Origin of the sequence: Xenorhabdus koppenhoeferi (genome assembly GCF_900116635.1) — a bacterium.
Taxonomy (GTDB): Bacteria; Pseudomonadota; Gammaproteobacteria; order Enterobacterales; family Enterobacteriaceae; genus Xenorhabdus; species Xenorhabdus koppenhoeferi.
In genome coordinates, this window is sequence record NZ_FPBJ01000024.1 from 1 (window position 1) to 52224 (window position 52224).

Sequence of the window (52224 nt, forward strand, 5' to 3'; positions counted from 1 at the left end):
GTGACTCTGATTTCACCAATCGCAATGGACGAAGGTCTGCGTTTCGCAATCCGTGAAGGTGGTCGTACTGTTGGCGCTGGTGTTGTTGCTAAAGTGATCGCATAATTTTTTTAATGTGTTCATTTTGGAAGGGCATCAATAGATGCCCTTTTTATACGTTGTCTTAAGAAGAACCTATCTCATCAATAGTTGTTCATTAAATCACTCTCTGATGGCAGACAAATCGCCATTTGACAGTTATCCTTAATTGTTGGTGAGATAGGCTTTTGATACAACGGATGGGATTTGATATCGTTGAGATATATACTCAAAGGATTTCAAGAGGCAGCCCACAAAGCTGCAACTTAAAAGACGAAGGGTAAAAAGTCCTGCTGAATTATGGCGCCGGGTCAGATACAATTGCAATTATCTTTGGGTTCGGTCTGATTTGTTTTGCTCTTGCGAGGCAAGCTGGCTATCTATTTACATCATAGTTACTTACATATAGTTACAGGTTGGTTTATGAGTGCGAATAGCGATGCTCAAGAAAGCGGGCGTGGTCTTGATATAGCAAAATGGCTATTGGTAGCTGTGCTGCTAGTAGCTGCTATAGTGGGTAATTATTATTACCGAGAGTATAACCTGCCTCTGCGTGCGATAGCCGTTGTGGCTATTGCTGCCTTTGCAGGAGCAGTTGCATTGTGGACAGTGAAAGGTAAAGCTGCATTAGCATTTGCCCGTGAAGCCCGCATTGAAATGCGTAAAGTCATTTGGCCAACTCGCCAGGAAGCTCTGCATACGACTTTGATTGTTGCAGCTGTAACAGCTGTCATGTCTCTGATCTTATGGGGACTGGACGGTATTCTGGTGCGTTTAGTTTCATTTATTACAGGCCTGAGGTTTTAAAAATGTCTGAATCCCCAAAAAAGCGTTGGTATGTCATACAGGCATTTTCTGGGTTTGAAGGTCGTGTTGCTCAATCTCTGCGTGAGCATATCAAATTACAAGATATGGAAGATTCTTTCGGCGAAGTGATGGTGCCGACAGAAGAAGTGGTTGAGATCCGCAGTGGCCAACGCCGTAAAAGCGAGCGTAAATTCTTCCCTGGTTATGTTTTGGTACAAATGGTAATGAACGATGCAACTTGGCATCTGGTTCGTAGTGTACCTCGCGTAATGGGTTTTATCGGTGGCACGTCTGACCGTCCGGCACCAATTAGCGATAAAGAAGTTGATGCGATTATGGATCGTCTTCAGCAAGTTGGTGATAAACCACGGCCAAAAACTCTGTTTGAGCCAGGCGAAATGGTTCGGGTCAGCGATGGCCCATTTGCAGACTTCAATGGTGTGGTAGAAGAAGTCGATTACGAGAAGAGCCGTTTGAAAGTATCGGTTTCTATCTTTGGTCGTGCTACGCCTGTTGAGCTGGACTTTAGTCAGGTAGAGAAAGTTTAATCTGACGATAAATCAAACAAGCTCACTTGCAAAGGGTGTGAAATTAGCATACAATTTCGCGCCTTTTGTTTTTATCTAGACATTATTTTTTAATTATGTTTTCTAGATAACTTAGGTAAAAGTTTTAAGTGGTCTGGTCTTTATAATAGAATAATAGACGAGGCCTGAATTGTCGGGGGAGCCTCGCTTTGAGGCGGTAAGACCCATATAGAGGAAATAAGATGGCTAAGAAAGTACAAGCCTACGTTAAGCTGCAAGTTGCAGCTGGTATGGCTAACCCAAGCCCACCAGTTGGCCCAGCGCTGGGTCAGCAGGGTGTTAACATCATGGAATTCTGTAAAGCGTTCAATGCTAAAACTGAAAGCATTGAAAAAGGCCTGCCAATTCCAGTTGTTATTACTGTTTACGCGGACCGTTCTTTCACTTTCGTTACCAAGACCCCACCAGCAGCAGTTTTGCTGAAAAAAGCAGCGGGTATCAAGTCTGGTTCTGGCAAGCCGAACAAAGACAAAGTTGGTAAAGTAAGCAGCGCTCAGATTCGTGAGATTGCTGAAACTAAAGCTGCGGACATGACTGGTGCTGACGTTGACGCTATGATGCGTTCAATCGAAGGTACTGCTCGTTCCATGGGCCTGGTAGTGGAGGGTTAATCAATGGCTAAACTGACCAAGCGCATGCGCACTATCCGTGAAAAAATTGATGTAACTAAACAGTATGACATCAACGAAGCTATTGTTCTGCTGAAAGAACTGGCTACTGCTAAATTTGTAGAAAGTGTTGACGTAGCTGTCAATCTTGGCATCGATGCGCGTAAATCTGACCAGAACGTTCGTGGCGCAACTGTATTGCCACATGGTACCGGTCGTTCAGTACGTGTTGCTGTATTTGCTCAGGGTGCAAATGCTGAAGCGGCTAAAGTTGCTGGCGCAGAACTAGTAGGTATGGAAGATCTGGCTGAACAGATTAAGAAAGACGAGATGGATTTCGACGTAGTTATCGCATCTCCAGATGCAATGCGCGTTGTTGGCCAACTGGGCCAAATCCTGGGTCTACGTGGCCTGATGCCAAACCCGAAAGTAGGTACTGTAACTCCTAACGTTGCTGAAGCTGTACGAAACGTTAAAGCAGGACAGGTTCGCTACCGTAATGATAAGAACGGCATTATCCACACTACTATCGGTAAAGTTGACTTCGAAGCTGATAAACTGAAAGAAAACCTGGAAGCTCTGCTGGTTGCGCTGAAAAAAGCGAAGCCATCTTCTGCTAAAGGTGTTTACATTAAGAAAGTTAGCTTGTCCACTACCATGGGCGCATGTGTAGCAATTGACCAATTTGGTCTGACCGCTTCAGCTTAATTCGAGCTGAAAAGGATTATCGCTTTACCTTGGCGTTAGATTTGTCTAAAATTTGGCACCTTATGTTTGGCTGGTAGATTATATATTAGTTGAACAAAAAGTTTTAGGTTGGAGCTTGGCCTGATCCAAGCCCCGTCCAAGACCGCAGGCGTAAGTAATTACTTAATATCCTGCGTAGACGGTGACAGAGCCAAATGAAATTTATTTTCTGGATTCTGCTCACCGTGTTTTAGCGCTCAGGCACATTCCGTGTTTTGAGTGAAGTGAGTTCCGGGTTTTCCCGGTTAATCCAGGAGCAAGAAGCTAATGGCACTAAATCTTCAAGACAAACAAGCGATTGTTGCTGAAGTCAGCGAAGTAGCCAAAGGCGCGCTGTCTGCGGTTGTTGCGGATTCTCGTGGCGTTACCGTAGATAAAATGACTGAACTGCGTAAAGCATGTCGTGAAGCTGGCGTTAACGTACGCGTTGTACGTAACACCCTGCTGCGTCGTGCTGTTGAAGGTACTCAGTATGAGTGCCTGAAAGAAGCGTTTTTTGGTCCAACCTTGATTGCTTTCTCTTCCGAACATCCGGGCGCAGCTGCTCGTCTGTTCAAAGAGTTCGCTAAAGCGAATCCAGCACTCGAGATTAAAGCAGCAGCCTTTGAAGGTGAGTTTATCCCAGGCTCAAATATCGATCGTCTGGCAACACTCCCAAATTACGAAGAAGCAATCGCACGCCTGATGTCAACCATGAAAGAAGCCGTTGCAGGCAAACTGGTTCGTACTCTGGCTGCGTTACGCGAGTTACGCGAGCCGAAAGAAGTAGCTTAGTTGCTGATTTCCTTCGTTGCTTTTTAACGTATAAATTATTTCTGAATTTTAGGAACACTTGTTATGTCTATCAATAAAGAACAAATTCTGGACGCAGTTGCAGACATGTCCGTTATGGATGTTGTTGAACTGATCACTGCAATGGAAGACAAATTCGGCGTTTCTGCTGCTGCGGCTGTAGCTGTTGCTGCTGGCGCTGCTGAAGCTGTTGAAGAACAAACTGAGTTTAAGGTCACTCTGTCTGCTATTGGTGCTAACAAAGTTGCAGTTATCAAGGCAGTACGTGGCGCAACTGGCCTGGGTCTGAAAGAAGCGAAAGACCTGGTTGAAACTCCAGACGCTACACTGAAAGAGGCTATCAGCAAAGAGGACGCTGAAGCACTGAAAAAATCTCTGGAAGAAGCAGGCGCTTCTGTTAAGATTGAGTAAGTTTAATTTTAAGTTAGCAGCCTGACTTTAGAGGCTGACGGCTGGTGATTTTTTGATCACCAGCCTTTTTGCGCTGTAGGGTATTAGTAGCATTTCCACTATTTAGCTATTAATTAACCCCAAATACTTTTTCCTATTGACGACTTAATATACTGCGTTCTCAGTTACGATCCACTCGGGTAGCTCGGTAGTAAGGTAACGCAATGAAATGATTTAAGAGTAATAGTAATGAGTATTATGGAAAATAATTCAATTTTCTATTCGAAAAAATAGTGCCGTAAAGAGTTGTCCTTTAGGGCGGCAGAGTGGGTCACTTATCAGCGAGCTGAGGAACCCTATGGTTTACTCCTATACTGAGAAAAAACGTATTCGTAAGGATTTTGGTAAACGTCCACAAGTTTTGGATGTTCCATACCTTCTTTCTATTCAACTTGACTCGTTCCAGAAGTTTATCGAGCAAGATCCTGAAGGCCAGAATGGGCTGGAAGCGGCCTTCCGTTCTGTGTTCCCAATTCAGAGCTATAGCGGCAATTCTGAGCTGCAATATGTAAGCTACCGTCTTGGCGAGCCTGTTTTTGATGTTCAAGAGTGTCAGATCCGTGGTGTTACTTATTCCGCACCGCTGCGCGTTAAACTGCGTCTGGTGATCTATGAGCGCGAAGCGCCAGAAGGCACAGTCAAAGACATCAAAGAGCAAGAAGTCTACATGGGTGAAATTCCACTCATGACTGATAACGGGACTTTCGTTATCAACGGTACTGAGCGTGTTATCGTATCTCAGTTGCATCGTAGCCCAGGCGTTTTCTTTGACAGTGATAAGGGTAAAACCCATTCATCCGGTAAGGTACTGTATAACGCACGTATCATCCCTTACCGTGGTTCATGGTTAGATTTCGAATTTGATCCAAAAGATAACTTGTTTGTGCGTATCGATCGCCGTCGTAAATTACCGGCTTCGATTATTTTGCGTGCGATGAGTTACTCTACTGAAGAAATCCTGAACCTGTTCTTCAACAAAACCGTTTTCGAAATTTGCGACAGCAAATTGCAGATGACTCTGGTTCCAGAACGTCTGCGTGGCGAGACTGCTTCATTTGATATCGAAGCGAACGGCAAGGTCTATGTTGAAAAAGGCCGCCGTATTACTGCTCGCCATATCCGCCAGTTAGAAAAAGATCAGGTAAACTGCATTGAGGTACCTGTTGAATATATCGCTGGTAAAGTTGTAGCAAAAGATTACATCGACCAGAACACAGGTGAAATCATCTGTGTTGCTAACATGGAACTCTCTTTGGATCTGCTGGCGCGTCTTAGTCAGTCTGGCCACAAATCTATCGAGACCCTATTTACCAACGATCTGGATCACGGTGCATACATTTCCGAAACTCTGCGTATTGACCCAACCAATGATCGCCTGGGTGCACTGGTTGAAATTTATCGCATGATGCGTCCGGGTGAACCACCGACACGTGAAGCCGCAGAAAACCTATTTGAGAACCTGTTCTTCTCTGAAGATCGATACGATCTGTCGGCGGTTGGTCGCATGAAATTCAACCGTTCACTGGATCGTGAAGAGGTTGAAGGTTCCGGTATCCTGAGTAAAGAAGACATCATTGACGTGATGAAGAAGCTCATTGATATCCGTAACGGTAAAGGTGAAGTTGACGATATAGACCATTTGGGCAACCGTCGTATCCGTTCCGTTGGCGAAATGGCTGAAAACCAGTTCCGTGTTGGTCTGGTACGTGTTGAACGTGCAGTGAAAGAGCGTTTGTCTCTGGGCGATCTGGATACTTTGATGCCACAAGACATGATCAACGCGAAACCGATTTCTGCGGCGGTGAAAGAGTTCTTTGGCTCCAGCCAGCTGTCCCAGTTCATGGATCAGAACAACCCACTGTCTGAAATTACCCATAAACGCCGTATTTCTGCGTTGGGTCCAGGCGGTCTGACCCGTGAGCGTGCAGGCTTTGAAGTTCGAGACGTACACCCAACCCATTACGGTCGGGTATGTCCAATCGAAACGCCTGAAGGTCCGAACATCGGTCTGATTAACTCATTGTCCGTTTATGCGCGTACCAATGAGTACGGTTTTCTTGAAACCCCTTACCGATTAGTTCGTGATGGTGTAGTGACCGATGAAATTCACTACCTGTCTGCGATCGAAGAAGGTAACTACGTTATTGCACAGGCTAACTCCGTATTGGATGAAGAAGGCCGCTTCGTAGAAGAATTGGTCACTTGCCGTCATTACGATGAATCCAGCTTGTTCAACCGTGATCAAGTCCAGTACATGGACGTTTCGACACAACAGATCGTGTCCGTAGGTGCTTCCTTGATCCCATTCCTTGAACACGATGATGCCAACCGTGCATTGATGGGTGCGAACATGCAACGTCAGGCAGTCCCGACTCTGCGCGCTGACAAGCCACTGGTTGGTACAGGCATGGAACGTGCAGTAGCGGTTGACTCCGGTGTAACCTCTGTTGCTAAACGCGGTGGAGTGGTTCAGTACGTTGACGCATCCCGTATTGTAATCAAGGTTAACGAAGATGAAATGTACGCAGGTGAAGCGGGCATTGATATCTACAACCTGACCAAATATACCCGTTCTAACCAGAACACCTGCATCAATCAGATGCCATGTGTTTCTCTGGGCGAATTGGTAGAGCGTGGTGACGTACTGGCTGATGGTCCATCTACCGATTTAGGTGAGCTGGCACTGGGTCAGAACATGCGCGTGGCATTCATGCCATGGAATGGTTATAACTTCGAAGACTCCATACTCGTATCTGAACGTGTTGTTCAGGAAGACCGTTTCACCACTATTCACATTCAGGAACTGGCTTGTGTGTCTCGTGACACCAAACTGGGACCGGAAGAGATCACAGCCGACATCCCTAACGTGGGTGAAGCTGCGCTGTCTAAACTGGACGAATCCGGTATCGTTTATATCGGTGCGGAAGTGAAAGGCGGCGACATTCTGGTTGGTAAAGTGACACCGAAAGGCGAAACCCAGCTGACACCAGAAGAAAAACTGCTACGTGCGATCTTCGGTGAGAAAGCGTCTGATGTGAAAGATTCTTCACTGCGTGTACCAAACGGTGTTTCCGGTACGGTTATTGACGTACAGGTCTTTACCCGTGATGGCGTAGAGAAAGATAAGCGTGCGTTGGAAATCGAAGAGATGCAGCTGCGTCAGGCGAAAAAAGATCTGACGGAAGAACTGCAAATTTTCGAAGCTGGCCTGTTTGCCCGTATTAACTCCGTGCTGGTTTCCGGCGGGGTTGAAGCGGAAAAACTCAGTAAGCTGCCTCGTGGACGCTGGTTGGAGCTGGGCCTGGCTGATGAAGAAAAACAAAATCAGCTGGAACAGCTGGCAGAACAGTATGACGAACTGAAAGCGGAGTTCGAGAAAAAACTGGATGCTAAACGCCGTAAGATCACACAAGGCGATGATTTGGCCCCAGGCGTGCTGAAAATTGTCAAAGTGTATCTGGCTGTGAAACGTCAGATCCAGCCTGGTGACAAGATGGCGGGTCGTCACGGTAACAAGGGTGTTATTTCCAAAATTAACCCGATCGAAGACATGCCTTACGATGAAAATGGAACAGCGGTAGACATCGTATTGAACCCGCTGGGCGTACCATCACGTATGAATATCGGTCAGATTCTGGAAACTCACTTGGGTATGGCGGCAAAAGGCATTGGTGACAAGATCAATGCGATGCTGAAACAGCAGCAAGAAGTTGCCAAACTGCGTGAATTTATCCAGAAAGCTTATGATTTGGGCGACGATACTCGTCAGAAAGTTGATTTGAGCAATTTCACCGACGAAGAAGTGATGCGTTTGGCAGAAAACCTGAAAAAAGGTATGCCAATTGCAACGCCAGTCTTTGACGGTGCGAAAGAAACCGAAATTAAAGAACTGTTGAAATTGGGTGGCTTGCCGACTTCTGGTCAGATCACACTGTTTGATGGTCGCACCGGTGAACAATTTGAGCGTCAAGTAACCGTTGGTTACATGTATATGCTGAAATTGAACCACTTGGTTGATGACAAGATGCACGCCCGTTCTACCGGTTCTTACAGTCTGGTTACTCAGCAGCCGCTGGGTGGTAAGGCGCAGTTCGGTGGTCAGCGCTTCGGAGAGATGGAAGTGTGGGCATTGGAAGCATACGGTGCTGCGTACACCCTGCAAGAAATGCTCACAGTTAAATCTGACGATGTTAACGGTCGTACCAAGATGTATAAAAACATCGTGGATGGTAACCACCAGATGGAACCAGGCATGCCGGAATCTTTCAACGTATTGCTGAAAGAAATCCGTTCGTTGGGTATCAACATCGAGCTGGAAGACGAATAAACCGTTTTCCCGCCAGTGATTATATACCCATTGGATTTCAAGATGCAGCGCGACGGCAAGGGAATGACAAATTCGTCGGGAACGAATTTGCCCAGCCAAAGGCTGGCCTCCGGTGAAAGGCAGGAGCCTTTCATTAATCCCCTGGAGCATAGATAACTATGTGACTGGGGTGAGTGAGCGCAGCCAACAAAGCTGCAACTTGAAAGACGAAGGGTATACTGGTTATAGAGTTGAGTGGCATGGGCCACTCACCTAACAGGCCTAACTCCGACAGGAGCCATTTCGTGAAAGACTTATTAAAGTTTCTGAAAGCGCAAACTAAGACCGAAGAGTTTGATGCGATCAAAATTGCTCTGGCCTCTCCAGATATGATCCGTTCATGGTCATTCGGGGAAGTAAAAAAGCCGGAAACTATTAACTACCGTACGTTCAAGCCTGAGCGTGACGGCCTTTTCTGCGCCCGTATTTTCGGGCCAGTAAAAGATTATGAATGCTTGTGTGGTAAATATAAGCGTTTAAAACACCGTGGTGTGATTTGTGAGAAATGTGGCGTTGAAGTAACCCAGACTAAAGTTCGTCGTGAACGTATGGGTCACATAGAGCTGGCATCTCCAACCGCTCACATTTGGTTCCTGAAGTCTCTGCCATCCCGCATCGGTTTGTTGCTGGACATGCCTCTGCGCGATATTGAACGCGTATTGTACTTCGAATCCTATGTGGTTGTTGAAGGCGGCATGACCAATCTTGAGCGTAGACAGATCCTGACTGAAGAACAGTATCTGGATGCGTTGGAAGAGTTCGGTGATGAATTTGACGCAAAAATGGGCGCAGAAGCGATCCAGTCTTTGCTGAAAAACATGGATCTGGAAAACGAGTGTGAAACCCTGCGTGAAGAGTTGAACGAAACCAACTCTGAAACCAAACGCAAGAAGCTGACCAAGCGTATTAAACTGCTGGAAGCTTTCATTCAGTCTGGTAACAAGCCAGAGTGGATGGTTCTGACTGTTCTGCCAGTTCTGCCACCGGATCTGCGTCCACTGGTTCCACTGGATGGCGGTCGTTTTGCAACTTCAGACCTGAACGATCTGTATCGTCGAGTTATTAACCGTAATAACCGTCTGAAACGCCTGCTGGATCTGGCTGCGCCAGACATCATCGTACGTAACGAAAAACGTATGTTGCAGGAAGCGGTTGATGCATTGCTGGACAACGGCCGTCGCGGTCGTGCAATTACCGGTTCCAACAAACGTCCTCTGAAATCCTTGGCTGACATGATCAAGGGTAAACAGGGTCGTTTCCGTCAGAACCTTCTGGGTAAACGTGTTGATTACTCAGGCCGTTCTGTAATTACCGTAGGTCCATACCTGCGTCTGCATCAGTGTGGTCTTCCTAAGAAGATGGCTCTGGAGCTGTTCAAGCCATTTATTTACGGCAAGCTGGAACTGCGTGGTCTTGCGACTACCATCAAAGCGGCCAAGAAAATGGTTGAGCGTGAAGAAGCCGTCGTATGGGATATCTTGGATGAAGTTATCCGTGAGCACCCGGTTTTGCTGAACCGTGCACCTACCCTTCACCGTTTGGGTATTCAGGCATTTGAACCCGTTCTGATCGAAGGTAAGGCTATCCAGTTACACCCATTGGTGTGTGCGGCGTATAACGCCGACTTCGATGGTGACCAGATGGCTGTTCACGTACCGTTGACACTGGAAGCCCAGTTGGAAGCGCGTGCGTTGATGATGTCTACCAACAACATTCTGTCTCCAGCGAGCGGTGAACCCATCATCGTTCCATCTCAGGACGTTGTATTGGGTCTGTACTACATGACCCGTGACTGTGTTAACGCGAAAGGCGAAGGCATGGTTCTGAGTGGGCCTAAAGAAGCAGAGCGTGTTTACCGCGCAGGTCTGGCTTCTCTGCACGCTCGCGTTAAAGTTCGTATCACTGAAGAAGTGAGAGATGGCGAAGGCAATGTTACTGTTAATACAGGTTTAGTTGATACCACTATCGGTCGTGCCATCCTATGGATGATCGTACCGAGAGGTCTGCCATATTCACTGATTAACCAGGCGCTGGGTAAAAAAGCAATCTCCAGAATGCTGAATACCTGTTACCGCATACTGGGCCTGAAACCAACTGTTATCTTAGCTGACCAGACCATGTATACCGGTTTTGCTTACGCTGCCCGTTCAGGGGTGTCTGTAGGTATTGATGACATGGTTATTCCTGAGAAAAAAGAAGGCATCATCGCTGAAGCGGAAGCTGAAGTGGCCGAAATTCAGGAACAGTTCCAGTCTGGTTTGGTAACTGCTGGCGAACGCTATAACAAGGTGATCGATATCTGGGCTGCGGCGAACGAACGTGTTGCTAAAGCGATGATGGAAAACCTGTCTACTGAAACTGTTATTAACCGTAACGGCGAAGAAGAACAGCAGGTTTCTTTCAACAACATCTTTATGATGGCCGATTCCGGTGCGCGTGGTTCTGCTGCTCAGATTCGTCAGTTGGCGGGTATGCGTGGCTTGATGGCCACTCCAGATGGTTCGATCATTGAAACGCCAATCACCGCGAACTTCCGTGAAGGTCTGAACGTACTCCAGTACTTCATCTCAACCCACGGTGCTCGTAAAGGTCTTGCGGACACGGCATTGAAAACCGCGAACTCTGGTTACCTGACCCGTCGTCTGGTTGATGTTGCCCAAGACTTGGTCGTGACTGAAGATGACTGTGGTACTCACAACGGTATCCTGATGACTCCGGTTATCGAAGGTGGTGATGTTAAAGAACCACTGCGTGAGCGCGTATTGGGTCGTGTAACGGCTGAAGATATTCTGAAACCAGGCACTGCGGACATTCTGGTAGAGCGTAATACTCTGTTGAATGAAAAATGGTGTGATCTGTTAGAAGAAAACTCCGTTGACAGCGTGAAAGTACGTTCCGTAGTTAGTTGTGAAACTGACTTCGGTGTTTGTGCGAACTGTTACGGTCGTGACCTTGCTCGTGGTCACCGTATCAACAAAGGTGAAGCAGTTGGCGTTATAGCGGCCCAGTCAATCGGTGAGCCGGGTACACAGCTGACGATGCGTACGTTCCACATCGGTGGTGCGGCATCTCGTGCGGCAGCAGAATCCAGCATTCAGGTACGCAACAAAGGTCATCTGAAACTGAGTAATGTGAAATTCGTTACGAATTCAGCAGGCAAACTGGTTATTACTTCCCGTAATACCGAATTGCGTCTGATCGATGATTTTGGTCGAACGAAAGAAAGCTATAAAGTGCCTTACGGCTCGGTATTGGCGAAAGGTGATGGTGAAGCAGTAACCGGCGGTGAAACCGTTGCAAACTGGGATCCACATACCATGCCAGTCGTGAGTGAAGTGTCCGGTATCATCCAGTTCTACGACATGGTTGATGGCCAGACCATCACCCGTCAGACGGACGAATTGACCGGCCTGTCTTCACTGGTAGTTCTGGATAGTGCAGAGCGTACCGGTAGTGGTAAGGACCTGCGTCCGGCACTGAAAATCGTAGATACTCAGGGTAACGATGTTCTGATCCCAGGTACAGATATGCCTGCTCAGTACTTCCTGCCGGGTAAAGCGATTGTTCAGCTGGAAGATGGCATCTCTATCTCTGCGGGTGATACGTTGGCGCGTATTCCTCAGGAATCTGGCGGTACTAAAGATATTACTGGTGGTCTGCCACGCGTTGCGGACCTGTTCGAAGCTCGTCGCCCGAAAGAACCTGCTATTCTGGCAGAAATCAGCGGTATCGTTTCCTTCGGTAAAGAAACCAAAGGTAAACGTCGTCTGGTGATCAGTCCGCTGGATGGTAGTGACGCATACGAAGAGATGATCCCTAAATGGCGTCAGCTCAACGTATTTGAAGGTGAGGTTGTTGAACGCGGTGATGTTATCTCCGATGGCCCAGAGTCTCCACATGACATTCTGCGCCTGCGTGGTGTTCATGCGGTTGCCCGTTACATCACTAACGAAGTGCAGGAAGTTTACCGTCTGCAAGGCGTTAAGATTAACGATAAACACATCGAAGTTATCGTTCGTCAGATGTTGCGTAAAGCAACTATCGCAAATGCGGGTAGCTCTGAATTCCTTGAAGGTGAGCAGGTTGAATACGCGCGAGTTAAAGTCGCGAACCGTAAGCTGGAGCAGGATGGTAAAGTACCTGCGACTTTCCAACGTGATCTGTTGGGTATCACCAAAGCATCACTGGCAACAGAATCCTTCATCTCTGCGGCGTCGTTCCAGGAAACAACCCGCGTACTGACTGAAGCTGCTGTTGCAGGTAAACGCGATGAGCTGCGTGGCCTGAAAGAGAACGTCATTGTTGGTCGTTTGATCCCTGCCGGTACAGGTTATGCTTACCATCAGGATCGTATCCGCCGCCGTCACGAAAACGAAGTGACAGAAGCGCCACAAGTTAGCGTTGATGAAGCAACCGCAAACCTTGCTGAATTGTTGAATGCAGGTTTCGGTAACAGCAGCGCTAACGAGTAATATCGTGATGAGTAGCATACTCTATATGTATAGCTAATCGTGAAATGCCCTCTCTTGGTAGAGGGCATTTTTTTGGATGAAAAATAAAAATGAGACGAATTGTTCATGTTATTGCAATAATTTCCTTACCGTTTTTGATGTGTTTTTCCAATCCGGCTTTAGCGCAACATCATAGCCAGCCAAGCTACCGTTATATGGAGATGACAAGAGATAGTGAAATCTATGCTTGGGTAGGAGAGCAAGTTATTGAGGTTGGAGTAATCAAAAAAGGACAAAGTTTACAAGCTATTAAAGAAACAGGAGAAGAAAGTGATTATTATGAATTCCATTTTGGTAATGGTAGTGGCTATATTGCCAAAGGAAATTTAAAGGAAATAGAGAAATCTGCATTTCCCAGTGATCCCTTCGATATTCTTCATAAAAAAGCTTCTCAAAATTTGGTGATTTTTAAAGCGGCTCAAGTCCACAGCACACCTGAAACTGATAGCAAACCAATTACAGTTTTGACGGGAAATCTCCGCTACCCGGTTTTAGACAAATTACGTGATCATTCATACCATACTTGGTATGAAATTAATTTCGGGGATCGACTGGGTTACATTAGTGATCGGGATGCTGAACTGGACAATGGTATTCCTCTGTTAACTTATCACCATATTCTTCGTGATAAAGAGAATAAACGTTTTCTCCATACCTCAACAACGACATCTCTGACGGCTTTTCGTGAGCAGATGGATTACTTGAAACGGGAGGGATACACAACAATTTCATTGTATGAATTGGAAGGCTATTTAAATAGTACGATTAATTTACCAGCAAAAGTGGTTGGTTTGACCTTTGATGACGGTCTGAAATCTGTTTATCGTTATGCTTACCCTATTTTGAAAAATAATAATCAGAAAGCGACATTCTTTATTATTTCATCCCGAATTAAACGTTATCCACAGAAATGGAATCCTGATAGTTTACAATTTACTAGCCTTTCTGAATTATATGCTATGCAGGATGTGTTTGATTTCCAATCTCATACGCATTTTCTGCATCGTTTAGGAAAAGAGAAACAGCCCATATTATTTAGTCGGTCGAGTAATACTATTTTATATGATTTTGAACGTTCGAGACGTGCCTTGTCACAATTTAATCCGCATGTGCTTTATCTCTCTTACCCTTTTGGTGGATACAATTTAAAAGCAATGAAAGCTGCTGAAAAAGCTGGGTTTCATTTAGCTGTCACTACGATACAAGGCAAAGTAAAACTGGGAGATAATCCATTTTCTTTGAAACGGTTATATATATTACGGATAGATCCCATTGAAAAAATGGCAAGAATGATTGCTAATAATCCAGATCCAATGTCTTTGCAACCGATTGATAATAGAATGTAAGATATAAAATCATTTAGCCGATAAATAATAGTTGGTCACTCTTAATGTGATAATTTTTTCTGAGGATGGAAATTATGGATTTCTTGGTATTAATATTGGAAATTTTTTATGACTTTATAAAGTGTATTATCAAGTTTTTTGCCTGGATATTTGAGATTACCATGAAGGATATTGTTATTTCATTGCTTTCTATAAGTGTTTTATGCTGCATTATATTTTTATTCATAATGCCTAAGTTTATTTTCAATATCTTGTTATTATTGATATTCATTTGTTTGGTTTTTAAATTCCGTGGAAAAATAAGAAGATATTTGAATAAGAAAGTCTTTTAATAGCCTATTTCTCTAGGATCTCAAGTTAAATATTTCTTTATACCCTATAAACTTCAAGTTGCGGCTCGTAAGACGAAAACTGCTTATTATCTCCCCGCAGCGCGGGGAGATAATAAATGTGTATTGAAGTACAACGAGAATATAATTATTTGGTAACTCAATCTATTTTTTGTTTTTTATCATCTTGATAAAAGTTTCCCGTGCAGTTGGGGAACCAAGGCGTTCTGCTTCATCCAAAAGCTTCAGTGCCTTATCAATATCACTATTGCTAATTGCCTTCTTAATGGCGTCATTAAAATACTGTTCGGTATCGTTCAGTACAGGCTTAATTGTGGTAGTAGCAGGTTGCGACGTAACTGTAGCCGGTGTTATCACAGGTGCAGATAATGTTTGTGCAGAGCCGACAGTGAGCGGTTTTGGTGCTGGTGTAGAAAATATTTGCCCAATCAATATATTGCCCGCATCACGTTCTGATTTAATTTGTAGAGCTAAGGTCCCGGTTTCTGTATGGCGGGCGATGGGGTCAGGAATATTGGGGACTACGTTTCCGACTCCTTGAGCATAGGCTTTAGCAGGGTCGGTTATTTGTGTCGAGGTCTTTAAATCAGCAAGGGTAGTATAAACCAGCAGATAAATTCTCTGTTGTCCCAATGCAGGTGTTAGTTTTAATGTGCCTTCCAGTCTGTCGGCAGACATAATACCCGGTTGTTGATAGCGAAAATAATGACTTGGATAAAAGGCAGCAGGGCGTAGTTGTTCATCAAATATTAAAACATTTGGTGAATATACCTGTTTATCCTTAACCAGACTATTTAGCGTGACTTCCAACGAACCTTGATTAGCCGGTAAAGCAAATGTAGCTATTGCCCCACGAATATTTTCAGCATTGAGCCGTTGCGATGAACCATTGAGGCTAATAGTTTGTGTAGCTTGAGTATTAATTGGCTGCCATTGCAACTTCTGTAAGGTTGGCAGGGACAAAACTGGAGCAATAGCACTTGTTTCTATGCCAGATCCTGTTTTATTAACCATTACTGTATCAGATTCAGCCGTATCTGATACGGCATAACTTACAGAAGGTATTAGGTTACAAAGCAAAGCGCCGAAACAAAGCGAAAGTAATTTATTTTTCATTACCACCAAGCCTCAAATTGGGCACCAAATGTAAATTCATCGCTTTTACCACGGCTGAATTGTTGTGCTGCTGTATCACGGTAAGCTACTCCGTTGGTATAACCCCACTTTTCATTCCATTTGGCATAAGTAGCAAATACACGAATAGCAGGACGTGACCAGATACTATCGCCAGCTTGCCATTGTTGAGCCAGAGTGATTTTGTACTGATCATTGTTGGCTTTGGTGCGTTGGGATTTCACATTGTCATAGCCAACTTCCATCAAGGTACTCATAATCGGCGTCCACTTATACATTGGGCGGACACCCACGGTGTACCATGTGTTGCCGTTATTATTATCACGGTCAATATCCTGATACATGGCAACATACATGAGATCCCATTTATTTGTGAGACTGATGGCGCCATGATTCAGAACGCGCAACATATGCCCGTTATTATTGGCACTGGCACCTTCGGCGCGTCCATTATTGCTGGAGATCATTGCATCAGTTGCATACTGCAAAACAAACTTGTTGAAGCCACCTGACATGCTTTGCGTATGTTCGGCAGTCAGCATCACACCATTTTTGGATGCGTCTTTATCAAATTGATATCCCTTGCGCGCATTAGCACGCCCATAGTCAATGCCAAGCTCCAGTGTTCCACCAGCATTGACAGGTAAGTTGGCTAACCGTATATCGAAAACATCATTTGAGATTGGAATTCCTTTATGCTTGCTAGTAATCCAGCCATTCGAACCTTCGGCTTCCGTATTGCGGGTTACTGCAAAGGATACTTTGCCAAAACCAAGATCGATATTTTCCAAACCTGTACCGGGTCCGGAAATATCCCAGTAATAGAAATCGATCATATGTACATCGTGTCGCTGGTAGAAACGTTTACCAGCCCACATTGTTGCGCCAGGCAACCATTCAATGATATTGGTTGCTTGCACGTTAGCTTCACGAAATGCGGGGTTAGTGGATTCCCAATCTTTTTCCTGAGCGACCGAGTAAGCTAAATTGGTATCAAAGTAGAAACGTTTGTCACCATCTTTCCATAATTCTTGTCCTAACTTAAGTTCTGCGTAGGTCTCGCATTCGTTGCCGAGGCGGTACTTACTTTGGGCACCCGTGGTCTGGGTACATTTCTGTTCACCACCACGGCTTGCCCAGCCAATGCCTGAACGGGCGTAGCCGTGGAAATCCACAGCAGCAGCCTGTATGGATAATAAACCAGTGAATATAGTCAATGAGAGAGATAGTATACGCATAATAATTCTCCTGTTATTTTTGGTAGCCGCAGCTTTAGACTCCGGGTTCTTTATGTAAACGCTGACATGCGCTTCCATCTTCACGGAAAAGATGACAGCGGTGAGGAGCTAACCCGATAGTAAAGTTCACTCCTTCTTCCACGAGAGCAATATCAGGCTGGCGGTAAACCAAATTTTGATGAATGGCAGGTATGCGGATGTGGATCTGAGTTTCATTGCCCAGTTGTTCCACGATCTGAACTGTCCCCTCTAACGTAACATCGGCGACATCGTTAGGCAAAAGATGTTCGGGACGAATCCCCAAAGATACATTGCTTCCGATAGTGAGTCCTTTACTTTCAACAGGCAGCCAAACTGGCTGGTTGTTAGGCAGGATAATTTGTACTTGATCGACGGCAATAGCAGATACTTTTACTGGCAGGAAATTCATTTTTGGGGAACCAATAAAACCAGCAACAAAGCGGTTGGCAGGATAGTGATAGATTTCAAGGGGTTTGCCAACTTGAGCAATATTTCCTCCCTCCAGCACAACAATCTTATCTGCCAGAGTCATCGCTTCGGTTTGATCATGAGTTACATAGATCATCGTACGTTGCAGGCGTTTATGCAGGCGCGAAATCTCAATTCTCATCTGCACACGTAAAGCAGCATCCAGATTGGAAAGAGGTTCATCCAACAAAAAAATATTTGGTTCGGCAACGAGTGTTCGGCCAATAGCAACCCGCTGACGCTGCCCACCAGACAGTGCTTTGGGACGACGATCCAGCAGATGGGCTAGCTGGAGGGTTTCTGCGACCTGTTGCATTCGCTTTTGAATATCGTTTTTTTTGGCCCCTGCCAGCTTCATGCCAAATGACATGTTGTCTGCAACGGATAAATGAGGATATAACGCATAAGACTGAAAAACCATGCCAATGCTGCGTTTGGCTGGTGGGATATCATTCATTCGCTTCCCTGCGATAAGCAAATCACCGGATGTGATGTCTTCTAATCCCGCGATCATCCTGAGTAGTGTCGATTTTCCACACCCAGACGGGCCAACAAATACGACAAATTCTCCCTCCTGAATATCAAGATTGAGATCTCTAGAGATGACTGTTTCACCATATGATTTAGATACATTGCGGAATATGACGCTGGACATGTGCTCCCTCCCTAGGATTTGCCACCTCAGTCTTCTATTTATTTCCTATTCACCGTATAAGGCATCCAGAGTAAAATTGATAGCAGAATTGTGTACAAAATAACAGGCGTGAGAATCCTCCATCCCAGAGTTTTTTGTGGGGGGAGGAATCAGGATGACGAGATTAAGGCGATTAGGTATTGGAAGAATAAATTATTAAATAAGATGTGATTTGAGTCGCATAAAATGATGCCATATTAGTATTAACATTCTGATTTTAAATATTTTTGTAAGCTGGCTCACACTCATTTTGTTTAAGGCGTAGAGCAAGGGAGGATGAATATTTTCCTCGTTGGTAGCACACTGGAAACTATTTTCTAGTCATGTAGTGAAGCAACTAGTAATGAAACAGTTAGTAATACAGTTAGTAATACAGTTAGTAATAAAGTAGGTCATCCTGAACTGACAATTGATAAAAAGGACGGAATAATGACAAAAAAAATATTGAGCGTGGGTACCCGCACTCTGATATTTTCCGTTTTGACGACTTGGATGCTGTCTGCTCCTGCTGTTGCAAAGCTTGAAGAAGGCAAGCTGGTGATTTGGATTAATGGCGATAAAGGCTATAACGGACTGTCACAGGTTGGTGAAAAATTTGCAAAAGAAACGGGAATTCCTGTCGTTGTTGAACATCCCGATAAACTGGAAGAAAAATATACCCAGATTGCAGCGACCGGAGATGGGCCGGATATTATTTTCTGGGCTCATGACCGTTTTGGTGGTTATGCTCAATCAGGTTTGGTCACTGAAATTACACCTGATAATTCTTTTATCAATAAGCTATTTCCTTTTACATGGGATGCTGTTCGTTATGATGGAAAATTGATGGGGTATCCTGTCGCAGTTGAAGCACTCTCCCTTATCTACAATAAAGATTTGATCAAATCCCCTCCAAAAACATGGGAAGAAATTCCTGCCCTGGATAATGAACTGAAAAAGCAAAATAAAAGTGCAATTATGTTTAATTTGCAGGAGCCTTATTTCACCTGGCCGTTAATTGCAGCTGATGGCGGATATGCATTTAAGGCAGAAAATGGCACCTATAACGTTAAAGATAGTGGTGTTAATAATTCAGGTTCTAAAGCAGGGATGCAGTTTCTGGCTGATTTAATCAAAAATAAACATCTCAATGCTGATATTGATTATTCTATTGCTGAAGCCACTTTCAATAAAGGCAAAACAGCGATGACTATCAATGGGCCGTGGGCATGGGCGAATATAGATAAAAGCAAGATTAATTACGGAGTTACTTTATTGCCAACTTTCAAAGGAAATCCTTCTAAACCCTTTGTTGGCATCTTAACCGCAGGAATAAATGCAGCCAGTCCAAATAAAGAACTGGCGAAAGAGTTTTTGGAAAACTATCTGCTCACAAACGAAGGTCTGGCAATGATGGATAAAGATAAGCCGTTGGGAGCTGTGGCGTTGAAATCTTATCAGGCAATCCTGGAAAAAGATCCTCGTATTGCTGCTACGATGGTAAATGCCCAAAAGGGCGAAATTATGCCGAACATTTCACAAATGAGTAGCTTTTGGTACGCAATGCGTAGCGCGGTTCTTAACGTGGTTAGCGGCCGTCAAAAGGTTGATGCCGCCCTCAATGATGCCGAAGCGAGAATAACAAAATAAACGGATGACAGGTTCCTTTCAAATCAGGAGCCTTAGCGCCTATCTGGATAGGGGCTTAATTACCGGAAAGAAATAGTAACAGGACGTGCAATATGTCAGCGACATTAGAAAAAACAGTATGGTGGCAGAGTCCTGTCCTGAAATGGTTTGCTATTGGTTTGTGTCTGCTTTGTACTGGTTATTTGGTTGTACTGATGTATGCGAAGGGAGAATATCTGTTCGCCATGTTGACATTGGTATTACTGGGAAGTGGTATTTATATTTTTTCCAATAGTAAGGCTTATGCTTGGCGTTATACCTATCCAGGAATTGCTGGAATAGGGTTGTTTATCCTGTTTCCGCTTATCTGCACGATTGCCATTGCCTTTACAAATTACAGCAGCACTAATCAATTAACTTTTGAACGTGCTCAAACTCTGCTAATGAGTCGTCAATATCAGGCAGGACAGCCATTTAATTTCAAACTTTATTCTGTATCTGAGCAGTGGGTTTTAGTACTGAACGTCTCTGATAGTTCTCAATGGCTGGTATCTTCTCCTTTTTCACTCTCTGGGACGGAAGAAATTACTTTACCTTTACATGAACAGGAAATAAATTTTGAAGGTGATGCTGCGACACTTCGTACCATTACCCAGCATCGGCAGGTATTAGGTCAACTAGTGGCGGTTCTTCCCGATGGCAGTAAGTTGAGAATGAGTTCCCTGCGTCAGTTTTCAGCTATACACCCTCTTTATTCCCTTAGCGAAGATGGGACAACACTGACGAATAAACAAACGGGCATACAATATCGACCAAATATGGAGACAGGGTTCTATCAATCCATTAACGCTGAGGGGGCATGGAATAAGGAAATATTGAGTCCTGGATTCACAGTTCCTATTGGTTGGAAAAACTTCTTACGGGTGATACAGGATGAAGGTATTCAAAAACCTTTTTTGTCTATTTTTGTCTGGACGATGCTTTTTTCTTTGCTGACAGTTAGCTTAACGGCTGCGCTAGGCATGATCCTCGCTTGTATTATGCAGTGGGAAGCCCTTAAGGGGCGAGCAATTTACCGTGTACTGCTTATTTTGCCTTATGCGGTTCCTTCATTTATCTCAATTTTGATTTTCAAGGGTTTGTTTAATCAGAGTTTTGGTGAAATAAATCTGGTGCTGAATGGGTTGTTTGGTCTTAAACCGGATTGGTTTGCAGATCCGATATTGGCTCGAACGATGTTGATTGTCGTAAATACATGGTTGGGCTATCCCTATATGATGATCCTCTGTATGGGGCTGCTAAAGGCGATCCCGAATGATCTCTATGAAGCATCGGCGCTTGATGGAGCAGGGCCATGGCAAAACTTCACCAAAATTACCTTTCCATTATTGATTAAGCCTTTGACTCCGTTGCTGATTGCCAGCTTTGCTTTTAACTTTAATAACTTTGTCCTGATTCAGTTGTTAACCAATGGTAGGCCAGATCATATTGGCACAACCACTCCAGCGGGTTATACCGATCTTTTGGTGAGTTATACCTACCGTATTGCGTTTGAAGGGGGTGGCGGGCAGGATTTTGGCCTGGCAGCAGCAATTGCGACACTAATATTCCTGTTAGTGGGTGCGTTAGCCATCATCAATTTGAAAACCACTCGCATTAAATTTGACTAAGGAGATAAAAGTATGGCGATGGTGCAACCCAAATCGCAACGCTGGCGGGTATGGATAACACATCTATTTATGTTGGCTTTTATCGCTTTGATTTTATTTCCTTTGTTGATGGTGATTGCTATTTCTTTGCGTCCGGGAAATTTTGCGACAGGTAGTCTCATTCCAGACGCTATTTCATGGGAACATTGGAAGCTCGCACTTGGCTATAGTGTAGAATCTTCTGATGGGCATATGATACCCCCGCCATTTCCCGTTATGCAGTGGCTGTGGAATTCGGTGAAAGTTGCATTTATTACTGCGACTGGAATTGTTGCATTATCAACGACCTGTGCATATGCGTTTGCCAGAATGCGTTTTCGCGGTAAGAGTGTTTTACTGAAAAGTATGTTGATTTTTCAGATGTTCCCCGCGGTACTTTCGTTGGTAGCACTATATGCCCTGTTTGATCGGTTGGGAGAATATCTTCCTTTTCTTGGACTCAATACCCACGGCGGGGTGATTTTTGCCTATATGGGGGGGATAGCTCTGCATGTATGGACGATCAAAGGTTATTTTGAAACGATAGATCGCTCGCTGGAAGAAGCCGCTATGTTGGATGGGGCATCATCGTGGCAAGTTTTCCGTTTGATATTACTGCCGCTTTCTGTGCCGATATTGGCTGTCGTGTTTATCTTGTCTTTTATTGGTGTAATTACTGAAGTCCCCGTTGCCTCGTTGTTACTACAGGACGTAGACAATTACACGTTAGCTGTTGGTATGCAGCAATATCTTCACCCTCAAAACTATCTCTGGGGCGATTTTGCCGCCGCAGCAGTGCTTTCTGCCATTCCTATTACTATGGTTTTTCTACTTGCCCAACGTTGGTTAGTCGGAGGATTGACTTCGGGAGGCGTGAAGGGCTGATCGTTGGTTAAAGCTAAAAATCCCCAGAAGCATAGATAACTATGTGACTGGGGTGAGTAAGCGTCGCCAATAAAGCTACAATCTGGAAGACGAAGAGTATATAAGTGAGTTTTCTGGTCTTGATTATAGCCATGTGTTAACTGAAAACTGTTTTTTCCCTTCTACACAATTTAACAAGTTATAAACTGTGCTTTCTGGCTTCTCCTATTGCTTGCAGCAGTTGGTTGATATGCGTATCTGCAAACATTGTTTCCAATGTAGTGGTGAGTTTTCGCCGCCAGTTGGGATATTCCGTCGTAGTGCCGGGGATATTGACAGGATTTGCCATATCCAGCCAGTCTTCAGGCTGTAATCCTAATAGGGCGCAATTGCTATGGGCAATATAGCAATGTATAGCTTGATTAATAGAGACTGACATGGGCAGCTCAGCTTGCTTCGATAATGTAGTTTGCTGCGATGCACCTTGGGCATCCTCTGTAGGCTGTGTTTCAGGTTCTGGCAGATAACCGTGGCGGATTAAATTAGCTAATAATTCCTGTTTACAGCGTTTACGATCAGTATGTAACTCAGCGAGAAGTGTTTTATCAGGATATAAACCGATGGACTCACCCAGGCTCAGATCTCTGGCTTGCCAGAAACCACGTAGAGTAGGTAAGTCATGAGTGGTAATGGTTGCCATGGCTTGTTGAGGATATTCTTCTGGAGAACGGTATTCACCTTGTTCGTTGCGCTCAAAATAAAATACTTTATAAGAGTAAACGCCTCGTTCCCGTAATTTATCGACAATTTCTTGCGGTACAATTCCTAAATCCTCGCCAATTACCATGCAATGATTACGTTGACTTTCCAGCGCAAGTATTGCCAGCAGATCATCAACCGGATAATGGACATAAACACCTTTATCTGCTGTTTCGCCTTGTGGTATCCACCAGAGCCTGAGTAGAGACATGACATGATCAATGCGCAATGCACCACAATGGCTCATATTACTGCGTAGCAATTCAATGAAAGGCTGATAGGATTGAGCTTTTAATTCATGTGGATTCATTGGTAGAAGTCCCCAATTTTGTCCCCGTGGCCCTAAAATATCGGGTGGTGCACCTATTGATGCTTTAGTGCAGTAGATGTTTCGGTTACACCATGTTTCTGAACCGCCTTGTGCTACACCCACAGCAAGATCACGATAAATACCAATTGACATGTGATTGCTCTGGCTTGCAGTGAAACATTCTCTAAGCTGTATGTCCGCCAGCCACTGTAACCAAAGGAAAAACTCGATTTCTTGTAAATGTGAGTGACAGAATTCTTTAACTGTTTCACTTTCTGGCTCACGGTATTTTTCCGGCCATACAGGCCAGCCCCAGTAAGCATTATTTTCTTCGTAGAGTTGATGGTGAAGTGCATCGTAAGTTGCTTGAGAGTAAAGATTTTTACCACCCTTAAGCACAAATTTCTGAAAATCGATTTGTTGAATATCATCGTCGGGCCGACTCTTAAATTGTGGATAAGTCAGACGAAGTGCGTCCATTTTCAATGCCATCACGGTAGTATAATCGACCCACTCAGCTTGACGGGCTTGCTGGAGTTTGATTTGTGTTTCTGGCGAGTGCCACCATATTTGTGCTTCGGCATTCTGCCTAAAGTCTTCTACCTGATTCACTGCAATATAAATAATATTGAGCCAGTGGCGGGAAGACGGGCTGTAAGGGCTGGCACTTTCGGGCATTGCGGGATATATGGCATGCAGGGGATTTAAGCCAACAAAAGCGCCTCCATGTTGCGCCAGTTCTTGCAGCATGTATTTGAGGTCGCCAAAATCACCGATCCCCCAGTTATTTTCTGAACGTAGGGTATAAAGCTGAATGCAGGCCCCCCAGAGTTTTCCACCTTGTGTTAATGCCTGGGGTTCGTAGCAACGTTCGGGAGCAACAATAAGTTGTATGGATTGTTGCTGAGGACGGTTTTCTTGTTCCATTTCTGGTATGAGTGTCAGCGTGTGGTATCCCAAAGGAAGCCCGATTGGCAATGTGAATTGCTGTTGGCAGTGACCATGAAATATTTCGCCTTGTTCAGTATATATCTGCCATTGGTAATTTCCTGCCTCATTCAGAGGCAGGGTGGCTGTTTGTCCTTGAGTAATCACTTTTACGTTAGGTAAAGCAGGCATATGAGAAGAAACAGGCCTTTCGACCGGTATATTCATGCTCATAGCTTCCAGTATTCGGTGCCTGATTTCAGTCGGAATGGCCTGTGGTTTGCCATAGGCATTAATGTATTCGCTGGCAATGCCAGCCTCAGTTGCCAGGTCATTGAGGCTTTTATTTTTCATATTCAATCCCTCAATCTTTCAACCTCTACTGGGTCTGCCAGATGCGCTGTTGATAATCCTGAATAGTGCGGTCAGAACTAAATTTCCCCATTCGGGCTGTATTAAGCACAGTACTGTGTGTCCAGGCCTGAGTATCTCGGTACAGAGTGTCAATTTGTTGATGAGCCTGGCAGTATGAGGCAAAGTCAGCCAGTACTAAATAAGGATCACCTCCGTCAGTCAGGCTATGCAGCATAAGATCAAATGCGTGCGTATTTCCATGACTGAATTCACCCTTGGAAAGGGTATTCAGTATGCCTTTCAGGTGGTGATCCTGCCGCAGAATATCTTGTGGGTCATAGCCATTATTTAGTAAGGCCTTGGCTTCTTCTACCGTCTTTCCGAAGATGAAGATGTTGTTATTTCCAACTTGTTCAGCGATTTCAACATTTGCGCCATCCAATGTTCCGACAGTCAGCGCACCGTTTAAGGCTAATTTCATGTTACCTGTACCAGAGGCTTCTTTGCCTGCCGTGGATATTTGCTCAGACACATCTGCTGCTGGGATCATTAATTCTGCTACGGAAACGTTGTAATCGGGAATAAGGGCAATTTTGATGCGATCACGGACAATCGGATCATGATTGATCTTCTTGGCGGCATGATTAATTGCAGAAATGATGTTTTTTGCCAGATAGTAGCCCGGTGCAGCTTTAGCGCCAAACAGGAACACGCGGGGATGAATATCCAGCTCCGGATTTTCCTGAATCTGTCGGTAAAGTGACAGAATATGGAGAAGGTTCAGGTGTTGGCGTTTGTATTCATGCAGGCGCTTTATCTGCACATCAAAAATAGCATGGGGATCCAGTTTGAGTCCCATGACTTTATTGACATAGTTGGACAGGCGGATTTTATTGTCCTGTTTGATGGTTCGGTAAGCTGAACAGAATACGCTGTCATCAGCATAAGGTTCAAGTTGTTTGATAATACTAAGGTCATTAACCCATTTGCTATTTAATGTCTGGCTAATCAGTGAAGAAAGTGCCGGATTACACTGTCTTAACCAACGGCGAGGGGTAACTCCATTGGTCACATTGTGGAATTTTGTCGGCCACAATTGGTGATATTCGGGGAATAGATCTGTCACGATCAAGGATGAATGTAGTGCTGCGACCCCGTTAATAGCAAAGCAGGCGACAACGCAGAGATTAGCCATTCTGACTTGATTATCATGGATAACCGCCAGTTTTTCCCAGACTTGTTGGTTATTAGGCCAAGTCTGCTCCACGGTTTTTTTAAAGCGTCGGTTAATTTCGAGAATAATACTGTGATGGCGTGGCAAAAGTTCTCGGATCAGGGATTCATCCCAACGTTCCAAACCTTCTGGTAGCAAAGTATGGTTGGTATAGGCAAAAGTTTTTCCGGTAATTTCCCATGCGGTTTCCCAGCTTAATTGGTGTGTATCAAGCAAAAGCCGCATCATTTCAGGAATGGCGATTGTGGGATGGGTATCGTTAAGCTGGATGACTTCGAATTGCGGCAGTGTTTCTATTTTTCGCCCTGCGTGTTGGTGGCGGCGCAGAATATCCGCCACGGCACAGGCACATTGAAAATACTGTTGCATCAGACGAAGGCGTTTACCCGTTTGGTGATTGTCATTTGGGTAGAGCACTTTGGTTAGGCTGTCTGCTTCAATGCCTTGCTGTTCGGCATGCAGGAACTGCCCATCATTGAAAAGCGAGAGATCAAAGGGATTATCATATGTCGCTTGCCATAGGCGTAGTGGCTGAATAACTCCATTACCATACCCAATTACCGGTAAATCCCAGGCCTCACCAATGAGAGTAAATGCGGGAACCCATTTTTCATGTCCATCGGCGGTTTTTATGTTTTCGCCACCAAAACTGACATTAACTTTTAATTGTGTGTTATGACGAAACCACGGATAGCTGCTTCTTCCCCAATCATCGGGTGCTTCAATTTGCTGCCCGTGTTCAAAAGACTGGCGGAATAGTCCATATTGATAATTTAGACCATATCCCGTAGCCGGTTGATTGAGCGTCGCCATTGAATCGAGAAAACAAGCTGCCAGCCGTCCCAATCCGCCATTACCTAATGCGGGATCGGCTTCTTCTTCCAATACCTCACTTAAAATGATGCCATATTCCGCTAAATAAGTTTGTACATCATCGTACCAACCAAGATTCAGTAAGTTATTAGCTGTCAGACGCCCTATCAAAAACTCCATTGAGATATAGTTCACGTGACGCTGACCATCAGGGGATGGTATGGCGTGCTTTTGCTGAGAAGAAAAGGGGAGTAATTCAGAAAGAGCGGAACTGACAGCCTGCCACCGCTGATGCAGGGTCATTTCCTGAACTGAATCAAGGCCAAAACGTTGCCATTGGCGTATGAATGCAGACTGAAACGCAGCTTTATCTAATTTGGGATTTTTATCTGTTGCGGATCTTTTATCGAATTCGGATAGTTGCATCGCGTTGTTATCCTGTCACTGAATAAGGGAAATGTGGGGGATTATTTAACGGGATATGCTGGGGGCTAGAGAGAAGTGAAACATCATCCCGTGAAAATATTCGCGGGGAGGAGTGCAAGGGCGTAGCTATTTCTTTCGAATCTTTTCGCAATTTCATTGAGAAATGGAAAGGTTACAATCCCAGAATGTGACAGGGTGCAATTTAACACAATGTAATCAATCAACTTGTTTGCAAAAGATGGGCGTTTCTCTAAATTTGGTTGGGCATTTGATAAATGCTAATGATGTAAGTGATCAAATAGCATCGGTCAAAATTTTCATACTCAATGAATTTCGGGTTTAAGCCAACAAAGCTACAGCTTGAAATACCAAGGGTATATTGATTTCGTTGCTTGTGAAGGGAGGAAATTAATGCTTATCCCATCGAAACTCAGTCGCCCCCTTCGTCTGAGTAATATGGTCATGCGGGAGCGTTTGCTAGACAAGCTCAATTCCGCACAGGATCATAAGCTTGTATTGATAACCAGTCCTGCCGGATATGGTAAAACCACCCTGATGTCACAGTGGGCTGCCAGACAGCATAATTTGGGGTGGTATTCACTGGATGACAGCGATAATCAGCCAGAACGTTTTGCCAGTTATTTGATTACGGCCATTCAGCAGGCAACACAGGGGCACTGTGTGAAAAGTGAGATTCTGGCCCAGAAACATCAATATGCCAACTTATCGGCATTGTTTGCTCAACTGTTTATTGAACTCAGTGAATGGCGGCAATCGGTTTTGCTGGTGATTGACGATTATCATCTGATAGTTAATGGTTTGATCCATGAAGCGATGCGTTTTTTTCTCCGCCACCAGCCAGAAAATTTAACATTGATGATTCTATCACGCCACCTGCCATCGTTAGGCGTTGCCAACCTGCGGGTACGAGAACAGTTATTGGAGATTGATAGCCAGCAGTTGGCATTTGATTATCAGGAAACCCATCAGTTTTTTGCCAACCGTTTGGCAAATCCGTTGGACGCTGATAATTGCAAGCAACTATGCAACGATGTTGCGGGATGGGCAACAGCTTTGCAGCTTATTGCTCTTTCAGCCCGCCAATCGGGCAATGCGGCTGAAATATCAGCCAAGCGTCTTTCAGGGATTAATGCAACTCATCTGGCTGATTACCTTGTCGATGAGGTTTTAAATCGCGTGGATCAGGCGACACGTGATTTTTTGCTGCACAGTTCTATTCTGCGTTCCATGAATGATGGGTTGATTGTTTGTCTGACGGGGGAGGAAAACGGTCAGCAACGTCTTGAAGATATAGAACGGCAGGGGTTGTTTATCCAGCGAATGGATGATTCTGGAGAATGGTTCTGTTTCCATCCTTTGTTTGCATCATTTTTGCGTCAACGCTGCCAATGGGAAATGGCAACGAAATTGCCTGAATTACACAGGGCGGCAGTAAAAGGATGGTTGATGCAAGGATTCCCAGGGGAGGCTATTCACCATGCCCTTGCTGCCGGAGATTCCGTGTTGTTGAGAGATATTTTGCTGCAACATGCCTGGGAACTGTTCAATCACAGCAAACTGTCTTTGCTGGAAGAGTGCATGAATGCACTGCCATATGAACAGTTATTGGAAAGTCCTCGTCTGGTATTGTTGCAAGCATGGTTGGCACAGAGTCAGCATCGTCACTATGAGGTGAATGCGCTATTGAACCAAGCTGAGCAATCGTTGCAGCAAAAACAGATAGCGATTGAGCCGGAATTATTGGGGGAATTTGATGCCCTGCGAGCTCAGGTGGCAATCAACGATGGCCGGCCAGACGATGCAGAAGCTTTGGCTGAGAAGGCGCTAATGACGTTGCTGCCCGATAATCAATATGGTCGCATTGTAGCAATGTCAGTGAAAGGAGAAGTATTGCATTGTAATGGGCAGCTGGCGAGTGCACTGGCTCTGATGAAGCAGACGGAGCAACTCGCCCGACTTTGCCATGTTTATCACTATGCGTTATGGGCATTGTTGCAGCAAAGTGAGATTTTGCTGGCGCAAGGTTATTTACAGGCTGCCTATGATACTCAGACCCATGCATTTGATTTAATACGTGAACAGCATCTGGAACAGTTGCCAATGCATGAATTCCTGCTAAGGATCCGTTCGCAGCTTCTGTGGTGTTGGGCCCGCATTGATGAATCTGAAAAAGCAGCACGTCGAGGTCTGGAAGTGCTGTCCAATTTCCAGCCACAGCAACAATTGCAATGTCTGACCCAATTGGCTAAATGTTCTTTGAGCCGTGGGGATATTGATAATGCCCGTCGTTACTTATCCCGTTGTGAAAATCTGTTGAGTAATGGGAATTATCACCAAGATTGGCGCACAAATACCGACAAACTGCGTGTCGTCATCTGGCAGAGTTTGGAAGATAGCAACGCGGTGACTCAATGGTTGCTACAGGCGGAAAGACCAGAAAGCTTCTGTAACCATTTTAACCAAAACCAGTGGCGTAATATTGCCCGCGCACAAATCCTGCTGGGTCAGTATGAAGAAGCTGAGTCTATATTGAATAAGTTGAGTGAATACGCGAGAAAACTACTGCTTATCAGCGACTTGAACCGTAATCTTCTTCTGTGCAATCTGCTGTACTGGCAGCTTGGACGCAAAGCGGAGGCTCAGGATGTTTTGATGGAAGCATTGAGCTTAGCTAATCGCACAGGGTTCATTAGCCATTTTGTTATCGAAGGGGAATTAATGGCTTTGCAACTTCGCCAGCTCATTCAGCTCAATATATTGCCTGAAATGGAACAGCATCGTGCACAGCGCATTCTGCGGGAAATCAACCGCCAGCATCGACATAAGTTTGCTCATTTTGATGAGGTATTTGTTGAGCAATTACTCACGCATCCTTATGTGCCGGAACTTATCCGCAATAGTCCGCTTACCCAGCGTGAATGGCAGGTCTTGGGTTTGATTTATTCTGGTTATAGCAATGATCAGATAGCAACAGAATTGGATGTGGCGGCGACTACGATTAAAACCCATATACGAAACTTATACCAAAAAATGGGGATTACGCACCGGCAGGAAGCTATTCAGCAGGCCCAGAGCTTAATGCAGATGATGGGATTGGGAGTTTAATGACTTTCTCTCATACTCTTTCTGAATGTGATTTGTTCATTTTTAATATTATTAATAAATATTAATCAAGGGGTATATGCATTTAAGATATATATTAAATTTTAAAAATATTTAATATTTTTTGTTGTCTTTTTGTGATCGTAATCTAATTTAAATGGGATTAATCTAATTCTCATCACAGCAGGGTATTTTTTCATTGTTGAATGTAACTAATAGTGGTGAGTGCTATGGAAAATAAAAACCATCTTGAAGACACACTTTCTCGTTTTGTTGGTCAAGGTCCTTATTTGGTCATTGATGGCGAAAAATATATTGATGCGGCATCAGGAACATTTAATTTACCACTTGGGTATACAAATCAAAGAATTGCAGAAAAGCTCAAACAGCAAATTGATAGATGTACACATTTAAGTTCAGCTTATACACATGAAATGTCACAGTTTATTTTAAGTAAACTCGTGAAACATACACCAAAAGGAATAGATCATATTTGGTTGAGGGATGTTTCTGGTTCTGGGGCGGTTGAATGTGCCATCCGTATAGCGCAAAAAGCTACGGGTCGTTCCGGTATTATCTCATTTTTCCTTGCTCATCACGGGCAATCTCTGGCGACAGCACAGATTTCTGGTAATGCGTTCAGAATAAAAGATTTCCATATCAACATTGATGGTTCGATAAAAATTCCAGCGCCAACCAGTGTCTTGGCCGAATCAGAATCACAGTCGGAAAGAGTGCCGTTTGTCGATCTGGAACAGTTTATTCAATTAGGTTCTAGCGACAATATCGCATGTCTGATTATTGAACCGATTCAGGGAAATGGGGGGAACAACGTTTTTCCGGTAGAGTTCTACCGCAAGATCAGGGATATCTGTCATCAGCATGGGATTATCATCATTGCGGATGAAGTACAGACCGGTTTTGGTCGCACAGGAACCTTCTTCGCCTCAACGGGTTATGCTAAGGATTTAGAGCCGGACATTATTGTGTTCGCCAAAGGTGCGGGAGGTATTGGGATCCCGACCGGCGGTGTGTTGATGCGTCATTCACTGGATGTGTTGGAATCGTTTGAACATTCCAGTACTTCGGGTGCCAATCCCCTTTCTTTAGTCGCCCTCAACGAAGTCATTGATATTATTGAAGATGACCATGTTCTGGAAAATGTACAGCAAAATGAAGGTCATTTACGTGATGGATTGCTGAAGTTACAGCATAAATATCCGGAAATCACGGGAGTCAGGGGAGTGGGATATATGTATGGTTTTGATACGCCCTCGCCTGAGTTTGCAGCCCGGGCGATTGCAACTGCCAGCCGCCACCATTTGATTTTACGTGGTTCCCGCTATGGAAAAGGAAAAACAATTAAAGTTCGCCCACCGCTGATTTGTACACCGGCTCATCTGGACGAAATTTTATACAAACTGGATCTGACTTTTGCAGAATTAACGGTTACTTCACCAGTATATAGGGAGATTGCGTAATGTTAGCACTTAAATACCATCAGGCATGGAATGTCCAGATCCAACAAGTTGAACCGTTGTCTTGTATTGAAGCTGATGACGTTGTTGTTGATATTGCGGTATGTGGCATTTGTGGCACCGATGTGGGCATTATTACTGACTCTTACCCGGTTGCTGTATCGGGAACCACATTGGGTCATGAGACTACGGGTGTAGTGGCTGAAATTGGCAAAGGTGTGACTCAGTTTCAAGTTGGGGATCGTGTTGTCATCAACCCGACATACTCTTGCGGGCATTGCCGGATGTGCCAAACAGGAAATCCTAATCATTGCGAGAAAAAAATGGGGACGGAAGCAGGGGTTTCCTACGATGGGGCGTTTGCGGGCCAATATCTGGCAAAAGAAAATCTGCTAATCAAGCTGGATGAACATGTCAGCATGGAAGACGCGTCGTTGACAGAGCCATTGAGTTGCACACTGACGGGAGTGGATAAACTTGGGATCACCCACACGAATATTCGTGCGGCAGTAGCGGGTGCCGGCCCTATGGGAATGCTGTATATCTGGGCATTGCATGAGCGGGGCGTTAAGGCATTTATGGTTGAGAAAAATGAGAGCCGGAGGCAGTTTGCCAAAAATAATTTGCCGTCAGAATGTCAGTTATATTCCGATTTTGATGAAGCATTGATTCAGGAATATGGCGATAAGACAACTTTGCTTGATTTATGCGTGGATACAACAGGGCAATTGACTGAATATATTTTTGACCATCTGGCTCCGGGTGGAAAGTTACTGAATGTAGCCCTGAAAGATAAACATGCCAGCTTAGATATTATGAAGATTGCCGATAAAAGCCTCTCTGTTATCGGCTCTATTGACTCTTTGAACAACAGTTTTGAACGCGCTTATGCCATGATCCGTGATGGTATCATTCCTGTAGGACGCTTAATTAGTCATGTATTTGATTTCAAAGATTATCAACAAGCTTTCCTCACAGTTGGCTGTGATATCGCGGCAAAAACTCAAATACCGCTTAGTACCCCAAACTGCAAGGTATTGATACGCATATCCGACTTAAAATAATGAATTTCTTGAAGGCTATTTTTGATGGATAAATGGAATGTCATTTTTGATATCGACGGCGTTATTGTTGATAGTGAACAACTGCACTTTGACGTATTACTTGATGTACTGTCTGATGCATTAGGCGAACAAGCACCAGACCAAATAGCGGATATTCAACCACAGCAATTGATAGGGCTCAGTCTGGAGGAAACCTTGGATAAGGTTGGGTGTCCATCATCAATGCAACAAGACATTACCCAAAAAATTATTTCGCGCTATAAAACAAAATTGTCAGGGCATTATCTGCGTCCGGGAATTACTAATCTGATTACTGCCTTGCAACAAAATGGTACTAATTTTGGATTTGTTTCCACGGCACCGCGTGATGTGTGTTTAACCAATCTTGGTTTGCTGGATCTGTATGAACTGCCAGCCTTGATTTCGGGTGATGACGTAGAAAGAACCAAGCCTTTTCCTGATCCTTATTTGGCTATGCTGAGGCTGAAAGCGATGGATGTTCATCAAACATTAGTGATTGAAGATACTGATTTGGGGATTGCGGCGGCAAAACAGGCTGGTATTCCGTCGATATATGCCTGGCCTCACGCTTTGTCTTTGACAGAGCAATATGAGCAGGCTACCGGCGTTATTGTGAAGTTAGCGGATATTCCCCAGTTTGAAGGTATTGTTTGAAGATCTTGCTTGAAGGTATTAGTACCAAGTTAATGTGATGCTTTGATGATAAACATTGGGTGTCTTTTTGGTGCCCTTCGATAAATTTAGGGGAGGGCATGATTTTAAAAAAGAATAGCTTTAAAAGAATATAATTTGGAGGAATTAAGTTGTCTGAAGAATATGTAGCCTCTTCGATAAAGCAGCCGATCATGGCAACACGGATTTCGTTTTTTATTGCCGGATTCAGCATTGCAAGTTGGGCACCACTGATCCCGCTGGTAAAGGAACGATTGGGGTTGAGTGATGGCTCAATGGGGTTGCTGATATTGATATTTGGTATCGGCTCTTTCATTATGATGCCGATTGCAGGCATGCTGGCGACTCGTTTTGGTTGCCGGAAGGTTTTTACCTTCTTTGCCTTGCTGGCAATTTTGATATTGCCGGGGCTTAGTGTGCTCTCTACACCACTGACACTGGCTTGTGCCTTGTTTGTATTCGGTGCAGGCATTGGCGCGACTGATGTGGTAATCAATATTCACGCGGTCAATATTGAGAAACAGGTGCATCAACCGGTTATGTCGGGTTTCCATGCGTTGTTCAGCTTGGGGGGGATTGCCGGTGCAGGTCTTGTCAGCTTATTGCTGTTTATGGGCATTCCTCCATTTCAGGTCACCGTTGCTGTGGCGTTATTCATTATCCTGTTGTTGCTGCCGACGTGGAATGGGTTACTGGATAACGCTGAAACGGAGGAAACGCCATTTTTTGCCTTACCCCGGGGCATTGTTATTCTGATTGGCTCTCTCTGTTTTGTCGTTTATTTAATGGAAGGTTCCATGCTGGATTGGAGCGGGATCTTGCTAAGTAGCGTACATGACATGAGTCTCCATCAGGCTGGTTTTGGCTACACACTCTTCGCCATTACGATGACATGCGGCCGATTTTTGGGCGATAGAATTATTGCGGCTTTTGGATACCGGCGTGTATTTTTGGGCAGCGCAATTTTAGCAACATCAGGTTTTGTTCTTATCTATCTGGCTACTGGCATGGTTCAGCTGGGAATTGCTTTCCTGATGATAGGTGCAGGGTTGTCTAACTTGGCACCGATGTTTTTCACCGCATCCGGGCAGCAAAAAGTAATGCCTGATGCGTTAGCAGTTTCTGCCGTTTCGACAATGGGATACTCGGGGATACTGCTTGGCCCGGCAATTATCGGAGGTTTAGCCCATCAAATAACATTGCATGGTGCTTTTGGCTGGATTGCTTTGCTGTCTCTTTCATTATTAGCGGGATACGGTTTGATTAATCCCCCCAAAAAATAACAGGGTAAATATTGATGAATTTGCAGGAATGTCAGTGGTTGAATGAGCCTGCCTCATGGTGGCATCAGGAAGATGAACTTCATGTTATGACGGATCATAAAACCGATTTCTGGCGTGATACATGGTATGGTTTTCAGCGTCATAGTGGTCATGTATTTGGTGGCTATATTGATGATTTTGAGCTTGAAGACGGTTTTACCGTTCAGTTTTGCATTGAAGGCCAGTTTGAGCAGTTATACGATCAGGCTGGCATTATGTTGCTGGTGGATGAGCAACATTGGCTGAAAGCCGGAATCGAGCATTCTGACGAGCAGGCAACCATTGGTAGTGTGCTGACAAATGGAGGCTCAGACTGGGCGATGGGAATTTTTCCGGGTAATCCCGATAAGTTTTGGCTGCGGCTCACTTATGGAGAGGATGCTATCCGGTTACAGTATTCCACTGATGGTGTGACATGGCCGTTACTGAGATTGTCTCCTTTTAAGGTGAGTAATCGGCGCATTTTTGTTGGCGCAATGTGTTGCTCGCCGGAGCGTGAAGGATTACAGGTGAAATTTTCTGATTTCAGGTTGATGCCATCAATGAAAAAACACCTGCATGATTTGAGTTAGTGTGTTACGACGTACTAATGGTTTTTTATCCAATTATGATCTTATTTTGGTGTATTAAAAGATAAGGTGCTGCGGTTGCAGCACCTCAAAGAACGGTTCTTTAAGATAATTACCGACCCAAATAATTATCCCAATCTTTCCAGACGGGTTGCAAACCGACTCTGGCTAAAGTCTCAGCGACCTGAAAAACGGGACGATTGTCGTGGGGAGCAAATTGCTCCAGCTCGTGATGCCCATCGGCATAGCCGCCCGGTTGGGTTTTGGAACCTGCACTGATGCTATTGATCGCGAGTGGCACAACGTGATCGCGGAAGAAAGGTGACTCGCGGGTGGAAAGTGAAAGTTCTACATCTGGTGCCAGCAGGCGAAATGCGCAAATCAGTTGCACCAATTCGGCTTCATTCATGATGGAAGCTGGTTCAATGCCGCCTGCACAGGGGCGTAGCCGTGGGAAGGAGATGGAGTAACGACTTTTCCAGAATTGTTTTTGCAGGAAAAGCAGATGCTCCGCTACCATATAGCAATCGGTTCTCCAATTGTGGGATAACCCGATCAAAGCACCCAATCCAATCTTGTCGATACCTGCCCGTCCAAGGCGTTCTGGTGTTTCCAGCCGCCAGTGGAAATCCTGTTTTTTGCCTTTTAAATGGTGCAACTGATAGCTGGGTTGGTGATAAGTTTCTTGGTAGACCATCACGCCATCCAGCCCCAGAGTTTTTAGTTCGGCGTACTCTTCTTGTGCCAATGGCTGGACTTCCATTGAGGCTGAACTGAAATGGCGATGTATCAAGGGAAGATAGCGGCGAAAATAATCCATGCCAACTTTGTTTTGATGCTCTCCTGTTACCAGCAAGATGTGCTCAAATCCCAGTTTCTTCAGTGCCAGGCATTCCGCCTCAATTTCCTGTTCATCCAGCGTCTTGCGTTTAATGTGATTACTCATGGAGAAACCACAATAGGTACAGTCGTTAGCACACAGATTGGAAAGGTAGAGTGGGATAAAAAATCCCACGGTATTACCAAAACGCTGGCGGGTGAGTTGCTGCGCACGCTGGGCGAGCGGCTCAAGATACGGCAGAGCGGCGGGGGAAAGCAGTGCCATAAAATCATCCAGAGTCAGACGGTCGCTATATCATTAGTGCGCGTTTAACATTCTGTGATGTTTTACTGTTGATGCTCAGGGTGATGTCATCCCAATCCAATTGTTCCCAGCGCCGGCGAAAAGTGGCGGATTTCATAATGCCCCCAGAAAATCAGTCAGCGGGCTGGAAGCTTCAGCGTGAGATTTCTGGCTTGCTACGCCCGCCTGATGTGACAGTTCGCCGGCTTCAATGGCGGTTTTGAACGCCAATGCCATTTTTACCGGATTGCGGGCAACTGCAATCGCGGTATTGACCAGCACCGCATCCGCGCCCATTTCGATGGCGGCCAGAGCATGGCTCGGCGCCCCGATACCTGCATCAACAACGACGGGAACGTTAGCCTGTTCGATGATGATTTGCAGAAAGTCGCGGGTCAGCAAGCCCTTATTTGAGCCGATAGGTGCCCCCAATGGCATGACAGCAGCACAGCCAACCTCTTCCAGCCGACGGCACAGGACGGGATCCGCACCACAATAAGGCAGGACGATAAACCCTTCTTTCACTAATTGTTCAGCCGCTTTCAGCGTTTCAATCGGATCGGGCAGCAGGTATTTGACATCGGGGTGGATCTCCAGCTTTACCCAGTTGGTTCCCAATGCTTCCCGCGCAAGATGAGCGGCGAATATCGCCTCTTCTGCGGTTTTTGCGCCAGAAGTATTGGGGAGCAGCTTAACACCCAACTGTTGCAGCGGCGCGAGAATGCCATCTTCATTGCCATGAAGATCGATTCGTTTCATCGCCATTGTTACTAATTGACTTCCAGAAGCGCGGATCGATTCGATCATTAATCCTGCATTCGAGAATTTGCCGGTTCCGGTAAACAGGCGGGAGTGAAAGTGAGAATCAGCAATCTTTAACATAATTAATCTCCGACAATATTCGCCACATTAACCACCGGCAATGGCCTGAAACAGCAGGATACTGTCCCCATCATTAACATGATGGGTATGCCATTCTGAACGCGGGATAATGGCCTGGTTGATGGCTAAGGCGATACCTGTTTGAGTGCGCTGTATATGTTCAAGCAACTGTCCGATTGTGATGGGCGCACTGAGTGTGATCGGTTGATCGTTGACGATAATATTCATGCAACTTCTTTTCCTGTCTCATTTTTGCCGCTATTCGCGTTTTCAGGCTCATTTTTTGCAATAGTGGCTTGTTGGGCAACCGTTCGGCAAATCGGGCACTGTGGTGACCGGGTAAGCTGTAACGTACTCCAGCTCTGTTGTTTGCCATCAAATAACCGGAGTTTTCCGTTTAAGGGAGAGGGAAGGCCAGCCAGCATCTTGATGGCTTCTAATGCTTGCAATGTGCCGATCACACCAACGATGGGACCTAATACTCCGGCTGTCCGACAATTGCGTTGCGGTTCTTCCTGATCGGGATAAAGGCAGGTATAGCAGCCGTACTGATAAGGAGGGGAGAGAACTAACAGTTGCCCGCTGAAACCGACGGCACTGCCGCTGATAAGTAGTTTGTTTTCTGCAACGCAAGCGGCATTGATGGCATGGCGGGTTGCCATGTTGTCGCAACAATCCAGTACTAAATCTGCCTTCCTGACCGTGTTCAACAAAGATTCATTATCTTGCCTTTTGGTCAGTTCTGTTGCCGTGATCAGTGGGTTCAGGCCTGTCAGTTGTTTTACTGCCAACTTTGCTTTATTGGCGGGAATATCACCTGTGCGATAGAGGATCTGGCGTTGCAGATTGGAGATATGTAATTGGTCATCATCCGCAAGATAAAGAGTACCGACTCCTGCTGCTGCGAGATAGAGTGCAGCAGGTGAGCCTAATCCACCGAGGCCAACAATCAGTACCTTGCTGATTTTTAGTTTTTCCTGGCCTTCAGGGCCAATGTCTTCCAGTAATAATTGGCGACTGTAACGTATAAATTCTTGATCGTTTAACATAAAAGCCCCCGATCCTGACCTTCAACTAAATGAAGTAAACGGGTTGTTACCTGCCGCCAGTCTTTCGCTTTTGTAATGGCACTGGCCAGTGCCACGCCACCGACACCGGTTGCAACAACATCCGGTACGCGTTCCAGTGAAATGCCGCCAATGGCAACGGTAGGGCATTCCGGTGTTATTTCCACTTGATGTTTGAGTGCGACAAGTCCTTGTGGTGGTGAAAGCATCTCTTTTGTGGTGGTAGGGAAAATATGCCCCAGTGCGATATAAGAAGGACGCAGGGCTTTTGCCCGCGCCAGTTCCTGTTGGTTATGGGTGGAAATACCCAGACGCAACCCCGCTTGCCGGATGGCATTGAGATCAGCGATATCCAGATCTTCTTGTCCCAAATGAACGCCATAGGCTTGGTATTTTATAGCTAAGCGCCAGTAATCGTTAATGAACAAACGGGCATTGTAGTGGCGGCCAAGTGTTATGGCAGTTTGAATATCTTTCTCTACCTGCTTTTCTGGTTGATCCTTGATACGCAGTTGCAAGGTTCTGACGCCTGCTTCCAGTAAGCGCTCAATCCATATCAGGGAATCCACGACAGGATAAAGCCCCAAGCGTTGCGCTGTCGGAGCAAAATTCTGTTCCAGTTTTGCTGCATAATCGCGTACATCTTGCGTAATTTTCATGGAGCAGAATTTGGGTCCGCACATAGAACAGAATTGGGCGACTTTGCCAGATTCTTGCGGCAGGGTTTCATCGTGATAGGCGCGGGCGGTATCAGGGTCAAGTGCCAGATTGAATTGATCTTCCCAGCGGAATTCAAAACGTGCTTTTGACATGGCATTGTCACGGATTTGAGCACCGGGATGGCCTTTGGCAAGATCAGCGGCATGGGCCGCGATTTTGTAAGTGATCAACCCCTGCTTCACATCTTCTTTATTGGGTAAGCCGAGATGTTCTTTGGGGGTGACGTAACACAGCATGGCACAGCCAAACCAACCGATCATGGCAGCCCCGATGCCGGAAGTAAAATGGTCATAACCGGGGGCGATATCGGTTGTCAGTGGCCCTAAGGTATAGAATGGCGCTTCGTGGCAATGCTCCAGCTCTTCCGTCATATTACGGCGGATTAAATGCATCGGGATATGCCCCGGCCCTTCGATCATGACTTGAACATCGTATTCCCATGCGATTTTGGTCAGCTCGCCGAGCGTATGCAGTTCTGAAAATTGTGCTTCGTCGTTGGCATCCTGAATTGAACCAGGGCGCAGTCCATCCCCCAAAGAAAGGGAAACGTCATATGCGGCGCAGAGTTCACAGATTTCCCGAAAGTGGGTATAGAGGAAGTTTTACTGATGATGGGAAAGACACCATTTCGCCATGATGGAACCACCACGGGAAACAATGCCTGTCAGCCGTTTGGCGGTCATTGGAACATAGCGCAGCAATACACCGGCATGAATGGTGAAATAATCAACTCCTTGCTCGGCTTGCTCCAATAAAGTGTCGCGGAACATTTCCCATGTCAGGTTTTCCGCTATTCCGTTAACTTTTTCCAGTGCCTAATAAATCGGGACAGTGCCGATAGGAACCGGGCTGTTGCGCAGTATCCATTCGCGGGTTTCATGGATATAGCGTCCGGTGGAGAGATCCATCACGGTATCTGCACCCCAGCGGGTAGACCAAAGCAGTTTTTCCACCTCTTCTTCAATGGATGAGGTGACCGAGGAGTTACCGATGTTGGCATTTACTTTAACCAGGAAATTGCGGCCGATAATCATTGGCTCGGATTCCGGGTGGTTAATATTGGCGGGAATAATCGCGCGACCAGCCGCCACTTCCTGACGAACAAATTCTGGTGTGATGTTTTCAGGTAGATTGGCACCGAAATTTTGTCCCGGGTGTTGTTGGCGCAGGATCTCACTGCGGATACGTTCGCGTCCCATATTTTCGCGCAGTGCGATAAATTCCATTTCTGGTGTAATGATGCCTTGGCGCGCATAGTGCAACTGGGTGACGCGCTTGCCTTGCCTGGCTTTCAGCGGATGCGGGCGATGGTGAAAACGCAGGTGATCAAGCCCTGAGTCTGCGAGGCGTTTCTGGGTAAAGTCGGAGCTAAGAACTGAAACGGGTTCAATATCATTGCGTTCGTCGATCCACGATTGGCGGATTTTGTGCAATCCCGTTTGTACATCCAGTACGGAAGCAGGATCGCCATAAGGGCCTGAAGTGTCATAAACCGGAACGGGTTCATTTTCCTCAAATTGGGGATTTTCTTTGGTGCCGCCGGTGAGTGTAGGGGAAAGTTGGATCTCACGCATCGGAACTTGGATATCAGGGCGTAAGCCTTCAAGATAAATACGTTTTGAATTGGGGAAAGTCACCCCTTGAACGGTGTTGATAAACGTTTGTGCGGCATCTCGTTGAGCCTTGCGCGGCCTTGCCTGATGGGATTTTGGCGAAATATCAGCCGTTGGGATAATGGCATTTGGAATAGCGGTATTTGAGATAACGGTATTATTGGACTTAGACATAGCAAATTCCTGACTGTGTTATCACCTGTATCATTGCTGATCAGGCTTAAGTTGAGAAAATTGCTTGTCTGGAGCTCGCAGGGAGTAATGGTTTGTTGCTGAATATGGTTTGTACACGATGCTGTCATAGGTGTACTAATATATCAGCGAGGTGATTACTCTTGTTCCCTTCGCGGGTATTAGCCCGATCAGGTTCTGCGGATCCCGAATAAACGGTCTCAGCCTGTGTCCATCGTGGTATACGCTGAACGCTAGGCACTCCGACAAGAAAAAACATCCCAGAGTATAAAAGGGGATTATAAAAACTACAACCTTTAACTGTAATCTTTTGGCAGATATCTACTTGTTCTTGTGGGACTTTGTGCATATTCAGCTTACCTGCACAGTAGTCAGCTATCATTTTCTGATCTGCCTCAAGAAAACGGGGATCAGTAATGATATTTTTCTCCCATAGATATTGTGTCCATAACTGGCCGGAATCTTCGCAAATTAATGTTTCATCTAAACACTTGAAAGACGAAGAGTATAAATGAACATTATATCCTTGAAGACAATCGTACAACTCATGATGGATAGATACAGATGATACAGCAAAAATTGACAGGTACAGAACAGGGCTGGTGGATTGTCAGTCTTGAGAATCAAATCTGGCTACCGCAGGGGGAGTTACCAACAGGGACTGCCCGCGAATGGTCATTGCAGGACCACATGGCGCAGCCCATCGGAGAATGGTTGGGGAATACAGTGTGGCTGATCCGCCATAAAATGGCTTCAGATATGTCTTCTCACCGTTTATTTGTTGATCGGGAAACCAAATTATTTCAATTGGTAGGGCGTGCTGTGCAATTGGCTGAGTTTTATCGTTCACATCACTACTGTGGTTACTGTGGTCATGAAATGCAGCATAGCCAACATGAATGGGCCTGTTTGTGCAACCACTGTCAGGAATGTTATTACCCACAAATTGCTCCCAGTATTATTGTTGGCATTCGTCGTGATGAGCATATTTTGTTGGCACAGCACCAGCGTAGCCGAAACGGTATTCATACTGTGCTTGCTGGGTTTGTGGAAGTCGGTGAAACGTTGGAAGAAGCGGTGCATCGCGAAGTGATGGAAGAGAGTGGAATTAAAATCTGTAACTTGCGATATGTCGCTTCTCAACCATGGCCTTTCCCGAACTCATTGATGGTGGGGTTTTTGGCCGATTATGATAGTGGTGAAATTACAATTGATCCCGTCGAGCTTATCAGTGCAGACTGGTATCGCTACGATAACCTTCCTTTGATCCCTCCTTCTGATACGATTTCCCGTCGTTTAATTGACGATACGGTTGCGTTGTGTCGCCAGCAGTCATGTTAATTGCTCAGTGAGTTGAGAAAGGGCTTTTAAAAATATGTCCGGATCTGCAAGGGGATAATCGGTAACGGCTAATACAACTGTGACCGTATATCCCCTTCATTTTAAATCCCATAGGGTATGGCAATATACCTTATTCTTTTTGTTCCTTTAGGCCCCGTTTTTTTAGCATAGGCTCAATACTTGGTGGCTTACCGCGGAAGTCGATATACAGCTTTTCCAGGTCTTCACTATTGCCACGTGACAGCACCTTATCGCGGAAACGTTGGCCATTCTCTAGTGTCAGTCCTCCGTGTTCGGTAAACCAGACAAAGGCATCGTCTGCCAGCATTTCTGTCCACAGATAAGCGTAATAGCCGGCAGAATAGCCGCCACCCCAAATGTGTTTGAAATAGCTGGAACGATAGCGCGGCGGCACGTAGCTGAGAGCGATATTGTCTTGTTGCAGAGACTCCTCTTCAAATTTATCTACATCCTTCTGTGGCTGATCAGTGGCCAGCATATGCCAGTGCATATCCAACAATGCGGCTGACAGCATCTCGGTCATGAGGTAACCTTTGTTGAATTTGTCAGCCTTATTGATCTTATCCACCAACGCCTGTGGCATGGCTTCACCGGTTTGGTAATGCCTGGCGTAATGGGCAAATACCTTTGGATCACGCGCCCAGTACTCATTAAGTTGTGAGGGAAATTCCACAAAATCACGGGCGGTATTGGTACCGGACAGACTTGGATATTTCTGATCGGCAAACATGCCGTGCAAGGCATGCCCAAACTCATGGAACAGGATAATCACTTCATCATACGACAATAGTGCGGGCTGGCCCGGCGCAGGTTTGGTAAAGTTGGTGACGTTGTAAATCACCGGTTTGGTTCCAATGAGCTTTGACTGACCGACAAAATTATTCATCCAGGCTCCACCCCCTTTATTGTCACGTTTGAAGTTATCAGTATAAAACAACGCCAACGGCTTCCCGTCGTTATCGAAAACTTCATACACTCGGACATCGGGTTGATAAACCGGAATATCTTTACGTTCTTTAAAAGTGATGCCATACAGCAGATTAGCAGCATAGAATACGCCATTGTTCAGAACGTTATTCAGCTCGAAATACGGCTTAATTTGTGACTCATCCAAATCATATTTTGCTTGGCGTACCTGTTCAGCATAAAACGACCAGTCCCAAGCCTCCAGCTTGAAGTCTCCTTTTTGCTGGTCAATCACTGCCTGAATGTCTTTGGCCTCGCGCTCAGCGCGTGCCGTTGCTGCTGGTACAATATCGCGCAAAAATTTCAGCGCGTCTTTAGGCGTTTTTGCCATCTGATTTTGCAGTTTCCACGATGCATAATCCGGGAAGCCCAGCAGCTTAGCCTGCTCAGCACGGAGCTTCGCTAGTCGGCTCAGGGTTTGACGGGTGTCATTATCGTCACCTTTTTCGGCTCGGCTCCACGAGGCTTCAAATAACGCCTTACGTGTCTTGCGATCTTTCAGGTCTTGCAAACGTGGCTGCTGAGTGGTGTTTTGCAATACCAACAGCCATTGGTTGTCTAGCTTACGCTCATTGGCAGCCTGAGCAGCCGCAGCAATTTCGCCATCGGATAGCCCATCCAGCCAGGTTTTATCTTGAACCACCAGCGCGCCATTCTTGGTTGCTGCCAGCAATTTATTGGTGAACTGGGTACTGAGTATTGCTGCTTCCTGATTCAAAGCTTTTAACTTTACTTTATCCGGATCAGGCAAGTTGGCCCCTGCTAACTCGAAGCGTTGATAAGTCACTTCCACCAATCGGCGCGATTCCGGGTCCAGATTCAACGTTTCGCGCTGCTGATAAACAGCTTTGATACGGTTGAACAGCTTACTGTTCAACATAATTTCATCCTTCATCGCCGCCAGCTTTGGTGAAATATCCTCATCCAGTTTTTGTAGTTTGTCAGTGCTGTTAGCTGATGTCATCGCTCCAAATACGTTCATTACCCGTGTCAACATTGCGCCTGATTTCTCCAGTGCGACAAATGTATTTTCAAAGTCAGGTGTGGCGGGATTATTGGCTATTTTCCCGATCTCTTCCAGTTTCTGTTTAATGCCGGCAGCAATTGCGGGTGCATAGTCTGTTTCTTTTATTTTATCGAACGGAGGAGCCTGAAATGGTAGTTTGCTTGTGGAGAAGAAAGGGTTTTTGTGCTTGTACTGCTGTTGATTAGATTCACCGCTCACATTCATCTCCTTTACCTGATCACTTGATGCGTTCGTGTGGTCAGATCCCGGTTTATTTTCTTCGGCCTGCGCCTGAGTGCCTAGCGCCAAGCTAATAGCCAGTACTAAAGTGGATAAACGTATCAATTGAAACTCCTCCATGTAGGTCTAATAGGTTATTTATCAATGAAAATAACTTCATAAGTACTTTGATGCAGTCAATTAACTAATGTAAATCAATTCATTTAACGATTAACTGAAGAGCGCGAACAATAATAGCGAGAACAATGAAGGATGATGGCAACGTGAGAAACCCTTCCCTGCGCATAACACATTAATAACATAAAAATAATATAATGGGGGCAATAAGCTGTTGGGCATAGCCCTTGTTCCGGGTTTTGTGACTCTGCCCATAAATTTTTTCAGCCGATGTCGTTCGTTATATACCCAATGGATTCGAGTTACAGCCAATAAAGCCGTAGTTTGAAAGACGACGGGTATTGCTGCTTGAACGTTTATTTATTGGAGGTCAAGACGGAAGTTCGGTTTCCGACGTGTTATCATGCGCCCGCTTTTTGTCGATAATCAAAGGGAGCCTGTCATGAATGAGTTGAAAAACGACCGCTATCTGCGTGCCTTATTACGTCAGCCTGTTGATATTACACCTGTGTGGATGATGCGTCAGGCCGGTCGATATTTACCAGAATATAAAGCGACACGTCAGGAGGCGGGAGATTTCATCTCGTTATGTAAAAATACTGAGCTGGCTTGCGAAGTCACTCTTCAGCCCCTGCGCCGTTTTCCTCTGGATGCTGCGATCCTGTTTTCTGATATCTTGACTATTCCTGATGCGATGGGGTTGGGGCTTTATTTTGAAGCGGGCGAAGGGCCACGTTTTCAATCTCCGATTCTTAATCATGCTGATGTGGAAAAGTTGCCTGTCCCTGATCCAGAAATGGCGCTGGGCTATGTGATGGATGCTGTTCGTGCGATCCGCAATGCGTTGGCAGGTCAGGTTCCTCTGATCGGTTTTTCCGGTAGCCCGTGGACACTGGCAACCTATATGGTTGAAGGAGGAAGCAGCAAGGCATTTACCAAAATTAAAGCCATGATGTATGCTGAACCTGCGACATTGCATATGTTACTGGATAAATTGGCAAACAGCGTTATTCTATATCTGAACGCGCAAATTAAAGCGGGCGCTCAATCTGTCATGATTTTCGATACTTGGGGTGGAGTCTTATCTCATCGCGCTTATCTGGAGTTTTCCCTGCAATATATGCATAAAATTGTAGATGGGTTGATCCGTGAACACGAAGGCCGTCGTGTGCCTGTTACCCTGTTTACCAAAGGGGGAGGCCAATGGCTTGAGGCGATGGCGGCAACGGGGTGTGATGCACTTGGGTTGGATTGGACGACGAATATTGCTGATGCCCGCCGTCGTGTTGGAGATAAGGTTGCTTTACAGGGTAATATGGACCCATCCACGCTGTATGCTGCACCGGCACGAATTGAAGAAGAAGTTTCAAGAATTTTACAAGATTTTGGTGCAGGCAACGGGCATGTTTTCAATTTGGGACATGGCATTCATCAGGATGTTCAACCAGAGCACGCCGGCACCTTTGTCGAAGTAGTACACAGACTTTCAGCAAAATATCATCAATAACTTTATGATTGACACAAAAGCACTACGTCAGGAACAGATAGAGACATCACGGCAGGTTATCCGCCATGATGTGTTTTCTACGTCTTTTACGCCAAAGTTGATTGCGGGTGCTGATGTTGGGTTTGAAGATGGCGGTGCGGTGACGCGTGCCGCTATTGCGGTTTTGCAGTATCCCTCGTTAGAATTGATCGAATACCAAATCGCCAGAATTGACACAGTACTTCCCTATATCCCCGGCTTACTCTCATTTCGTGAATATCCTGCATTGATGGTTGCATGGCAAAAATTAAGACTGCGGCCTGATTTGCTTATGGTGGATGGTCAGGGGATTGCCCACCCCCGACGTTTTGGAATAGCCAGCCATTTTGGATTGCTGGTGGATGTTCCAACAATCGGTGTGGCAAAAAGCCGCCTGTGTGGTGAACATGCACCTGTTGGAGATGCTCCGGGAAGTCGTCAGCCGTTGGTGGATCGTGGTGAACAGATCGGTGTCGTATTACGCAGCAAAAAAAGATGTAATCTGCTCTATATTTCCATCGGTCATCAGATCAGTATTAACAGCGCGGTATTCTGGGTTGAACAGTGTATGAAAGGTTATAGACTCCCTGAACCGACTCGTTGGGCGGATGGGATCGCCTCAAATAGACCGTTTTTTAAGCAAACAATGCAGAAAAATCTATAATTGTGGCGGAACTGTGTGGATATTCTTGTTTTTCAGGTAAACTTCGGCGCAAATTAAGCATTATGAGTAACGATCAATGTTAAGAAACCCTATCCACCTGAGGCTGGAGAAGCTTGAAAGTTGGCAACATTTGACTTTTATGGCTAGTCTATGTGAGCGGATGTATCCGAACTATCAGGTGTTTTGTCTCCAGAGTGGGTTTGCAGACCCCTTACAGTATCGCCGCATTTTGGATCTTGTGTGGGAAGTATTGGTCGTTAAAGATGCAAAAGTGAATTTTGATAGTCAGCTGGAAAAGTTAGAGGCCATTATCCCATCATCAGAGAGTTATGATATTTATGGTGTGTATCCAGCGATTGATGCGTGCATTGCATTGAGTGAAGTAATTCATTCTCGTTTGAGTGGTTCGACGTTAGAACATGCAATAGCTGTCAGTGAAATGTCCGTCCGTACTGTTGCTATGCTGGAAATGACGCAGGCTGGCAGGGAAATGACCGAGGATGAATTAAAAGTATTACCTGCCATTGAAGAAGAGTGGGACATTCAATGGGAAATTTACCGTTTATTGGCTAATTGCGAAGAACGGGACATTGAACTAATTAAAGGATTAAAAGCTGATCTCCGTGAATCGGAGGTTAGTAATATCGGCATAAATTTGAAGCAATAACTCATAAAGACGTGACTTAATGCTTGATTTGCCGTATTTAAAGGCTTCACATTTGCCCTCACTCTGTTCTACATTGGGGGGCGAAAAGAAGTGGCTATCGGTGCGTGTATGCAGGGGTGCTGTCAAATCGGCATATCCGTCGCACTCGATGCTTTGCAAACGATAAACACACTGTAAGGATAATCTATGAATAAGACCGAATTAGTTGATGCAATTGCAGCAGGTGCAGATCTGACTAAAACTCAGGCTAAAGCTGCTCTGGAGTCAACTTTGAATGCAATCACTGACTCCCTGAAAAATGGTGATGCAGTGCAGCTGGTAGGCTTTGGTACTTTCAAAGTTAACCACCGAGCAGAACGTACTGGTCGTAACCCACAGACTGGTAAAGAAATTAAAATTGCAGCAGCAAACGTACCTGCTTTTTCCGCTGGTAAAGCACTGAAAGACGCAGTTAAGTAATCGCATTGCGAAAAAAAATGAGAGGGGGATATTTAAAACCCCTTTTGTTGATTCTACAGGGGCTGTTAGCATTAGGGTTCATCTCTTTGCTCAGCGCCTGCTCGATTCAGCCCAAAACACCACTTTTCAACGCCAGTGGTTTTGTAACTGATAACGGTGTTATCCGTTTATGGCGACTGAATGATCAAAAAAATAGTAAGCCTCAGGTTATTATGAGCGTTTACAGCCCCTACCATAATAAAAATACCATTGTTACTTTCTACGAGTATCGTCATGGCAGCTTGTGGCAAATCCGCCGCAATGTGCTTGGTAATTCCTTAAGTGATAAAACGCCAATTGAGGAAACATTGCGTATCGATCAAAACAACGCAGTCATTTTTAAACTTCGGCAATTAAAAGAGCGTAATGAAATAATTGCCGATAATGATGTGAAACGTCTACAGCTTGATGCCAGGCAGATACTGGACGTCAGTAACTCCTTAATTGCAAAAGGAAGTAAGCTGTTACAGGGGCATTGGCAGCATGGTCAGGTTACTACCTGTTCGGGGAAAAAATTATCCATTAAGTTTGAACCTGATGATCAGAAATGGCTTAAGGAGAGGCAAAGTAATAGTTCTGGCTCATTAACTATTGCTTGGCTGGATTCGTCAACGGGAAAGCAGTTATTGTTGGTCGCCAATGATGATTTTTGTCGTTGGGAACCGACGAAAGATAAGCTGTAAAGCTGTTACTTTCGTCGGTGTAGATTGACTTATTTCAAGCGAGCAATCGCTCGATAGCCGATATCTTTGCGGTAAAAACACCCTTCCCAGTTAATGTGTCCCACTCTCTGGTAGGCTTTTTTCTGTGCCTCGGCAATATCGTTGCCCAAAGCGGTGACACACAAAACACGCCCGCCAGCAGTGACAACGTTTTCATCCTTAAAATCTGTTCCTGAGTGAAAGATCTTTTCATCGGTTTCTGTATCTTGCGCTAACCCGCTGATAACATCACCTTTAGCGTAATTGGCGGGGTATCCTCCTGCCGCCAGTACAACACCTAATGCCGGACGGGGATCCCATAAGGATATTTTCCCGCTTAATTGGCCTTGTGCCCCTGCAAGACAAAGTTCGACTAAATCAGAGTGTAAACGCATCATAATGGGTTGAGTTTCAGGGTCACCAAAACGGCAGTTAAATTCGATGACTTTGGGTTCACCTTGTTTATCAATCATCAGGCCAGCATAGAGAAAGCCGACATAAGTATGCCCTTCGGCTGCCATTCCCTCGACAGTAGGGTAAATGATTTTTTCCATGACACGTTGGTGAATATCATCCGTGACGACAGGGGCTGGTGAGTAAGCGCCCATACCGCCGGTATTTGGCCCGGTATCGCCGTCACCTACACGTTTGTGATCCTGACTGGTAGCCATAGGAACCACGTTTTTACCATCAACCATGACAATAAAACTGGCTTCTTCGCCATCCAAAAATTCTTCAATGACAATACGATGTCCTGCATCACCAAACGCATTACCTGCCAGCATGTCTTTAACGGCATTCTGCGCTTCTTCCATGGTCATGGCGACAACGACACCTTTACCAGCAGCCAGGCCATCCGCTTTAATGACAATCGGAATCCCCGCTTTTTCCAAATAGGCCAGTGCCGGCTCAATTTCCGTGAAATTTTGGTAGGCTGCGGTGGGAATATGATGACGGGCGAGGAAATCTTTGGTGAAGGCTTTGGAACCTTCAAGTTGAGCCGCAGCTTTTGTCGGGCCGAAAATAGTTAGCTCTGCTTGCCGGAAAGCATCAACTACGCCGATAACCAGTGGGGCCTCAGGCCCCACGATGGTCAAACCGATCTTATGGCTTTGGGCAAACTTCAGTAATCCATCAATATCGGTCGCGGTAATGTTCACATTTTCTAAATTCGCTTCCAGCGCAGTGCCTGCATTACCCGGTGCGACATAAACCTTATCTGCCAAAGGTGATTGTGCCGCTTTCCATGCTAACGCATGTTCTCTTCCACCATTGCCGATAATCAATACATTCATTTAAGGCTCCTATTATTCAGGCGAAAGATTGTTAATGGCGGAAATGACGCATGCCAGTGAAGATCATTGCGATATCGTGTTCATTAGCAGCAGCAATAACTTCATCATCCCGAATGGAACCACCCGGTTGAATGACACAGCTCACACCTACTGCGGCTGCGGCATCAATGCCATCCCGGAACGGGAAAAAGGCATCTGAAGCCATGGCACAGCCTCTAACCTCTAATCTTTCATCTTCCGCTTTAATACCCGCTATTTTAGCTGAGTAAACACGGCTCATTTGCCCTGCGCCAATACCAATTGTCATATTGTTCTTGGCATAAACAATAGCATTGGATTTGACAAATTTTGCCACTTTCCAGCAGAACAGCGCATCCTGCATTTCTTGTTTCGTTGGCTGGCGTTTGGAGACAACCCGCAGATCATCCTCGTCTACCATACCTAAATCGCGATCCTGTACCAGTAATCCACCGTTAACACGTTTGAAATCGAGTTCTGCAACGGGTGAGTGCCATTCTCCGCATGCCAGAACACGGACATTTTGTTTGGTCGCCAGAATTGGCAAGGCTGCTTCATTAATAGAAGGAGCAATAATGACTTCAACAAATTGGCGTTCGATAATAGTTTTCGCGGTATCAGCATCCAATTCTCGGTTAAACGCAATGATGCCACCGAATGCGGAAGTAGGATCAGTTTTGAAAGCATGGTCATAAGCGGTATGAATATCAGTACTCACTGCAACACCACAAGGATTGGCGTGTTTGACAATCACACAGGCAGGTTTGGAGAATACTTTTACACACTCTAACGCAGCATCGGTATCCGCAATATTATTATAAGAAAGCGCTTTACCCTGTAATTGGGTTGCTGTAGCAATCGAAGCTTCAGTAATTTCTTCTTCTATATAGAAAGCCGCATCTTGATGGCTGTTCTCACCATAACGCATATCTTGCTTTTTAATGAAATTCAGATTCAGAGTGCGGGGAAAACGCCCTGATGGTTGGCTTGTCTCACCATGATAGGGGGGAACCAGTGTGCCAAAGTAGTTGGCAATCATGCTGTCATAAGCGGCAGTATGCTCGAATGCCTTGATGGCTAAATTAAAGCGGGTAGGTTGCGTCAGTGCGTTTTGGTTGCTATCCATCTCCTCAATAATATTGTTGTAATCCTGGCTATTGACAACAATCACAACATCCTTGTGATTTTTAGCCGCAGAGCGAACCATTGTCGGGCCACCGATATCAATATTTTCGATGGCATCTTCCAGGGAGCAGTCTGGTTTTGCGACGGTTTGGGCGAAGGGATAAAGATTAACGACCACCATATCAATCGGGGCAATCTGATGTTTTGCCATTACATCATCATCCTGCCCACGACGACCCAAAATACCACCATGAATTTTGGGATGCAGCGTTTTGACTCGTCCATCCATCATTTCTGGGAATCCTGTATGGTCCGAAACTTCGGTGACATTAAGTCCAGCTTCGGACAGCAGACGAGCAGTTCCTCCTGTTGAAAGCAGTTTAACACCACGGCTGGATAAGGCCTTGGCAAATTCAACAACACCCGCTTTGTCAGAAACACTCAGCAGGGCACGACGGATTGGACGAAGCTGTTGCATTGGTGTGATCCCTTGGATTTCATAAAACAAGAATGTGTTATTGAGAAAAAAACCACTAATCTAAGAGAGAAATAGCTTCTGCAATAACATTTCAAAACAACTTAAAAAAATCATATAGTGATTTTTTCCCGGCAGATTATAGCGCAAACGTTTGCGTGATGCTCGACAAATTTTAGCAAAATATCAAATTGTGGATAACTTTGTGTGTAATATGGTATAAACTGGCGTTTTGCTGTGTAATGCAGCGAGCAGTAATTTTTTTTGAAAAAAACTCTTGTCAGCGGCGGAAAACTCCCTATAATGCGCCACCACTGACCGACGCTGCGCTGAGACATGCCGCGGCGGGAAGTCGGAAAAGAGCGACAATAAACGCTTGACTCCGGAGGCAAAAAGCGTAAGATACGCCGCCTCGCAACCCGGAAGAACTTGCCGGTTGCCACCGCTCTTTAACAACTTAATCAGACAATCTGTGTGGGCACTCGCAGGACTGTATCTCACGCCGAAAGGCGAAAAAGATAACCAAGTCTTGAAGAGTG

The 52224-nt window shown here is 45.3% G+C and carries 37 protein-coding genes, 2 pseudogenes and 1 riboswitch; of the genes and pseudogenes, 25 read left to right on the forward strand and 14 right to left on the reverse strand.

The features are described from left to right. From BM329_RS09170 to BM329_RS09215, 10 genes are all read left to right on the forward strand, one after another. Nucleotides 1-105 (forward strand): EF-Tu C-terminal domain-related protein (locus BM329_RS09170; protein WP_143101232.1); only part of this gene is annotated, 105 nt, incomplete at its 5' end. A 396-nt stretch (nt 106-501) separates the two neighbouring features. After that, on the forward strand, nt 502-885 hold the full coding sequence (secE, locus tag BM329_RS09175) for a preprotein translocase subunit SecE (protein ID WP_092552024.1): 384 nt from the start codon (nt 502-504) through the stop codon (nt 883-885). Between the two features lie 2 nt (nt 886-887). After that, nucleotides 888-1433 carry a transcription termination/antitermination protein NusG gene (gene nusG, locus BM329_RS09180; protein ID WP_092552027.1) on the forward strand — a complete coding sequence of 182 codons (546 nt, stop codon included), beginning with the start codon at nt 888-890 and terminating at the stop codon, nt 1431-1433. Nucleotides 1434-1654: 221 nt separating this feature from the next. Beyond that, nucleotides 1655-2083 (forward strand): 50S ribosomal protein L11, encoded by a 429-nt coding sequence (rplK, locus tag BM329_RS09185; RefSeq protein WP_092552030.1) that lies wholly within the window; start codon nt 1655-1657, stop codon nt 2081-2083. A gap of 3 nt (nt 2084-2086) precedes the next feature. Beyond that, complete coding sequence (rplA, locus tag BM329_RS09190) at nt 2087-2788, forward strand: 50S ribosomal protein L1 (RefSeq protein WP_092552033.1); 702 nt, start codon at nt 2087-2089, stop codon at nt 2786-2788. Between the two features lie 306 nt (nt 2789-3094). Next, entirely contained in the window at nt 3095-3601 is a 507-nt protein-coding gene (gene rplJ, locus BM329_RS09195; protein ID WP_092552036.1) for a 50S ribosomal protein L10, read from the forward strand. Nucleotides 3602-3664: 63 nt separating this feature from the next. Further along, nucleotides 3665-4030 (forward strand): 50S ribosomal protein L7/L12, encoded by a 366-nt coding sequence (gene rplL, locus BM329_RS09200; RefSeq protein ID WP_092552039.1) that lies wholly within the window; start codon nt 3665-3667, stop codon nt 4028-4030. A 337-nt stretch (nt 4031-4367) separates the two neighbouring features. Further along, nucleotides 4368-8396, forward strand: coding sequence for a DNA-directed RNA polymerase subunit beta (gene rpoB, locus BM329_RS09205; RefSeq protein ID WP_092552042.1), 4029 nt, complete (start codon nt 4368-4370; stop codon nt 8394-8396). Nucleotides 8397-8680: 284 nt separating this feature from the next. After that, nucleotides 8681-12907 carry a DNA-directed RNA polymerase subunit beta' gene (rpoC, locus tag BM329_RS09210; protein ID WP_092552045.1) on the forward strand — a complete coding sequence of 1409 codons (4227 nt, stop codon included), beginning with the start codon at nt 8681-8683 and terminating at the stop codon, nt 12905-12907. Nucleotides 12908-12996: 89 nt separating this feature from the next. Beyond that, the gene (locus tag BM329_RS09215; protein WP_092552048.1) at nt 12997-14292 is read left to right on the forward strand and encodes a polysaccharide deacetylase family protein; all 1296 of its coding nucleotides are present in this window, start codon (nt 12997-12999) and stop codon (nt 14290-14292) included. Between the two features lie 494 nt (nt 14293-14786). Here the strand turns inward: BM329_RS09215 and malM are convergent, their stop codons facing one another. The 3 genes from malM to malK are packed head-to-tail and all read right to left on the reverse strand — an operon-like array spanning nt 14787 to nt 18158. After that, entirely contained in the window at nt 14787-15758 is a 972-nt protein-coding gene (gene malM / locus BM329_RS09225) for a maltose operon protein MalM (RefSeq protein ID WP_092552054.1), read from the reverse strand. Beyond that, complete coding sequence (locus BM329_RS09230; RefSeq protein WP_092552057.1) at nt 15758-17014, reverse strand: maltoporin; 1257 nt, start codon at nt 17012-17014, stop codon at nt 15758-15760. Before BM329_RS09230 ends, malM begins: the two co-directional genes overlap by 1 nt. Before the next feature lie 34 nt (nt 17015-17048). Then, nucleotides 17049-18158, reverse strand: coding sequence for a maltose/maltodextrin ABC transporter ATP-binding protein MalK (malK, locus tag BM329_RS09235; RefSeq protein WP_092552060.1), 1110 nt, complete (start codon nt 18156-18158; stop codon nt 17049-17051). Nucleotides 18159-18626: 468 nt separating this feature from the next. Here malK and malE point away from each other — a divergent pair, with 468 nt between their 5' ends. The 3 genes from malE (at nt 18627) to malG (ending at nt 22378) form a co-directional block, all read left to right on the forward strand. After that, complete coding sequence (gene malE / locus BM329_RS09240; RefSeq protein ID WP_092552063.1) at nt 18627-19826, forward strand: maltose/maltodextrin ABC transporter substrate-binding protein MalE; 1200 nt, start codon at nt 18627-18629, stop codon at nt 19824-19826. A gap of 92 nt (nt 19827-19918) precedes the next feature. Then, complete coding sequence (gene malF / locus BM329_RS09245) at nt 19919-21475, forward strand: maltose ABC transporter permease MalF (protein WP_092552066.1); 1557 nt, start codon at nt 19919-19921, stop codon at nt 21473-21475. A 12-nt stretch (nt 21476-21487) separates the two neighbouring features. Next, a complete protein-coding gene (gene malG, locus BM329_RS09250; RefSeq protein ID WP_092552069.1) occupies nt 21488-22378 on the forward strand; it encodes a maltose ABC transporter permease MalG in 891 nt (296 codons plus the stop codon). A gap of 178 nt (nt 22379-22556) precedes the next feature. Here malG and malQ read toward each other — a convergent pair whose 3' ends face one another. After that, nucleotides 22557-24707, reverse strand: coding sequence for a 4-alpha-glucanotransferase (malQ, locus tag BM329_RS09255; protein ID WP_092552072.1), 2151 nt, complete (start codon nt 24705-24707; stop codon nt 22557-22559). A 25-nt stretch (nt 24708-24732) separates the two neighbouring features. Further along, nucleotides 24733-27180, reverse strand: a complete 2448-nt coding sequence (gene malP / locus BM329_RS09260; protein WP_092552075.1) for a maltodextrin phosphorylase — start codon at nt 27178-27180, stop codon at nt 24733-24735. A 411-nt stretch (nt 27181-27591) separates the two neighbouring features. Between malP and malT the strand changes: the two genes are divergently transcribed. The 6 genes from malT (at nt 27592) to BM329_RS09290 (ending at nt 35432) form a co-directional block, all read left to right on the forward strand. Further along, nucleotides 27592-30306, forward strand: coding sequence for an HTH-type transcriptional regulator MalT (gene malT / locus BM329_RS09265; RefSeq protein WP_092552078.1), 2715 nt, complete (start codon nt 27592-27594; stop codon nt 30304-30306). A gap of 227 nt (nt 30307-30533) precedes the next feature. Further along, nucleotides 30534-31784 (forward strand): class-III pyridoxal-phosphate-dependent aminotransferase, encoded by a 1251-nt coding sequence (locus tag BM329_RS09270; protein WP_092552081.1) that lies wholly within the window; start codon nt 30534-30536, stop codon nt 31782-31784. After that, nucleotides 31784-32845: a zinc-dependent alcohol dehydrogenase gene (locus BM329_RS09275; RefSeq protein ID WP_092552084.1), complete on the forward strand. Its 1062-nt coding sequence runs from the start codon at nt 31784-31786 to the stop codon at nt 32843-32845. The genes BM329_RS09270 and BM329_RS09275 overlap by 1 nt, the downstream gene beginning before the upstream one ends. Before the next feature lie 24 nt (nt 32846-32869). Next, nucleotides 32870-33520 (forward strand): HAD family hydrolase, encoded by a 651-nt coding sequence (locus tag BM329_RS09280; RefSeq protein WP_092552087.1) that lies wholly within the window; start codon nt 32870-32872, stop codon nt 33518-33520. A 191-nt stretch (nt 33521-33711) separates the two neighbouring features. Further along, nucleotides 33712-34821 carry an MFS transporter gene (locus BM329_RS09285; RefSeq protein ID WP_177216241.1) on the forward strand — a complete coding sequence of 370 codons (1110 nt, stop codon included), beginning with the start codon at nt 33712-33714 and terminating at the stop codon, nt 34819-34821. A gap of 14 nt (nt 34822-34835) precedes the next feature. Next, entirely contained in the window at nt 34836-35432 is a 597-nt protein-coding gene (locus BM329_RS09290; RefSeq protein ID WP_092552094.1) for a DUF1349 domain-containing protein, read from the forward strand. Between the two features lie 109 nt (nt 35433-35541). On the opposite strand, the pseudogene thiH reads toward BM329_RS09290, so the two are convergent. The 5 genes and pseudogenes from thiH to thiC all read right to left on the reverse strand — a co-directional run bounded on the left by thiH (nt 35542) and on the right by thiC (nt 41008). Continuing rightward, nucleotides 35542-36670: pseudogene (thiH, locus tag BM329_RS09295) on the reverse strand (2-iminoacetate synthase ThiH). Beyond that, on the reverse strand, nt 36667-37434 hold the full coding sequence (locus tag BM329_RS09300; RefSeq protein WP_092552097.1) for a thiazole synthase: 768 nt from the start codon (nt 37432-37434) through the stop codon (nt 36667-36669). Before BM329_RS09300 ends, thiH begins: the two are co-directional and overlap by 4 nt. 27 nt (nt 37435-37461) lie before the next feature. Next, the gene (gene thiS, locus BM329_RS09305) at nt 37462-37662 is read right to left on the reverse strand and encodes a sulfur carrier protein ThiS (protein WP_092552100.1); all 201 of its coding nucleotides are present in this window, start codon (nt 37660-37662) and stop codon (nt 37462-37464) included. Further along, entirely contained in the window at nt 37659-38483 is an 825-nt protein-coding gene (locus BM329_RS09310) for a HesA/MoeB/ThiF family protein (RefSeq protein WP_092552104.1), read from the reverse strand. Before BM329_RS09310 ends, thiS begins: the two co-directional genes overlap by 4 nt. After that, a pseudogene (thiC, locus tag BM329_RS15035) lies at nt 38477-41008 on the reverse strand (phosphomethylpyrimidine synthase ThiC). The gene BM329_RS09310 and the pseudogene thiC overlap by 7 nt, the downstream one beginning before the upstream one ends. Before the next feature lie 148 nt (nt 41009-41156). Next, a riboswitch (TPP riboswitch) is annotated at nt 41157-41281 on the reverse strand. A gap of 309 nt (nt 41282-41590) precedes the next feature. Between thiC and nudC the strand changes: the two are divergent. After that, on the forward strand, nt 41591-42367 hold the full coding sequence (gene nudC, locus BM329_RS09325; protein ID WP_092552107.1) for an NAD(+) diphosphatase: 777 nt from the start codon (nt 41591-41593) through the stop codon (nt 42365-42367). Nucleotides 42368-42497: 130 nt separating this feature from the next. Here the strand turns inward: nudC and dcp are convergent, their stop codons facing one another. Next, nucleotides 42498-44702, reverse strand: coding sequence for a peptidyl-dipeptidase Dcp (dcp, locus tag BM329_RS09330; protein ID WP_092552131.1), 2205 nt, complete (start codon nt 44700-44702; stop codon nt 42498-42500). A 457-nt stretch (nt 44703-45159) separates the two neighbouring features. Here dcp and hemE point away from each other — a divergent pair, with 457 nt between their 5' ends. From hemE to BM329_RS09355, 5 genes are all read left to right on the forward strand, one after another. Continuing rightward, the gene (gene hemE / locus BM329_RS09335; protein ID WP_092552134.1) at nt 45160-46224 is read left to right on the forward strand and encodes a uroporphyrinogen decarboxylase; all 1065 of its coding nucleotides are present in this window, start codon (nt 45160-45162) and stop codon (nt 46222-46224) included. Between the two features lie 4 nt (nt 46225-46228). Beyond that, on the forward strand, nt 46229-46906 hold the full coding sequence (gene nfi, locus BM329_RS09340; RefSeq protein WP_092552110.1) for a deoxyribonuclease V: 678 nt from the start codon (nt 46229-46231) through the stop codon (nt 46904-46906). Between the two features lie 76 nt (nt 46907-46982). Further along, on the forward strand, nt 46983-47573 hold the full coding sequence (locus BM329_RS09345; protein ID WP_092552113.1) for a YjaG family protein: 591 nt from the start codon (nt 46983-46985) through the stop codon (nt 47571-47573). A gap of 186 nt (nt 47574-47759) precedes the next feature. Next, complete coding sequence (gene hupA / locus BM329_RS09350) at nt 47760-48032, forward strand: nucleoid-associated protein HU-alpha (RefSeq protein WP_092552116.1); 273 nt, start codon at nt 47760-47762, stop codon at nt 48030-48032. Between the two features lie 50 nt (nt 48033-48082). Next, nucleotides 48083-48754 (forward strand): DUF1481 domain-containing protein, encoded by a 672-nt coding sequence (locus BM329_RS09355; RefSeq protein ID WP_422643824.1) that lies wholly within the window; start codon nt 48083-48085, stop codon nt 48752-48754. Between the two features lie 29 nt (nt 48755-48783). Here BM329_RS09355 and purD read toward each other — a convergent pair whose 3' ends face one another. The 3 genes from purD to BM329_RS14820 all read right to left on the reverse strand — a co-directional run. Further along, nucleotides 48784-50067 (reverse strand): phosphoribosylamine--glycine ligase, encoded by a 1284-nt coding sequence (gene purD / locus BM329_RS09360; protein WP_092552122.1) that lies wholly within the window; start codon nt 50065-50067, stop codon nt 48784-48786. A 31-nt stretch (nt 50068-50098) separates the two neighbouring features. Next, entirely contained in the window at nt 50099-51688 is a 1590-nt protein-coding gene (purH, locus tag BM329_RS09365) for a bifunctional phosphoribosylaminoimidazolecarboxamide formyltransferase/IMP cyclohydrolase (protein WP_092552125.1), read from the reverse strand. Between the two features lie 183 nt (nt 51689-51871). Then, the coding region (locus tag BM329_RS14820) for a hypothetical protein (RefSeq protein WP_218153262.1) at nt 51872-52224 on the reverse strand (353 nt) is incomplete at its 5' end.

Coding starts and splice junctions, on each gene's coding strand:
- secE (WP_092552024.1), top strand. CDS start 502: ATGAGTGCGAATAGCGATGCTCAAGAAAGCGGGCGTGGTCTTGATATA.
- BM329_RS09345 (WP_092552113.1), top strand. CDS start 46,983: ATGTTAAGAAACCCTATCCACCTGAGGCTGGAGAAGCTTGAAAGTTGG.
- nusG (WP_092552027.1), top strand. CDS start 888: ATGTCTGAATCCCCAAAAAAGCGTTGGTATGTCATACAGGCATTTTCT.
- malF (WP_092552066.1), top strand. CDS start 19,919: ATGTCAGCGACATTAGAAAAAACAGTATGGTGGCAGAGTCCTGTCCTG.
- BM329_RS09230 (WP_092552057.1), bottom strand. CDS start 17,014: ATGCGTATACTATCTCTCTCATTGACTATATTCACTGGTTTATTATCC.
- malT (WP_092552078.1), top strand. CDS start 27,592: ATGCTTATCCCATCGAAACTCAGTCGCCCCCTTCGTCTGAGTAATATG.
- malG (WP_092552069.1), top strand. CDS start 21,488: ATGGCGATGGTGCAACCCAAATCGCAACGCTGGCGGGTATGGATAACA.
- purD (WP_092552122.1), bottom strand. CDS start 50,067: ATGAATGTATTGATTATCGGCAATGGTGGAAGAGAACATGCGTTAGCA.
- purH (WP_092552125.1), bottom strand. CDS start 51,688: ATGCAACAGCTTCGTCCAATCCGTCGTGCCCTGCTGAGTGTTTCTGAC.
- hupA (WP_092552116.1), top strand. CDS start 47,760: ATGAATAAGACCGAATTAGTTGATGCAATTGCAGCAGGTGCAGATCTG.
- malM (WP_092552054.1), bottom strand. CDS start 15,758: ATGAAAAATAAATTACTTTCGCTTTGTTTCGGCGCTTTGCTTTGTAAC.
- BM329_RS09275 (WP_092552084.1), top strand. CDS start 31,784: ATGTTAGCACTTAAATACCATCAGGCATGGAATGTCCAGATCCAACAA.
- BM329_RS09300 (WP_092552097.1), bottom strand. CDS start 37,434: ATGTTAAAGATTGCTGATTCTCACTTTCACTCCCGCCTGTTTACCGGA.
- malE (WP_092552063.1), top strand. CDS start 18,627: ATGACAAAAAAAATATTGAGCGTGGGTACCCGCACTCTGATATTTTCC.
- rplA (WP_092552033.1), top strand. CDS start 2,087: ATGGCTAAACTGACCAAGCGCATGCGCACTATCCGTGAAAAAATTGAT.
- rplK (WP_092552030.1), top strand. CDS start 1,655: ATGGCTAAGAAAGTACAAGCCTACGTTAAGCTGCAAGTTGCAGCTGGT.
- BM329_RS09280 (WP_092552087.1), top strand. CDS start 32,870: ATGGATAAATGGAATGTCATTTTTGATATCGACGGCGTTATTGTTGAT.
- BM329_RS09215 (WP_092552048.1), top strand. CDS start 12,997: ATGAGACGAATTGTTCATGTTATTGCAATAATTTCCTTACCGTTTTTG.
- nfi (WP_092552110.1), top strand. CDS start 46,229: ATGATTGACACAAAAGCACTACGTCAGGAACAGATAGAGACATCACGG.
- nudC (WP_092552107.1), top strand. CDS start 41,591: ATGATACAGCAAAAATTGACAGGTACAGAACAGGGCTGGTGGATTGTC.
- malK (WP_092552060.1), bottom strand. CDS start 18,158: ATGTCCAGCGTCATATTCCGCAATGTATCTAAATCATATGGTGAAACA.
- hemE (WP_092552134.1), top strand. CDS start 45,160: ATGAATGAGTTGAAAAACGACCGCTATCTGCGTGCCTTATTACGTCAG.
- BM329_RS09270 (WP_092552081.1), top strand. CDS start 30,534: ATGGAAAATAAAAACCATCTTGAAGACACACTTTCTCGTTTTGTTGGT.
- thiS (WP_092552100.1), bottom strand. CDS start 37,662: ATGAATATTATCGTCAACGATCAACCGATCACACTCAGTGCGCCCATC.
- malP (WP_092552075.1), bottom strand. CDS start 27,180: ATGCAACTATCCGAATTCGATAAAAGATCCGCAACAGATAAAAATCCC.
- rpoB (WP_092552042.1), top strand. CDS start 4,368: ATGGTTTACTCCTATACTGAGAAAAAACGTATTCGTAAGGATTTTGGT.
- rplL (WP_092552039.1), top strand. CDS start 3,665: ATGTCTATCAATAAAGAACAAATTCTGGACGCAGTTGCAGACATGTCC.
- rplJ (WP_092552036.1), top strand. CDS start 3,095: ATGGCACTAAATCTTCAAGACAAACAAGCGATTGTTGCTGAAGTCAGC.
- BM329_RS09285 (WP_177216241.1), top strand. CDS start 33,712: ATGGCAACACGGATTTCGTTTTTTATTGCCGGATTCAGCATTGCAAGT.
- BM329_RS09290 (WP_092552094.1), top strand. CDS start 34,836: ATGAATTTGCAGGAATGTCAGTGGTTGAATGAGCCTGCCTCATGGTGG.
- malQ (WP_092552072.1), bottom strand. CDS start 24,707: ATGAAAAATAAAAGCCTCAATGACCTGGCAACTGAGGCTGGCATTGCC.
- BM329_RS09310 (WP_092552104.1), bottom strand. CDS start 38,483: ATGTTAAACGATCAAGAATTTATACGTTACAGTCGCCAATTATTACTG.